The sequence below is a fragment of the Streptomyces tateyamensis genome, from assembly GCF_003205575.1.
Classification (GTDB): domain Bacteria; phylum Actinomycetota; class Actinomycetes; order Streptomycetales; family Streptomycetaceae; genus Kitasatospora; species Kitasatospora tateyamensis.
Window position 1 is genome coordinate 1 of record NZ_PYBW01000013.1, and the last position, 57,671, is coordinate 57,671.

48 protein-coding genes and 4 pseudogenes (1 of these 52 running past the window's edge) are annotated in these 57,671 nt (G+C 71.4%); 13 read left to right on the top strand and 39 right to left on the bottom strand.

All coding sequences use genetic code 11. The annotated features are described in order from the left end of the window. Positions 1-30 precede the first annotated feature (30 nt). Positions 31-1,284 carry a phosphoribosylamine--glycine ligase gene (gene purD, locus C7C46_RS03900; protein ID WP_110665715.1) on the bottom strand — a complete coding sequence of 418 codons (1,254 nt, stop codon included), beginning with the start codon at positions 1,282-1,284 and terminating at the stop codon, positions 31-33. A 386-nt stretch (positions 1,285-1,670) separates the two neighbouring features. On the opposite strand from purD, the gene C7C46_RS03905 reads away from it, so the two are divergent. Further along, positions 1,671-2,465, top strand: a complete 795-nt coding sequence (locus tag C7C46_RS03905; protein WP_425470015.1) for an SLATT domain-containing protein — start codon at positions 1,671-1,673, stop codon at positions 2,463-2,465. A gap of 107 nt (positions 2,466-2,572) precedes the next feature. On the opposite strand, the gene C7C46_RS03910 is transcribed toward C7C46_RS03905, so the two are convergent. The 3 genes from C7C46_RS03910 to C7C46_RS03920 all read right to left on the bottom strand — a co-directional run bounded on the left by C7C46_RS03910 (position 2,573) and on the right by C7C46_RS03920 (position 5,067). Then, positions 2,573-3,220: a hypothetical protein gene (locus C7C46_RS03910; protein ID WP_110665720.1), complete on the bottom strand. Its 648-nt coding sequence runs from the start codon at positions 3,218-3,220 to the stop codon at positions 2,573-2,575. Between the two features lie 72 nt (positions 3,221-3,292). Continuing rightward, positions 3,293-4,174 carry a GntR family transcriptional regulator gene (locus C7C46_RS03915; protein WP_342775368.1) on the bottom strand — a complete coding sequence of 294 codons (882 nt, stop codon included), beginning with the start codon at positions 4,172-4,174 and terminating at the stop codon, positions 3,293-3,295. A 95-nt stretch (positions 4,175-4,269) separates the two neighbouring features. After that, positions 4,270-5,067, bottom strand: coding sequence for a carbon-nitrogen family hydrolase (locus C7C46_RS03920; protein ID WP_110665723.1), 798 nt, complete (start codon positions 5,065-5,067; stop codon positions 4,270-4,272). Between the two features lie 172 nt (positions 5,068-5,239). Between C7C46_RS03920 and C7C46_RS03925 the strand changes: the two genes are divergently transcribed. Continuing rightward, entirely contained in the window at positions 5,240-6,076 is an 837-nt protein-coding gene (locus tag C7C46_RS03925) for a maleylpyruvate isomerase family mycothiol-dependent enzyme (protein WP_110665726.1), read from the top strand. A 7-nt stretch (positions 6,077-6,083) separates the two neighbouring features. Here C7C46_RS03925 and C7C46_RS03930 read toward each other — a convergent pair whose 3' ends face one another. From C7C46_RS03930 to pdhA, 5 genes are all read right to left on the bottom strand, one after another. Continuing rightward, positions 6,084-7,448: an MFS transporter gene (locus tag C7C46_RS03930; RefSeq protein ID WP_110665728.1), complete on the bottom strand. Its 1,365-nt coding sequence runs from the start codon at positions 7,446-7,448 to the stop codon at positions 6,084-6,086. Between the two features lie 90 nt (positions 7,449-7,538). Further along, a complete protein-coding gene (locus tag C7C46_RS03935; RefSeq protein WP_146258977.1) occupies positions 7,539-8,774 on the bottom strand; it encodes a M64 family metallopeptidase in 1,236 nt (411 codons plus the stop codon). A 176-nt stretch (positions 8,775-8,950) separates the two neighbouring features. Next, positions 8,951-10,372: a dihydrolipoamide acetyltransferase family protein gene (locus C7C46_RS03940; protein WP_110665732.1), complete on the bottom strand. Its 1,422-nt coding sequence runs from the start codon at positions 10,370-10,372 to the stop codon at positions 8,951-8,953. Between the two features lie 11 nt (positions 10,373-10,383). Beyond that, complete coding sequence (locus tag C7C46_RS03945; protein ID WP_110665734.1) at positions 10,384-11,355, bottom strand: alpha-ketoacid dehydrogenase subunit beta; 972 nt, start codon at positions 11,353-11,355, stop codon at positions 10,384-10,386. A gap of 7 nt (positions 11,356-11,362) precedes the next feature. Next, positions 11,363-12,508, bottom strand: coding sequence for a pyruvate dehydrogenase (acetyl-transferring) E1 component subunit alpha (gene pdhA / locus C7C46_RS03950; RefSeq protein WP_220040552.1), 1,146 nt, complete (start codon positions 12,506-12,508; stop codon positions 11,363-11,365). A 367-nt stretch (positions 12,509-12,875) separates the two neighbouring features. Between pdhA and C7C46_RS03955 the strand changes: the two genes are divergently transcribed. Then, a complete protein-coding gene (locus C7C46_RS03955; protein WP_110665893.1) occupies positions 12,876-13,535 on the top strand; it encodes a response regulator in 660 nt (219 codons plus the stop codon). A gap of 136 nt (positions 13,536-13,671) precedes the next feature. Further along, entirely contained in the window at positions 13,672-14,808 is a 1,137-nt protein-coding gene (locus tag C7C46_RS03960; protein WP_245984120.1) for a phosphotransferase, read from the top strand. A 7-nt stretch (positions 14,809-14,815) separates the two neighbouring features. Here the strand turns inward: C7C46_RS03960 and C7C46_RS03965 are convergent, their stop codons facing one another. The 4 genes from C7C46_RS03965 to C7C46_RS03980 form a co-directional block, all read right to left on the bottom strand. Further along, entirely contained in the window at positions 14,816-16,507 is a 1,692-nt protein-coding gene (locus C7C46_RS03965) for a protein kinase domain-containing protein (RefSeq protein ID WP_281278517.1), read from the bottom strand. Positions 16,508-16,599: 92 nt separating this feature from the next. After that, on the bottom strand, positions 16,600-18,033 hold the full coding sequence (locus tag C7C46_RS03970; protein WP_110665740.1) for a protein kinase domain-containing protein: 1,434 nt from the start codon (positions 18,031-18,033) through the stop codon (positions 16,600-16,602). 152 nt (positions 18,034-18,185) lie between these two features. Further along, entirely contained in the window at positions 18,186-18,803 is a 618-nt protein-coding gene (locus tag C7C46_RS03975; protein ID WP_110665741.1) for a bacterial proteasome activator family protein, read from the bottom strand. Positions 18,804-18,884: 81 nt separating this feature from the next. After that, on the bottom strand, positions 18,885-19,751 hold the full coding sequence (locus C7C46_RS03980; RefSeq protein ID WP_110665743.1) for a hypothetical protein: 867 nt from the start codon (positions 19,749-19,751) through the stop codon (positions 18,885-18,887). Positions 19,752-19,935: 184 nt separating this feature from the next. Between C7C46_RS03980 and C7C46_RS03985 the strand changes: the two genes are divergently transcribed. Further along, positions 19,936-20,526, top strand: coding sequence for a GNAT family N-acetyltransferase (locus C7C46_RS03985; RefSeq protein ID WP_110665745.1), 591 nt, complete (start codon positions 19,936-19,938; stop codon positions 20,524-20,526). Between the two features lie 114 nt (positions 20,527-20,640). On the opposite strand, the gene C7C46_RS03990 is transcribed toward C7C46_RS03985, so the two are convergent. Then, positions 20,641-21,618 carry an NAD(P)H-quinone oxidoreductase gene (locus C7C46_RS03990; protein WP_110665747.1) on the bottom strand — a complete coding sequence of 326 codons (978 nt, stop codon included), beginning with the start codon at positions 21,616-21,618 and terminating at the stop codon, positions 20,641-20,643. Between the two features lie 256 nt (positions 21,619-21,874). On the opposite strand from C7C46_RS03990, the gene C7C46_RS03995 reads away from it, so the two are divergent. Together C7C46_RS03995 and C7C46_RS04000 are read left to right on the top strand one after the other, a co-directional pair. Next, a complete protein-coding gene (locus C7C46_RS03995) occupies positions 21,875-22,510 on the top strand; it encodes a cyclodeaminase/cyclohydrolase family protein (RefSeq protein WP_110665749.1) in 636 nt (211 codons plus the stop codon). Beyond that, a complete protein-coding gene (locus tag C7C46_RS04000; protein WP_110665751.1) occupies positions 22,507-23,352 on the top strand; it encodes a bifunctional 5,10-methylenetetrahydrofolate dehydrogenase/5,10-methenyltetrahydrofolate cyclohydrolase in 846 nt (281 codons plus the stop codon). The genes C7C46_RS03995 and C7C46_RS04000 overlap by 4 nt, the downstream gene beginning before the upstream one ends. A 13-nt stretch (positions 23,353-23,365) precedes the next feature. Here the strand turns inward: C7C46_RS04000 and C7C46_RS04005 are convergent, their stop codons facing one another. The 5 genes from C7C46_RS04005 to C7C46_RS04025 form a co-directional block, all read right to left on the bottom strand. After that, positions 23,366-24,391, bottom strand: coding sequence for a potassium channel family protein (locus C7C46_RS04005; RefSeq protein ID WP_342775369.1), 1,026 nt, complete (start codon positions 24,389-24,391; stop codon positions 23,366-23,368). A gap of 69 nt (positions 24,392-24,460) precedes the next feature. Beyond that, entirely contained in the window at positions 24,461-25,690 is a 1,230-nt protein-coding gene (locus C7C46_RS04010) for a molybdopterin molybdotransferase MoeA (protein WP_110665755.1), read from the bottom strand. After that, complete coding sequence (locus tag C7C46_RS36235) at positions 25,687-26,679, bottom strand: NTP transferase domain-containing protein (protein ID WP_245984122.1); 993 nt, start codon at positions 26,677-26,679, stop codon at positions 25,687-25,689. Before C7C46_RS36235 ends, C7C46_RS04010 begins: the two co-directional genes overlap by 4 nt. A gap of 28 nt (positions 26,680-26,707) precedes the next feature. After that, positions 26,708-27,655 (bottom strand): MBL fold metallo-hydrolase, encoded by a 948-nt coding sequence (locus C7C46_RS04020; protein ID WP_146258978.1) that lies wholly within the window; start codon positions 27,653-27,655, stop codon positions 26,708-26,710. Positions 27,656-27,834: 179 nt separating this feature from the next. Next, complete coding sequence (locus C7C46_RS04025) at positions 27,835-28,497, bottom strand: FMN-dependent NADH-azoreductase (protein WP_110665757.1); 663 nt, start codon at positions 28,495-28,497, stop codon at positions 27,835-27,837. Positions 28,498-28,605: 108 nt separating this feature from the next. Between C7C46_RS04025 and C7C46_RS04030 the strand changes: the two genes are divergently transcribed. Next, positions 28,606-29,034 carry a winged helix-turn-helix transcriptional regulator gene (locus C7C46_RS04030; protein ID WP_110665759.1) on the top strand — a complete coding sequence of 143 codons (429 nt, stop codon included), beginning with the start codon at positions 28,606-28,608 and terminating at the stop codon, positions 29,032-29,034. Between the two features lie 7 nt (positions 29,035-29,041). On the opposite strand, the pseudogene C7C46_RS04035 reads toward C7C46_RS04030, so the two are convergent. Then, positions 29,042-29,679, bottom strand: a pseudogene (locus C7C46_RS04035) (HAD family hydrolase). A gap of 74 nt (positions 29,680-29,753) precedes the next feature. On the opposite strand from C7C46_RS04035, the pseudogene C7C46_RS04040 reads away from it, so the two are divergent. After that, a pseudogene (locus C7C46_RS04040) lies at positions 29,754-29,939 on the top strand (sigma factor); the annotation flags it as partial. Between the two features lie 131 nt (positions 29,940-30,070). Here the strand turns inward: C7C46_RS04040 and C7C46_RS04045 are convergent. The 13 genes and pseudogenes from C7C46_RS04045 to dnaB form a co-directional block, all read right to left on the bottom strand. After that, positions 30,071-30,430, bottom strand: coding sequence for a GatB/YqeY domain-containing protein (locus C7C46_RS04045; protein WP_110665761.1), 360 nt, complete (start codon positions 30,428-30,430; stop codon positions 30,071-30,073). A 125-nt stretch (positions 30,431-30,555) separates the two neighbouring features. Then, a complete protein-coding gene (locus C7C46_RS04050) occupies positions 30,556-31,758 on the bottom strand; it encodes an LPXTG cell wall anchor domain-containing protein (protein WP_245984124.1) in 1,203 nt (400 codons plus the stop codon). A gap of 444 nt (positions 31,759-32,202) precedes the next feature. Next, a complete protein-coding gene (locus C7C46_RS04055) occupies positions 32,203-35,037 on the bottom strand; it encodes an NACHT domain-containing protein (RefSeq protein WP_110665763.1) in 2,835 nt (944 codons plus the stop codon). Between the two features lie 114 nt (positions 35,038-35,151). After that, positions 35,152-36,882: a hypothetical protein gene (locus C7C46_RS04060; RefSeq protein WP_245984126.1), complete on the bottom strand. Its 1,731-nt coding sequence runs from the start codon at positions 36,880-36,882 to the stop codon at positions 35,152-35,154. Between the two features lie 150 nt (positions 36,883-37,032). Next, positions 37,033-37,446: pseudogene (locus C7C46_RS37670) on the bottom strand (TniQ family protein); the annotation flags it as partial. After that, positions 37,446-38,585: an ATP-binding protein gene (locus C7C46_RS04065; RefSeq protein WP_110665767.1), complete on the bottom strand. Its 1,140-nt coding sequence runs from the start codon at positions 38,583-38,585 to the stop codon at positions 37,446-37,448. The pseudogene C7C46_RS37670 and the gene C7C46_RS04065, both read right to left, overlap by 1 nt. Next, positions 38,582-40,786 carry a DDE-type integrase/transposase/recombinase gene (locus C7C46_RS04070; protein ID WP_110665770.1) on the bottom strand — a complete coding sequence of 735 codons (2,205 nt, stop codon included), beginning with the start codon at positions 40,784-40,786 and terminating at the stop codon, positions 38,582-38,584. Before C7C46_RS04070 ends, C7C46_RS04065 begins: the two co-directional genes overlap by 4 nt. Continuing rightward, a complete protein-coding gene (locus tag C7C46_RS04075) occupies positions 40,783-41,613 on the bottom strand; it encodes a TnsA-like heteromeric transposase endonuclease subunit (protein WP_245984128.1) in 831 nt (276 codons plus the stop codon). The genes C7C46_RS04070 and C7C46_RS04075 overlap by 4 nt, the downstream gene beginning before the upstream one ends. Before the next feature lie 189 nt (positions 41,614-41,802). Next, positions 41,803-43,041: an IS701 family transposase gene (locus C7C46_RS04080; protein ID WP_110665903.1), complete on the bottom strand. Its 1,239-nt coding sequence runs from the start codon at positions 43,039-43,041 to the stop codon at positions 41,803-41,805. A gap of 154 nt (positions 43,042-43,195) precedes the next feature. Next, positions 43,196-43,729: a hypothetical protein gene (locus C7C46_RS04085; protein ID WP_245984146.1), complete on the bottom strand. Its 534-nt coding sequence runs from the start codon at positions 43,727-43,729 to the stop codon at positions 43,196-43,198. Between the two features lie 23 nt (positions 43,730-43,752). Further along, positions 43,753-44,031 (bottom strand): DUF3892 domain-containing protein, encoded by a 279-nt coding sequence (locus C7C46_RS04090; protein ID WP_110665772.1) that lies wholly within the window; start codon positions 44,029-44,031, stop codon positions 43,753-43,755. Between the two features lie 48 nt (positions 44,032-44,079). Continuing rightward, positions 44,080-45,086, bottom strand: a pseudogene (locus C7C46_RS04095) (IS5 family transposase). Between the two features lie 335 nt (positions 45,087-45,421). After that, on the bottom strand, positions 45,422-46,960 hold the full coding sequence (gene dnaB, locus C7C46_RS04100) for a replicative DNA helicase (protein WP_245984153.1): 1,539 nt from the start codon (positions 46,958-46,960) through the stop codon (positions 45,422-45,424). A 494-nt stretch (positions 46,961-47,454) separates the two neighbouring features. Here dnaB and C7C46_RS04105 point away from each other — a divergent pair, with 494 nt between their 5' ends. Further along, entirely contained in the window at positions 47,455-48,783 is a 1,329-nt protein-coding gene (locus C7C46_RS04105) for an MATE family efflux transporter (protein ID WP_110665774.1), read from the top strand. Between the two features lie 116 nt (positions 48,784-48,899). Here the strand turns inward: C7C46_RS04105 and rplI are convergent, their stop codons facing one another. From rplI to rpsF, 4 genes are all read right to left on the bottom strand, one after another. Further along, the gene (gene rplI / locus C7C46_RS04110; protein WP_110665776.1) at positions 48,900-49,340 is read right to left on the bottom strand and encodes a 50S ribosomal protein L9; all 441 of its coding nucleotides are present in this window, start codon (positions 49,338-49,340) and stop codon (positions 48,900-48,902) included. A 17-nt stretch (positions 49,341-49,357) separates the two neighbouring features. Then, positions 49,358-49,594 (bottom strand): 30S ribosomal protein S18, encoded by a 237-nt coding sequence (rpsR, locus tag C7C46_RS04115; RefSeq protein ID WP_030304537.1) that lies wholly within the window; start codon positions 49,592-49,594, stop codon positions 49,358-49,360. A gap of 77 nt (positions 49,595-49,671) precedes the next feature. After that, positions 49,672-50,307, bottom strand: a complete 636-nt coding sequence (locus tag C7C46_RS04120; protein ID WP_110665778.1) for a single-stranded DNA-binding protein — start codon at positions 50,305-50,307, stop codon at positions 49,672-49,674. Between the two features lie 98 nt (positions 50,308-50,405). After that, entirely contained in the window at positions 50,406-50,696 is a 291-nt protein-coding gene (rpsF, locus tag C7C46_RS04125; RefSeq protein ID WP_110665780.1) for a 30S ribosomal protein S6, read from the bottom strand. A 302-nt stretch (positions 50,697-50,998) separates the two neighbouring features. Between rpsF and C7C46_RS04130 the strand changes: the two genes are divergently transcribed. From C7C46_RS04130 to C7C46_RS04140, 3 genes are all read left to right on the top strand, one after another. Beyond that, positions 50,999-51,298, top strand: coding sequence for a hypothetical protein (locus C7C46_RS04130; protein WP_110665782.1), 300 nt, complete (start codon positions 50,999-51,001; stop codon positions 51,296-51,298). A 217-nt stretch (positions 51,299-51,515) separates the two neighbouring features. Beyond that, a complete protein-coding gene (locus tag C7C46_RS04135) occupies positions 51,516-52,634 on the top strand; it encodes a lipid II:glycine glycyltransferase FemX (protein ID WP_110665783.1) in 1,119 nt (372 codons plus the stop codon). A 15-nt stretch (positions 52,635-52,649) separates the two neighbouring features. Next, on the top strand, positions 52,650-53,780 hold the full coding sequence (locus C7C46_RS04140; RefSeq protein ID WP_110665785.1) for an alanine racemase: 1,131 nt from the start codon (positions 52,650-52,652) through the stop codon (positions 53,778-53,780). On the opposite strand, the gene C7C46_RS04145 is transcribed toward C7C46_RS04140, so the two are convergent. Continuing rightward, positions 53,681-55,312 carry a glycosyltransferase family 87 protein gene (locus C7C46_RS04145; protein ID WP_181442183.1) on the bottom strand — a complete coding sequence of 544 codons (1,632 nt, stop codon included), beginning with the start codon at positions 55,310-55,312 and terminating at the stop codon, positions 53,681-53,683. The two genes, C7C46_RS04140 and C7C46_RS04145, sit on opposite strands and share 100 nt — an antisense overlap. A 102-nt stretch (positions 55,313-55,414) precedes the next feature. Continuing rightward, positions 55,415-57,671: the 3' portion of a transglycosylase domain-containing protein gene (locus C7C46_RS04150; RefSeq protein WP_181442184.1), read on the bottom strand. It continues 452 nt past the right edge of the window; the window shows 2,257 of its 2,709 coding nt (coding positions 453-2,709); its start codon lies off the right edge, out of view — the gene reads right to left on this strand; it ends in the stop codon at positions 55,415-55,417.

Sequence of the window (57,671 nt, forward strand, 5' to 3'; positions counted from 1 at the left end):
GGGCCGGCAGCGCCCTTTCCGGTGCGCGGGTCAGTCCTGCCGGGCCGCCTGGAGCGCGATGTCGGTGCGGTGCTGCGAACCGTCCAGGCTGATCTCGGCCACCCCCGCGTAGGCCCGCTCGCGGGCCTGGGCCAGCGTGCTGCCGGTCGCGGTGACCGAGAGCACCCGGCCGCCGGCACTGACCACCCGGTCGTCGCCGTCCAGCCTGGTGCCCGCGTGCAGCACCCAGACCGTGCCGTCGGCGGCCTCCGCCTTGTCCAGGCCCTCGATCACGTCGCCGGAGCGCGGCGCGGCCGGGTAGCCCTCGGCGGCCACCACCACCGTGACCGCGGCGCCCTCGTCCCAGCGCAGCGGCTCCAGGTCGGCCAGCGTGCCGTTGGCGGCGGCCAGCAGCACGCCCGCCAGCGGGGTGCGCAGCCGGGCCAGCACCACCTGGGTCTCCGGGTCGCCGAACCGGGCGTTGAACTCGATCACCCGGGTGCCGCGGGAGGTGAGCGCCAGGCCCGCGTAGAGCAGGCCGGAGAACGGGGTGCCGCGCCGGCGCAGCTCGTCCACGGTGGGCTGCAGCACGGTCTCCAGCACCTCCTCGACCAGGCCGGCCGGGGCCCACGGGAGCGGGGAGTAGGCGCCCATGCCGCCGGTGTTGGGGCCGGCGTCGCCGTCGAGGGCGCGCTTGAAGTCCTGCGCGGGCTGCAGCGGGAGCACGGTGGTGCCGTCGGTGATCGCGAACAGCGAGACCTCGGGGCCGTCCAGGTACTCCTCGATCACGACGCGCTCGCAGGAGGCGGCGTGGGCCAGCGCGGCGGTGCGGTCGGCGGTGACCACCACGCCCTTGCCGGCCGCCAGGCCGTCGTCCTTGACCACGTAGGGGGCGCCGAAGGCGTCCAGCGCCTCGGCGGCCTCCTCCGGGGTGGTGCAGACGTAGGAGCGGGCGGTGGGCACCCCGGCTCCGGCCATCACGTCCTTGGCGAAGGCCTTGGAGCCCTCGAGCTGGGCGGCTTCGGCGGACGGGCCGAAGACCGGGATGCCGGCCGCGCGCAGCGGGTCGGCCACACCGGCCACCAGCGGCGCCTCCGGTCCGACCACCACCAGGTCGGCGGCCAGCCGGCGGGCCAGCTCGGTCACGGCAGCGCCGTCCAGCTGGTCGACCGGGTGGACCGTCGCCACTCGGGCGATCCCGGCGTTGCCCGGGGCGCAGTGGAGCTCGGAGACCGCAGGATCTTGGGACAGGGAGCGGCACAGGGCGTGTTCGCGGGCGCCGCCGCCGATGACGAGGACCTTCACGGTTGGCAAGGGTAGTCGGTGGCCGGTTGCGGCCCGTCGACCGGGCCGTGCGAAGCTCCAGCTGCGGGCCGCTGAGGTGGGTGTTCGACTGTCGGTTCGGCCAAGCGGTTGATCCGGTCAGGTTCACGGCGCCCCGTGCACTCGCTCGGAAGAGTGAAATCGCGCCGACTTCCGCAACCCGCTCACCTCGGGTTCCTGACGCCCTTTCGGGTAACGATCGTTGCGGAAGCGCCCACGCGGTCAGCCATTTGGCGGTAAGAAGTGCTGTTGGATACCCAGCAGTGCCTCAGTAGGCAGTGCCCCGTGCAGGCAGTGCCTGATGCAGTGCAGTCCATGTCGCAGTGTGCGTGTCGCAGCAGTCAGGCCCGTCAAGGGAGACCCCACAGGTGAGCCAGCCCGAAATGCAGCCCGAGGAGAGTCCCTGGGGCAAGGAGGTCGGTGAGGAGGACCAGCCCGCCGTGGCGGGTGCTGCCGGCCGGGACCGGGCCGCCACGCGCCGGCGAGCCGACCTGAGTGCCCGCCAGTTCCCGCTCGGGGACTGGGGGGAGCCCGCCGAGCGGTTGGAGGAGCTGTACCGGTGGTCCGAGGAGCGGGCCGTCGAGGCGATCGAGTGGTACCGCCGGGACCGGCTGTGGAAGCGGCGCTGGGCGCGGCTGCTGCGGCTCGGCGCGGCCGGTTTCGGGGTCGCCGGGGTGAGCCTGCCGCTGGTGCAGCTGACCGGCCGCTTCCCGCACGCCGGCGCCTGGGGCTACGTCTCGCTGGCGCTGGCCGGTGGCTGCCTGCTGGCGGACCGGGCGTTCGGGCTGAGCAGCGGCTGGATGCGCGACGTGAGCACCGGGCAGGCGCTGCAGCGCCGGCTGGAGGCGTTCCAGTTCGACTGGGCCTCGGAGTGCGTGCGCGAGGTGCTCGGCCCCACCGAGGGCACCGCGGGCGAGGCGGCCGAGCGCTGCCTGGGGGTGCTGCGCCGGTTCTGCGAGGACGTCTCCGAACTGGTCCGCAGCGAGACCTCGGAGTGGATGCTGGAATTCCGCGCCCGGATGACCCAGCTGCCCAGCCAGGCGCCGGGCAGCTGGGGCGGTCGGCCGGAGATCGGCACCCCGGCCCAGGTGCGGGTGCTGCCGCCGCTGGGGACCAGGCCCACCATGCCGCGCCAGCGGCCGCCGGAGGGGCCGCTGCGCTGAGCCGCGGCGGGTGGTGAGCCCCGGGGCCCCGGACCGCAGGGGCCTCGGACCGCCGGGGAGCCGTCTCCCCGGCGCTCAGGCGCTCAGGCGCTCAGGCGCTCAGGCGCTCAGGCGAAGACGACCATCGAGCCCTGGGTCAGGCTGCGGGTCGCCGCCGCGTACAGCCCGGCCCAGGCGTGCCGCTCCCGTGCGTACGGGTGCACGTCGTCCAGCGGCGGCGCGAACGGCTGCTCCAACCCGGTCGGGGTGAGCGGGCGGGTCGGCTGCGGCGGGTTCAGCGGGTCGATCCCGATCGCGGGGGCGATCGCCTGCAGCTCGCGCAGCAGCCCGTAGCAGGACCCGAGCGGACCGCCGGAGGACAGCAGCGCCTGGTCGACCAGCGGGACCTCGAACTCGATCGGCACGTAGGCCCCGGCGTGGTCGAAGTGCCAGACCAGGTGCGAGTGCTCGGCGGTGGACTCGAACATCTCCAGCAGCTGCTCGTAGTCGCCGCCCAGTGCGTCCACCGGCGTCAGCTGGAACCCGGTCAGCTGCAGCAGGTAGGCCCGGCGCAGGAAGTGCAGCGAGTCGTAGTCGAAGGCCGCGATCGGCTCCACCGAGCCGGTGATCCCCGGGGCGAAGCGGTAGACCGGCACCGGCGGCAGGCCGTGCGCGGTGAGCGCCGCGTTGTAGACCGCGAGGTCCTCGCGGAACGGGTTCTCAGGGCTGTGGCTCAGTACGTCGACGAGCGGAACGAGCCAGAGGTCGCAGGCCACGGGCCGCTCTTCCTCTCGGGGACGGGGCATGGCGGAGGGCGCCGACCGGCCGCGGTCGACGTCCGAACCACCCTACCGGCCCAGCGTGCGGCGCGGCGCGGGCCGCAGGGCGCGGGACTGCGGTAGCCGGCCCGCGCCGTCCGGCCCCTCCTCGGGCTCCGGCTCCGCAGCCGGCTCCGCAGTCGGCGGCGGAGCCGGAGGCGGTCCGGCCGGGGTCTGCACCGGCTCATCGGTGAGCAGCGGCAGCACCGCGACCGACTCGGCCGACTCGCCCGCCAGTTCGGCCAGCAGCCGCACGGTGAACAGGTTGTACTCGTTGACCGTGCGGTGCGCGCCGGTCAGGTCCTGGGCCGCGATCAGCTCGACCAGCTCGACGTGCCGGTCCCAGCAGACGCCGGCCAGGTCGGTGCTGGCCCGCAGGTACGGGGCGGCGAACATCCAGGACTGCACCCGCAGCCAGTCCAGGTAGTCGGCGATCCGCCGGTTCTCCAGGAAGCCCGAGACCTCGTGCCAGAACCGCCGGTCGCAGCCGACCAGCACGTCGAGCTGGCCGGCCCGGGCGGCCCGGGCGGCCGCCTCAGCCCTCCGGCGCAGTGGGCCCAGCCGGGACCAGTCGTACTCGGTGACCCGGCGGCCGAGCCGGCGGAAGGCGGCGTCGGTGAGCATGGTCCGGGCCTCGAAGATCTCCACGAAGTCGGCCCAGCCGAGCTCGGGCACGGTGAAGCCGCGGTGGTGCTCGGCCCGCAGCAGGCCCTGGGCCGCCAGGTCGACGAGCGCCTCCCGGGCCGGGGTCGCGGAGACCCCGTACAGCTCGGCGATCTCCTTGACGGTGAAGTTGCTGCCGGCCACCAGCCGGCCGGCCATCAGCTCCTCCCGCAGCGCGCCGGCGATCTGCTCGCGCAGGCTGTTGCGCTGGATCGGCAGGCGTCCCACACCGCTGACGACCACTGGCACGACCCCCTTCAGGACTCACCCGGACCACTTCCGTGGGTCATCCTCTCAAGGATTGCCCACAGAACGTCCACATCCTCGGCGCCGGACCGGCGCCGTCAGCGCTGCACGGGCGCCGGGATGCCCAGCAACCGGTCCCGGTGCACCGGGAAGTCGGCCCGGGCCCGGGCCACCTCCGCCGGGTCGAACTCGACCGTGAGCACCTGCTCGCCCGCCCCGGCCTCGGCCAGCACCCGGCCCCACGGGTCGACCACGACGCTGTGCCCGGCCTGCTCGACCCCGCCGTGGGTGCCGGCCGTGTTGCAGGCGAGCACGTAGGCCTGCTCCTCCACCGCCCGGGCCCGGGCCAGCAGCGACCAGTGCTCGCGCCGGCGCTCGGGCCAGGCGGCCGGCACCACCAGCAGCTCGGCGCCGGCGTCCAGCAGCGCCCGGAACAGCTCCGGGAAGCGCAGGTCGTAACAGGTGGCCAGGCCCAGCCGGCCGAAGTCGGTGGCGGCGGTGACGATCTCCTGCCCGGCGCCCATGGCCACCGCCTCGCCGCTGTCGAAGCCGAATCGGTGGATCTTGCGGTAGGTGTGCACCAGGTCGCCGGAGGGCGCGAAGAGCAGTGAGGTGTTGTAGACCGGCCCGTCCGGGTCGCGCTCCACGATCGAGCCGGCGTGCAGCCAGACTCCGGCCGCCCGCGCGGCCGCTGACATCACCTCAGCCGTCGGTCCGTCCAACGGCTCGGCGCCGTCGGACCAGCTGTCGTACGCGAAGCCGCCCAGCGGCCACAGCTCGGGCAGCACCACCAGGTCGGCGCCCTGCTGGGCCCGGACCAACGCGGCCGTTCTGGCCCGCCGTTCGGCCGCCGGCTCGGCATCGGACACGGCGAGTTGGATCAATGAGGCGCGCACACTACCACCGTCCACGACAAGAGTCCTACGATCGTCACCCGAAAGCGCTGCCCTGCTCTCTCCAGGCAGCGTAACGTGCGCTTAGCGCGTGTGCCCGGAAGCCGGGATACCCGGTCCGAGCACCCCGGCGCGCGGGTGTTCAGCCGACGGATGGCCGGAGAATAAGGGAACTGTGACCGACAATCAGGTCGTGCAGACCTACATTGACGCCTGGACGCACTCCATCGAGTCCATATCGGAACTGCTCGCTCCGCTGCCCGGCGACTCCTGGAACCGGCCCACCGAGTGCCCGGGCTGGTCGGTGCGGGACGTGGTCTCGCACGTGATCGCGATGGAGTCCGAGCTGCTCGGCGACCCGCGGCCGATCCACTCGCTGCCCAGCGACCTGTTCCACATCAAGGACGAGCTCTCCCGCTACCTGGAGCTCCCGGTGGACAAGCGCCGCTGCCACACGGCGCCGGAGATGACCTCCGAGCTGGAGTACGTGATCATCCGCCGGTCCCGCGCGCTGCGCAACGCCCCGACCGGGCCGGACGACGTGGTCCGCTTCCCGGCCGGCCCGTTCGGCTACGAGCTGCCCTACCACCAGTTGCTGCGGCTGCGGGCGATGGACGTCTGGGTGCACGAGCAGGACCTGCGCCGGGCGCTGCAGCTGCCCGGCAACCTCGACTCCCCCGCCGCCCTGGTCACCCGGGACCTGCTGCTGGAGGGGCTGCCCAAGGTGGTGGCCAAGCTGGCCGGCGCCCCGGCGGGCAGCACCGTCGCCTTCGACGTCACCGGCCCGATGGAGTTCCTGCGCACCGTCCGGGTGGACGCCGCGGGGCGCGGCAGCCTGGACTCCTCGATCAGCCTCGGTCCGGATGTGCAGTTCACCCTGGACTGGGAGAGCTACCTGCGCCTGGCGGCCGGCCGGACCAGGGCCGGCCAGCTGCCGCCGGGCTCGCTCAAGGTGGACGGCGACACCGAGCTGGCCGACCGGATCCTGGACAACTTCACGCTGATGCCCTGACGCCGGGTCAGGACCGCTCGACCTCGGCGCGCAGCCGCAGGATCATCGCGGTGCCCAGCAGCAGCGGGACGAACATCCAGCAGAACGCCAGCCGGTAGTCGCCGGCCGAGTAGCTGCTCCCGCCGCCGCTGGTCACCGCGTCCAGCAGCACCCCGATGCCGAACAGGGTGATCATGGTGGCCAGGAAGCCGCCCATGTTGGCGATCCCGGAGGCGGTGCCGAGCCGGCGCGCCGGGTTGTGCGAGCGGGCGTAGTCCAGGCCGACCAGCGAGGCCGAGCCGTTGCTGCCCATCACCAACAGGACCAGCACCAGCAGCCACAGCGGCGGCCGGCCGCCGGGCCAGGCCAGGGCCAGCGCCCAGCTCAGGCCGGTCGCCGCGATGACGGTCAGCACGATCGGCATCCGGGCCGCCGGTCCCCGGGAGAGCAGCCGGCCGAACAGCAGGCCGAAGAACATGTTGCTGAACACCAGCAGGGTGAGCAGCCCGCCCGCCTGGGCCCGGCTCATCCCCTGGCCCTCGACCAGGTAGGGCAGCCCCCACAGCAGCGCGAAGGCGTTGCCGGGGAACTGGGTGGTGAAGTGCACCCACAGGCCCAGCCGGGTGCCCGGCTCGCGCCAGGACTCGCGGATCTGGGCGCGCACCGGCAGCCGGTCCACCACCCGGACCACCGGGGCGCCGCCCTGCGCCGGAGCCTCCCGCAGCAGCAGCGCGACCAGGGCGAAGACGCCGGTGCCCAGCAGCGCGGTGGCGGTGAAGGTGGCGGTCCACCCCTCGGTGTGCAGGGCCTGGGCGAGCACCACGGTGGTGACCAGGTTGCCGCCCATCCCGGCCAGGCCGGTGAGCTGGGCCACCAGCGGGTTGCGGGCCGGCGGGAACCAGCGCGCGGCGATCCGCAGCACGCTGATGAAGGTCATCGCGTCGCCGCAGCCGAGCACCGCGCGGGAGGCCAGGGCCGGGCCGAAGGAGGTGCTGAGCGCGAAGGCCAGCTGTCCCGCGCTGAGCAGCACCACGCCCGCCAGCAGCACCCGGCGCGGGCCGAACCGGTCCACCAGCAGGCCGACCGGGATCTGCATCGCCGCGTAGACCAGCACCTGCAGGATCGAGAAGGTGGAGAGCGCGGAGGCGCCGACGCCGTAGCGGTGCGCGGCGTCCAGGCCGGCCACGCCCAGGCTGGTGCGGTGGATCACCGCGAGCACGTAGACGGTGACGGCGATGCCCCAGGCGAACCAGGCGGCCCGGCCGCCGGGAGGCCCCAGCTCGGCCGCGGGCGCACCGGGCTGGGCGGGCACGGCCGGGGCGGGCTCGGTGGGACGGAGTCGGGGACCAGGAAGGGACGGGGAGCGGGTGGCGCTGGCGGGGTCCACGGTCATAGTGGCACCAGGTTAGTCATCCCATCATTGGATACTTCCGTCGGGTACGGAGCACGGGGCGGAATCCAGCCGCCGCCGCACCCGGCCGGCTCACCCCGTCAGCACCCAGCTCACCGTGCGCGTCATCCGCTGCTCCCGGAACGCCTCGTCCCGCACCCAGTCGGTGGTGTCCCGCACCGTCGCGCTCACCGTCACCTTCTGACCCGGGGCCAGGGGCAGGGCGGCGGGGTCGTACCAGGTGTGGTCCGGGGACTGCGGCTGCACCGGCTTGCCGTCCACCTTCCACTCCACCTGCAGGCTGCGCCCGCCGGTCAGCCGCAGCGGTCGCACCACCAGGCGGGGGCGGCCCACCACCGGGCCGGCCACCGGCTCGGTGCCGTCCACCGGGGTGACCCGGCGGTACAGCTGCTCGACGATCGCCTCCCGGGACGGCAGGTTGTAGGCGCCGCCCAGGGTGCGCATCACCGAGTCCTCGGTCGGCCGGTAGATCCCGTTGGCGCTGCGGTAGGCGCCCACCAGGCCGCCGCCGTCCGGAGACTGGGCACCCAGCCAGCGCCACCACTTGGTGTGCTCGCGCAGCATCATGTCGGCGTTCTGGCCGGACAGGTTGGGGTAGTCGGTGTCGTCGGGGGCACTGTCGTACTCGTCGCCCAGGTCGCCGACGGTGTGGCCGATCTCGTGCTGGATGATCCGCCCGGCCTCCGGGCTGCCGCCGGCCAGGGTGGTCACCCCGGTGCCGCCGGCCCCGCCGTACTCGGTGGAGTTGGCCAGCGCGATCAGGTACTGCGGGCCGGAACCGGCGCCGGCGTACCGGGCGGTGGCGGCCTCGTCGGCGCAGAGCAGCCGGGCGGTGCCCTCGCACCAGAAGTGCATGCCCAGCGGCGTGCCGGGGCGCCGGCCACGGGTGTCCGCCTCGGCGATGCCGGCGCTCGGGGAGACCACGTCGACCCTGCGTATGTTGAAGAAGTCCTGGTAGGTGCGGAACGGCTCGATCTCCAGCAGCGCCCGCCAGGCCTGGTCGGCCTGCTGGTGGAAGAGCTCCTGCTGGTCGGCGGTGTAGCCGTCGCCGAGCAGCACCAGGGTGATCCGGTTGGCCGGGTCGCCGGTGCGGCGTATGTCCACGGTCGGCGCGGGGGCTTCGCCGTGCTGCGCCGCCGCCCGGCGGCCCGCCGCGCCCTGCGGCGGCAGCGCCCGGTCGGCGGGCGGCCCGAAGGCACCGAACGGGGCCGGGCCCACCAGCTCCACGCCGGCGGGCAGCACCGCTGCGGCCAGCAGCACGAGTGCGGCCAGGCTCCGGACGAGACGGCCAGGGTTGCCAGACGTCATGCTGACGGTCCTCGGTGCTCCGGTCACCCGGCGGACGCTCGGGTGGGGGGTCGCCAAGACGTACCCCGCCCGTACCGATGAGCCGACTTTCTGCTGAACATCTCACCTGATCAGCGGACAAGCACTGAGCCCCGCACCTCGGTGAGGTGCGGGGCCCGGTGGCGGCTGACCCGGGGTCAGCCCCAGCTGATCAGGCGCTTCGGGTGCTCCAGGATCGCGGCCGTGTCGGCCAGCACCCGGGACCCCAGCTCGCCGTCGACCAGGCGGTGGTCGAAGGAGAGCGCCAGCGTGGTGACCTGACGCGGCACCACCCGGCCCTTGTGCACCCAGGGCAGCTCCCGCACCGCGCCGAAGGCCAGGATGGCGGCCTCGCCGGGGTTGAGGATCGGGGTGCCGGTGTCGACGCCGAAGACGCCGACGTTGGTGATGGTGATCGAGCCGCCGGACATGTCCGCCGGGGCGGTCCGGCCCTGGCGGGCGGTGTCGATCAGCTCCCCGAGCGCCGTGGCCAGCCCCGGCAGGGTCAGCGCGCCGGCGTTCTTGATGTTGGGCACGATCAGGCCGCGCGGCGTGGCGGCCGCGATGCCCAGGTTGACCTGGCCCTTGACCACGATCTCCTGGTTGGCCTCGTCCCAGGCGGCGTTGATCTCCGGGTACCGCCGCACCGCGGTGAGCAGCGCCTTGGCGACCAGCAGCAGCGGGGAGACCCGCACCCCGGCGCCCAGCTCGCCGCTCTCCTTGAGCGAGCGGACCAGCTTCATCGTCCGGGTGACGTCGACCTGGACGAACTCGGTGACGTGCGGGGCGGTGAAGGCGGAGGCGACCATCGCCTGCGCGGTCGCCTTGCGCACGCCCTTGACCGGGATGCGCACGTCCAGCCCGGTGCCCAGCACCGGGGCCGGGGCCGCGACGGGCGCCTCGACCGCCGGGGCTACCGGGACCGTCGAAGCCGCCGGGGCCGGAACCGGGGCGGCCGCGGCGTGCACGTCCTCGCGGGTGATGATCCCGTCCGGGCCGGTCGGCACCACCAGGCTCAGGTCCACGCCCAGGTCCTTGGCCAGCTTGCGCACCGGCGGCTTGGCCAGCGGGCGCTCGCCGGTCGCCGGGGCCACCGGAGCGGCCGCCACCGGGGCCGGCGCGGGCGCGGCCACCACGGGGGCGGGCGCCGGGACGGCGGCGGCGGTGCGCCGGGCCCGGCGCTGCCCGCCACCGGTGCGCGGGCCGTAGCCGACCAGCACCGGCTCGCGCCGGGCCGGCTCGGCCTCCACCGCGGCAGCGGCAGCAGCCGCAGCCGCGACCGGAGCGGCGGCCGGCACCGGGACGGCCTCGGCCGGAGCGGCACCTGCCACCGCGACCGCGATGATCGAGGTGCCCACGTCGACCGTGGCACCCTCCGGGAAGTGCAGCGCCTCGACCGTCCCGTTGAACGGGATCGGCAGCTCGACGGCGGCCTTGGCGGTCTCCACCTCACAGACGACCTGCCCGTCGGTGACGGTGTCGCCGACCTGCACGTACCACTTGAGGATCTCGGCCTCGGTCAGGCCCTCGCCCACGTCGGGCATCTTGAACTCACGGAGCGAGCGAACGTCGGTGGTCATCTCCACTCCTCTCAGAACGCCAGCGCGCGGTCGACGGCGTCCAGCACGCGGTCCAGGTCGGGCAGGAACTGCTCCTCGACCCGGGACGGCGGGTACGGCGCGTAGTAGCCGCCGACCCGCAGGACCGGCGCCTCCAGGTGGTAGAAGCACTTCTCGGTCAGCCGGGCGGCGAGCTCGGCGCCCATGCCCATGAAGACCGGTGCCTCGTGCACCACGACCCCGCGGCCGGTGCGCTTGAGCGACTCGGCCAGGGTGGCGAAGTCCACCGGGGAGAGCGAGCGCAGGTCCACCACCTCGAGCCGGTGCCCGTCCTGCTCGGCGGCCGCGGCCGCCTCCAGGCAGGTCTTGACCGTGGGCCCGTAGGCGAACAGGGTCAGGTCGGTGCCCGGCCGGACCACCTTGGCCGCGTGCAGGTCCAGCGCCGGGGCCGCGGAGATCTCCGCCTTGTCCCAGTACCGGGCCTTCGGCTCCAGGAAGATCACCGGGTCGTCGCTCTCGACCGACTGGCGCAGCATCCAGTACGCGTCGTCCGGGTTGGACGGGGTGACCACCCGCAGGCCCGCGGTGTGCGCGAAGTACGCCTCGTGCGACTCGCTGTGGTGCTCGACGGCACCGATCCCGCCCGCGTAGGGGATGCGCACGGTGACCGGCAGCTTGATGTGCCCGAGCGCGCGGGCGTGCATCTTGGCCAGCTGGGTGACGATCTGGTCGAAGGCCGGGTAGACGAAGCCGTCGAACTGGATCTCCACGATCGGCCGGTAGCCGCGCAGCGCCAGCCCGATCGCGGTGCCGACGATGCCGGACTCGGCGAGCGGGGTGTCGATCACCCGGTCCTCGCCGAAGTCCTTCTGCAGCCCGTCGGTGACCCGGAAGACGCCGCCCAGCTTGCCGACGTCCTCACCCATGATCAGGGTCTTCGGGTCGGTCTCCAGGCAACTGCGCAGGCCCTCGTTGATGGCCTTCGACATGGTGAGCTTGGACATGATCGGGCTACTCCCCACCCTCGAAGGACTGCGCGTACGCGACGTACTCGGCCCGCTCCTCGGCCACCAGGGCGTGCGGCTCGGCGTACACGTGGTCGAAGATCAGGGTCGGGTCCGGGTCGGGCATCGAGCGCACGCCCTCGCGCACCCGCAGGCCCATCGTCTCGCTCTCGGCCTCGATGCCGGCGAAGAAGGCCTCGTCGGCCAGCCCCTCGCGCTCCAGGTGCGCCTTCAGCCGGGCGATCGGGTCCTTGGCCTTCCAGGCCTCGGTCTCCTCGCTGCTGCGGTAGCGGGTCGGGTCGTCCGAGGTGGTGTGGGCACCCATCCGGTAGGTGAACGCCTCGATCAGCACCGGACCCGAGCCGCTGCGGGCACGGTCCAGCGCCCAGCGGCTGACCGCCAGGCAGGCCAGCACGTCGTTGCCGTCCACCCGCACGCCAGGGAAGCCGAAGCCCGCCGCGCGGCGGTACAGCGGGATCTTGGTCTGGTTGGTGGTGGGCTCGGAGATCGCCCACTGGTTGTTCTGGCAGAAGAAGACCACCGGCGCGTTGTACACCGAGGCGAAGGTGAACGCCTCGCTGACGTCGCCCTGGCTGGAGGCGCCGTCGCCGAAGTAGGCGATCACCGCGTCCTCGGTGCCGTCCTTGGTGATGCCCATCGCGTAGCCGGTCGCGTGCAGCGTCTGCGAGCCGATCACGATGGTGTAGAGGTGGAAGTTCTTCTCGTTCGGGTCCCAGCCGCCGTGGTTCACCCCGCGGAACATCCCGAGCAGGTTGAGCGGGTCCACCCCGCGGCACCAGGCGACCCCGTGCTCGCGGTAGGTGGGGAAGGCGTAGTCCTTCTCCCGCAGCGCGCGACCGCTGCCCACCTGGGCCGCCTCCTGGCCGAGCAGCGAGGCCCACAGGCCCAGCTCGCCCTGGCGCTGCAGCGAGGTGGCCTCGGCGTCGAAGCGCCGCACCAGGACCAGGTCCCGGTAGAGCGAGCGCAGCTCGTCGGGGGTCACAATCAGCGGGTAGTCCGGGTGCTCCAGCCGCTCGCCCTCCGGGGTGAGCAGTTGGATGAGCTCGACGGGGGCCTCCTGGCCGGTCCCGGAGCCTGCGGGGACGCCGGGGGCGGCCTTCTTGCGCGCCCTCGACGTGCTTTTGACGGTCACGTTCACTCCTCGGTCTGTCCGGCCGCCCGGGGTCGCCGGTGACCGGTCCGGTCACCTCCTCGCACGGCGCGCGGGGTGTGCACGCCTACTACGCGGCAGGTGGTGATCCTTCTCCGACGGCGTCCCACGAGAACGTTACCCAGCGGGCGCAGTTGGCGCGCCTGCGCTAGGACGTCCTAGTTGTTCCCGGACCTTGGGTGGGGGCCGGTTCGGGCTCGTGGCGGGAGACCGACCTGGGGGTGCCGTCTGGACACCAGCGCACGCTATCCGTACAGCGCGCCTTGCGTAAGGGGTTGACCGGGCAAATTTGGCGTGCAGTGCGGTGTGCGCCGGGGCACCCCGATAGGTGGTGTGCGAGCATGTGCCGGTGAGCGAAAACGGACAAATCAGGGTTTTCCTCCTCGACGACCACGAGGTGGTGCGGCGCGGCGTCCACGAACTGCTGGCCGACGAGCCGGACATCGAGGTGGTCGGCGAGGCCGGCACCGCCGCCGAGGCGCTCAGCCGGATCCCGGCCGTCTCCCCCGACGTGGCCGTGCTCGACGTGCGGCTGCCGGACGGCAACGGGGTCGAGGTCTGCCGCGAGATCCGCTCCCGGCTGCCCGAGGTCCGCTGCCTGATGCTCACCTCGTTCTCCGACGACGAGGCGCTGTTCGACTCGATCATGGCGGGCGCCGCCGGCTACGTGCTCAAGGCGATCCGCGGCAGCGACCTGCTCTCCGCGGTGCGCGACGTGGCGGCCGGCAAGTCGCTGCTCGACCCGGTGGCCACCAGCCGGGTGCTGGCCCGGCTGCGCGAGGGCGGCGCGCAGGAGGACGAGCGGCTGGCCCAGCTGACCAAGCAGGAGCGGCGGATCCTGGAGCTGATCGGCGAGGGGATGACCAACCGTCAGATCGGCAACGAACTGCACCTGGCCGAGAAGACGGTGAAGAACTACGTCTCCAGCCTGCTGGCCAAGCTGGGCATGGAGCGGCGCACCCAGGCGGCCGCCTTCGTGGCCCGGCTGGACCGCAGCCCGCGGGCCTGACCCCCGTACCCGACTCCCCTGTCTGCGCGGACAGTTCACGCGACCCGCCGGTCAGCGGGCGGCCCGGCCCTGCTCAGTACCGGTCATTTTCCGCCATCCGGTCCTTGATCCTCACGTGGCGCTACGATGACCGAGCGTGACAGAGCGTCAGATGCTGGTCGCCCGGCCGGGCGCCCCGCCGCCCCCCGTCGACCCCGTACCGGTCGACCCCGCCGCCCCGGACGGGCCGGACACCGACACCCCGCCGGTCGGCACCCTCAGCCCGCCGGTGCCGGCGGCCACCGTCGCCCGGCTGCTGCGCGACTACCGCACCGGCCCGCTGCTCGCGGTGGAGCCGGTGGCCGAGGGCCTGCTCAACCGCGGCTACCGGGTCAGCACCGCCGGCGGGCGCTACTTCCTCAAGTGCTACGTGGAGCCGGCCACCGCCGCCCCGGCGACCATCGCCGCCCAGCACCGGGCCACCGCCCAGCTCGCCGCCCTCGGCCTGCCGGTGCCGCCGCCGCTGCCCGACCGGGCCGGACGGACCGTCACCCAGCGGGACGGGCGCCGGTTCGCCCTCTACCCGTGGGTGACCGGATCGCACCGCACCGGCGCCGAACTGGACCTGACGCAGTGCACCGAACTGGGCGCGCTGCTCGGTCGGCTGCACGGCGCGCTCGCCCAGGTCTGCGCCCCGGTGGTGCAACCCCTGGCGGTGCCCACCGCGGACCCGGCCGACACCGCCGCGCTGATCGGCGAGCTGCGCCGGCTGGCCGCGCGGCACCACCCCTACGGCGCATTCGACCGGCTGGCCGAGCGCCGGCTGGCCGAGCGGCTGGACCTGCTGGCCGCGCACCGGCACCGCCGCCCCGCCGACACCGCGGTCGGCCGCTCCGGCTGGGTGCACGGCGACTTCCACCGACTCAACCTGCTCTACCAGGGCCGGCGGGTGGCCGCGGTGCTCGACTGGGACCGGCTGCGGGTGCGACCGCGGGCGGAGGAGGCGGTGCGGGCCGCCACCCTGGTCTTCCACCACCCGGTCGGCGGCGAGCTGGACCTGGCCCGGGTGCGCCGCTACGCCCGCGGCTACCGGCAGGCCGCCGGGGCCGGCCCCGCCGAGCTGCGGCTGGCGGTGCACCGGGTCTGGTGGGAGCGGCTGAACGACTTCTGGATGCTGCGCTGGCGCTACCAGCGCGCCGACCCGCGCGCGGACCCGCTCTTCCCGGCCGCCGCCGCGCAGACGGTCTGGTGGTGCCAGGAGTACGAGCAGGTCCTCGACGCGTTCGTGAACTGAGCCCCGGTCAGGGCAGCGGGCTGGCGGTGGTGGGCGGGGGCGCGCTCTGGGTGTGGCCGCCGGTCGGCGAGGCGGTGGAGCTGGCCGAACCGCTGGCCGAGGCCGAGGCGCTGGGGCTGGAGCTGGCGGACGCGCTGGAGCTGGCGCTCGGCGAGCCGGACCGGCTGGGCCGCCCGGTCGCGGTGGCCGTCGGCGGCACGTCGGTCGGCTGGTAGCTCGGGCTGTGGCTGTGGCTGGGTGAGTAGGACGGGGTCGGCGCGCTGGTCGGCGCGCTGGTGTCGTCCGTCGGCGACTGGCTGACCGTGGCCGGCAGGCTCGGCGCGGTCGGCGTGCCAGAGCTGCCGTGGCTGCCGTTGGCGGCCACCGCGATGCCGACCCCGGCCGCGGCCAGCACCAGCAGGCCGGCCGCCCAGGCCAGCCCCTTGCGCTTGCCGGAGCCGGGCGGCGGCCCGTCGTACTCCTCGTAGCCGTCCCCGTCACCGTGGTCGCCACCGCCGCCGTACCCGCCGCCGGCCGGCGGGTAGCCGCCCTGCGGGGCGCTGCCGTAGGGCAGCACGGTGGTCCGCTCGGCGGCCGGCAGGCCGCCCAGCACCGCGGTGACCGCGGTGCCCTCGGGCGGGGTGCCGGCGCCGGCCGGGTAGCCGCCGCCGTGCATCTCGCGCAGCGCGTGCTGCACGTGGGCGCGGAACTCGTCGGCACTCTGGAACCGCTCGTCCGGGTTCTTCGCCAGGGCCCGCAGCACCAGCGCGTCCAGCTGCCAGGGCACCCGGGAGTGCGCCTGGGACGGCGGCACCGGCGGGTCCTGGACGTGCTGGTAGACCACCGAGAGCGGTGTGTCACCGGTGAACGGCGGGCGCAGCACCAGCAGTTCGTAGAGCATGCAGCCGGCCGCGTACAGGTCGGAGCGGTGGTCCACCGGCTTGCCGAGGGCCTGCTCCGGCGACAGGTACTGCGGGGTGCCCATCACCATGCCGGTCTGGGTCATCGTGGTGGCGCCGCCGGACAGCGCCCGGGCGATGCCGAAGTCCATCACCTTGACCGCGCCGGTGGTCGTGATGATCACGTTGGCCGGCTTGATGTCGCGGTGCACGATGCCGTGCCGGTGGCTGTAGTCCAGCGCCTCCAGCACCCCGGCGATGATGATCAGCGCCTGGTCGACCGGCGGGGCCTCCTCGGCCACCAGCAGCTCGCGCACCGTGCGGCCCTCGATCAGCTCCATCACGATGTACGGGGTCGACTCCCCGCCCACCAGCTCCTCGCCGGTGTCGTAGACCGCGACGATCGAGTGGTGGTTGAGCGAGGCGACCGAGTGCGCCTCCCGGGTGAACCGCTGCCGGGAGACGTCGTCCTGGGCCAGCTCCTGGCGCAGCAGCTTGACCGCCACGGTGCGGCCCAGCCGGATGTCCTGGGCGGCGAACACCTCGGCCATGCCGCCGCGGCCGAGCCGGTGGGTGATCCGGTAGCGGCCCTCGCCCAGGGTGCCCAGCGCGGCCGCCACGCCCCGGCCGGCGGTGGCCGTGCTGCCGTACGGGGCGCCCGGGCTCTGGCCCATCGGGCGGGCCGCGGTGGTGTCCTCGGCCTCGGGGGCCGGGGGCTGCGGCATCTCGGAGGTGACGGCCTCGTCCCGGGCGTCGGGTCCGCCGTCCGAGGAGGCGGTGCGCTCCTCCTCGCCGTCACCCGGCTGCTGCGTCTGTGCCATTACTCCTCGCCCCGGGCGCGCGCCGCTCGCGGTCGCCCTTTCGATTCGCTTCCCAGCACGCTACCGCCTGGGGCGCCGGACCCCCGAATGCGTCAGCTCGGCACGGGGCCCGGGTGGAGCTGGGTGAGCACCGTCTGCACCGCGGGCAGGCTGCTGGAACCGGTGGTCCGGGTGGCCACGATGGCGAGGATGATGACGACCAGCACGATCAGGCCGACGATCACGCCGACCACCACCAGCGCGGTGGAGCAGCCGCTGTTGCTGTTCGCCTTGACCGGGGCGAACTGGGTCGGCATCGGCATCGGCGCCGGGGTGTGCGCCGCCTGCTGCGGGAAGGCCGGCGGGGTCTGGTAGGGCTGCGGGGCCGGCGTCGGGTAGGGCTGCGGCGCCGGGGTCCGGTACGGCTGGGGGGCCGGGGTCCGGTACGGCTGCTGCTGGAACTGCGGCTGGGGCGGCGGGGTCTGCGGGCCGTACGGCGGCGCCTGCGGCGGCTGGTACGGCTGCTGCACCTGCGGGGTGGGGGTGCGGATGTCGCCGGCCACCGGCGGGAAGTTGGCCAGCGAGGACGAGTGGTTGGCCCGCGGCCCCTCGCTGATCACCAGCGGCGAGGCGACCAGCGGCGCGGCCCCGCCCTTCTCGCCGGCCCCGACCCGCTCGACCTCCTCGCGCATCGTCTCGGCGGTCGGGAACCGGTGCGCCGGGTCCTTGCGCAGCGAGCGCGCCACCAGCGCGTCCACCGCCGGGCTGACCGCGCGGTTCAGCCCGGAGGGAGCCGGCGCCTCCTCCTGCACGTGCTTGTAGGCGATCGAGAACGGCGAGTCCCCGTCGAACGGCAGCTGGCCGGTGAGCAGCTCGAAGAGCATGCAGCCGACCGAGTAGAGGTCCGAGCGGGCGTCCACGCTCTTGCCCAGCGCCTGCTCCGGCGAGAGGTACTGCGGGGTGCCGACCACCATGCCGGTCTGGGTCATCGAGGAGACCCCCGACTGCATGGCCCGGGCGATGCCGAAGTCCATCACCTTGACGACGCCCTTGGTGTTCACCATGACGTTGCCCGGCTTGATGTCCCGGTGCACCAGGCCCTGGTCGTGCGAGACGTCCAGGGCGGCCAGCACCGCGGCGGTGATCTTCAGCGCCTGCTCGGTGGGCATCGCACCGTGCTCGGCGATCGCCTGGTTGAGCACGTCGCGCAGCGACTGGCCCTCGACGTACTCCATGACGATGTACGGCACGGTCGCCCCGTCCGGGGCGACCTCCTCGCCGCTGTCGAAGACGGTGACGATGTTGGTGTGCTGCAGCCGGGCCACCGCCTGCGCCTCGCGGCGGAACCGCTCGCGGAACGAGGCCTCCCGGCCCAGCTCGGTGTGGAGCGTCTTGATCGCCACCGGGCGGCCGAGCACCGTGTCGTGGGCCAGGTGGACCGAGGCCATCCCGCCCTGGCCCAGCAGGTGCTGCAGTACGTAGCGCCCGTTGCCGAGAGATGGGAGCTGCGCCTGCGGCTGGTCCACTCCGGTGCCGTCCTCGCTCATGGTCTCTGCTTCCCCCTCGGCCCGGGCCGGCCGGTCGCGCGACATGGTGATGTGCTCGGGTTACCCGGCGCCAGGGTATCGGCACCGCGCCCCGGCACAGCCCGCAGGGGCGCGGTGCCGACGGTGGCTCAGGCTGCCACCGCCGGTAGGGCTTACAGGTACGGACCCGAACGGATGCCGTGGCCCTCGCCCGGCTCGTCCAGTTCGTGCTCGCCCAGCGAGCCGGGCGGCAGGGCCCGCCGCATCTGCTCCAACTGCGCCCGGGCGGCCATCTGCTGGGCGAACAGGGCGGTCTGGATGCCGTGGAACAGGCCTTCCAGCCAGCCGACCAACTGGGCCTGCGCGATCCGCAGTTCGGCCTCGGTCGGGATGGAGTCCTCGGTGAACGGCAGGGACAGCCGCTCCAGTTCCTCCACCAGCTCGGGCGCCAGGCCCAGCTCCAGCTCCTTGATCGAACTGGCGTGGATGTCCTTCAGCCGGGCCCGGCTGGCCTCGTCCAGCGGGGCCATCCGGACCTCTTCCAGCAGCTGCTTGATCATGCTGCCGATCCGCATCACCTTGGCGGGCTGCTCGACCATCTCGGTGACCGGCAGCTCGCGGCGCTCCCCCTCCTCGTCGTTGCGGGCGAAGGCGCGCCCGCCCGCGGCGGTCCCCACCGCCATCCCGTCCGGGCCGACGATCAGCACCTGCGGACTCTCTCCAGCCCCGTCCGATCGCCCGGCTTGCTGGTACGGCTCTTGCTCGGGCCGTTCATTCAGCGGCTTCGTCATAACCCCTTCATATGCTTCGACGCTTCGAAGGGTCAACCGACCTGCCGTGACGCGACCGCCGACGCCCCCGCGCGCGGGCGGTCAGCGCCGCCGCAGCCGCAGTCCGATCAGCCCGAGCCCCAACCCGATCAGCAGCAGCCCGGTGCCCAGCGGGAGCACCAGGGCGGCCGGTCGGGACCACTGCAGCTGGGTCGCGGCCACCGGGGGCAGCAGCGCCGCGGCGGCGGCCTGCACGGGGGCGGCGGGCTCGGCCGCCGGGGTGTCCTGGGCGGCCGGGTCGGCGGTGTCCTCGGCCGCGGGCAGCGGGTCGGGGCGCTGCGCCGAGTCCTGGTCCGCGGTCGCCTCGCCGGCCTGCTCCGGGTCCGGATCGGCGGCGAGCGGGGCGCTCCCGAGCGGATCGACGGGCGGATCGGCAGGAGGAGCAGCGGGGGGATCGGCGGGGGGCACCACCGCCGGGACGGCGCGGGCGGTACCGGACGGGCTGGGGTGGGCGGCCGACCCGCTCGGGGTGCCGGGCGTCGCGCCGGGGTGCGGCGCGGTGGCAGCGGGGGTGCCGGACGGCGTCGGTGCGGCCGTGGCGGGCGGCGTCGGTGTGGCGCTCGGGGCCGCGCCGGGGGTATCGGTGCTCGGCGCCCCGCTGGGTATCGCGCCGCCGGGGGGCGCGGAGGCGGTCGGGCCGGTGCCGGTCGAGGCGCTCGGGCCGGGGTCGGCGGAGGCCCCGGTGGCGGCGGTCCCGGCGGACGGCTGCGGCATCGGGCGCAATGCCGTGCGGTCGACCACCCCGGTCCCGCTCTGCGCGCTGGGCAGCGGGCGGGCGACGGAGCCGGCTGCGGCCTGGGCGGTGGCGGGCAGCGCCAGGGCCAGCAGGGCCGGAGCGGTGACGACGGCGGCCGCGAGGCGGCGGGAGCGGTGGCGCGGGGAACGCGGAGGAAGCGCGGGGATGGCCACGGACGACGTCCTTCCGACGGCCGGCACCCGGGCGGGCAGCGGCGGCGGGACAGCTCGGGTCCAGCGTCACATAGACCGACACTCCGGGCATTTCGTACAGCACCCTTCCGCAGCCAGTGCCATGGCACTAGTCTGGGCCGCCACGTACCAAACGCTTGTTATGTACTTCAGGAGGCCGCCGCCCGTGTTCGCCGTACCGCTCTCCGACACCCTGCCCGCCGAGCTGCGCCCGCTTGAGCCCTGGCACGCCGCGGAGTTCCTGGCCCATATGGACCGGGCCCGGGAGAACCTCGACAGGTTCATCGGCTTCGCCGCCCTCAGCACCGACCTGGCCTCCGCCAGGGCCACCCTGCAGCGGTACGCCGACCGGGCCGCCGCCGACACCGGCCGGATCTACGGGATCTGGCTGGACGGCACGCTGGTCGGCGGCGTGATGTTCCCGCACTTCGAGGCCGTCCAGGGCTGGGCCGAGATCGGGGTCTGGGTGGAGCCGGCCGGCGAGGGGCTCGGGCTGGTCTCCGCCGGCGTCCGGGAGCTGATCGAGTACGCCCTGGTCGAGCGCGGCCTGCACCGGGTGGAGTGGCTGAGCAGCACCCTCAACGACCGCAGCCGCGCGGTCGCCCGGCGGGCCGGCCTGACCCTGGAGGGCGTCCGCCGCTCGTACTACCCGCACAACGGGATCCGCCACGACAAGGAGGTCTGGGCCCTGCTGACCGACGAATGGCTGGGCAGCCCGCAGCGGGCGCAGCTGCTGCGCGAGCGCGCCGCCCGCTGAACCCGCCACCCGGTACGGGTCTGCGCCGCCGCAGACCGACGAGGGGCTCCAGCAGGCCCTGGACCGCTGCGCCGGCCTGTCGCCCGGTGCCGCGGCCCAGGGCCTGACCACTCCTCAGGCCTGCAGCACGACCTTGCCGACCTGCTCCCCCGCCTCCAGCGCCCGGTGCGCCTCGCCCGCCTCGGCCAGCGGCAGCACCCGGTCGATCACCGGCTTGACCACGCCCGACTCCACCAGCGGCCAGACGTGCTCGCGCACCGCCGCCACGATCGCCGCCTTCTCGGCCAGCGGACGCGGGCGCAGCGAGGTGGCCACCACCGCGGCGCGCTTGGCCAGCAGCGTGCCCAGGTCCAACTCGGCGCTGCGCCCGCCCTGCAGGCCGATGATCACCAGCCGGCCGGAGACCGCCAGCGCGTCCACGTTCCGCGACAGGTACTTGGCGCCCATGATGTCCAGCACCACGTCCGCCCCGTGCCCGCCGGTCGCCTCCCCCACCGCCTGCACGAAGTCCTGCTCGCGGTAGTTGACCAGCACGTCGGCGCCCAGCTCCTTGCACCGCGCCAGCTTCTTCTCGCTGCCCGCGGTCACCACCACCGTGGCCCCGACCGCCTTCGCCAACTGGATCGCCATCGTCCCGATCCCGCTCGCCCCGCCGTGCAGCAGGACCGTCTCCCCCGCCCGCAGGTGCGCCACCATGAACACGTTGGACCAGACCGTGGCCGCCACCTCGGGCAGCGCGGCGGCCGCCACCAGGCCCAGTCCGCGCGGGATCGGCAGCAGTTGGCCGACCGGCACCGCGACCAGCTCGGCGTAACCGCCGCCCGCCAGCAGCGCGCAGACCTCGTCGCCGACCGCCCAGCCCGACACTCCGGGCCCGAGCGCCGCGATCCGGCCGGAGCACTCCAGCCCCAGGTACTCGGGGGCGCCGGGCGGCGGCGGGTAGAAGCCCTGGCGCTGCAGCAGGTCGGCCCGGTTGACGGCGGTGGCGGCCACCTCGACCAGGACCTCGCCCTCGGCGGGGACGGGATCGGCCACCTTGGCCCAGGTCAGGACCTCGGGTCCGCCCGGCTGGGGAATCGTGATTGCATGCATGCCCCCGAAGCTACCGGCCGGTCCCGCCGAACGGGGTCCCGGCGCGGTGGCGGGGTGGTCCGAAGTGGTTGGGCGGGGACGCTGAACGTTGGCCGACGAATTGGTGTACTCCCCTGTGGAACTTGCCAGTTGATGGGCGCTCGGGGGATCGTTCGGGTACCGGGAACGGCATCGGCAGGTGCCGCGGACCCACGGTCTGACACTGTGTCAGATGTGACAGGATGCCGGTACCGATCCTCCGACCGGAAGAGCCGCCGTGCGCGACGAGACGATCAGCCAATTCCTGGACCGCCTGGCCGACCGGGTGCCCGCCCCCGGCGGGGGTGCGACGGCTGCCCTGCACGCCGCGCAGTCGGCGGCGCTGCTGGCGATGGTGGCCCGCTACAGCACCGGTGAGAAGTACGCCGCCCACCAGCAGGTGGTCGAGCGGATCATCCGGGAGAGCGACGCGCTGCGCGGCCGGGCGCTGACCCTGGCCGAGCAGGACGCCGCCGCGTTCACCGCGGTCGTTGAGGCCTACCGGCTGCCCAAGGAGGACGGGGCGCAGCGCACCGCCCGCTCCGCCGCGATCACCCGGGCCCTGATCGGCGCCGCCCGCCCGCCGGCCGAGGTGATCACCGCCGCGCTGGACGCGATCGAGCTGGCCGAGGTCCTGCTGCCGATCGGCAACCCCAGCGTGGTCACCGACGTCGCCGCCGCGGCCGAGGCGGCCCGCGCCGCGGCCACCACCGCGCGGGTCAACGTGGAGGTCAACCTGACCGCCCTGCGAATCGAGCACAGCCGCGAGGAGCGCACCCACGCGGCCCTGCTGGCCGACACCGCCCGGGTGGACGAGATCGCCGCCCGCGCCGAGCAGATCACCGCCGCCGTCCGGGCGGAGCTGGCCAAGTGAGCGCCCTGGTGCTGAGCGGCCGGGAGCTGGCCGCCGCGATCCGCGCCGAGGCGGGCAACCGGGCCGCCGAGCTGACCGCCGAGGGCCGGCCGCCGCAGCTGGCCGTGGTGACCGCCACCGCCGACGAGTCCAGCGCCTGGTACGTGCGCTCGATCGCCAACGCCGCCGAGAAGACCGGGCTGCGCTGCGAGGTGCACGACCTGGGCCCGGACGCCGGCCCGACCGCGGTCCGCGAGCGGCTGGAGCAGCTCAGCACCGACCCCACGGTGCACGGGCTGATGCTCCAGACCCCGCTGCCGCCCGGCGCCACCCTGGAGGAGCTGGCCTCGGCGATCGCCTTCGAGAAGGACGTGGACGGGGCCAACCCGCTCTCGCTGGGCCGCCTGGCCGCCGGGATGCCGGCCTTCGCCCCGGCCACCGCGGAGGCCGTGGTGGCGCTGCTCGACTTCCACAAGGTGCCGCTGAGCGGGCGTCAGGCCGTGGTGGTGGGCCGCTCCACGGTGGTCGGCAAGCCGGTCGCCCACCTGCTGCTGGACCGGGACGCCACGGTCACCGTCTGCCATTCGCGCACCGCCGACCTGGCCGCGGTCACCCGCACCGGCGAGGTGCTGATCGCCGCGGTCGGCCGGGCCCACCTGATCACCCCCGACCACCTGCGCCCCGGCGCGGTGGTGGTGGACGTGGGCACCAACCCGACCCCGGACGGCGGCCTGACCGGGGACGTGGCGCCCGGCGCCGCCGCGGTGGCCGCCGCGCTCACCCCGGTCCCGGGCGGGGTCGGCCCGGTCACCACCGCCCTGCTGCTGCGCCACACCGTGCTGGCCGCCGACCGGGCCGGGTAGCGCCGGCGCGGCGTCAGGTCCTCGGCGCCACCCGCCGGATGGAGATCACCCGGTCACCGGAGCGCAGTTCGGCGGCGGCCGGGTCGTAGTGGTCGAGGATCCGGCCGCCGCGGACCACCGCCACCACCAGGTCGGCGCAGTCCCGGGGCGAGCCGCCCACTTCGGCGGGGGCGACCGGGCGCTCCACCACGTCCAGCCCGCGGCCCTGGGTGAGCAGCGCCTCCATCACTGCGCCGGCGTCCGGGCTGAGCATCGACATGCCGAGCAGCCGGCCGGCCGAACTCGAGCTGGTCACCACCACGTCGGCGCCGCTCTGACGCAGCAGCGGGGCGTTCTCGTCCTCACGCACCGCGGCCACCACGGTGGCGAGCGGGTTGAGCTGGCGCACCGTCAGAGTGACCAGCACCGCGGTGTCGTCCCGCTCGGGAGCCACCACCACCTGGGCGGCGGTGGGCAGTTCGGCCAGCAGCAGGGTGGCGGTGCGGGTCGCGTCGCCGACCACCCCGACCATCCCGTCCTGCCTGGCCTGCTCGACCGCCCGGCGCTGCACGTCGACCACCACGATCGACTCCTTGGCCAGCCCGTGCCCGAGCAGGGTCTGCACCGCGCTGCGCCCCTTGGTGCCGTATCCGACGATCACCGCGTGCTGCTGCACAGCGCTCCTCCAACGTCTGATCCGCCACTGCTGGCGGGTCCGCTCGGCCAGCACCTCCAGGGTGGTGCCGACCAGGATGATCAGGAACAGCACGCGCAGCGGGGTGATCACCAGGATGTTGACCAGCCGGGCGCCGGGGCTGACCGGGATGATGTCGCCGTAGCCGGTGGTGGAGAGGGTGACGGTGGCGTAGTAGGCGGCGTCGAGCAGCGAGACCCGGCCGTTGGCGTTGTCGTGGTACCCGTCGGCGTCCAGCCAGACGATCAGCGTGGTGGCCACCAGCACCGCCAGCGCCAGCAGGATCCGCCAGCCGACCTGGTGCAGCGGCGGACCGCTGCTGCGGACCGGCAGCACCACTGCGGGATCGGCCTGGGCTGTGCGCACCACCCCAGCATGCGGCTTGCGGCCGGGTCGCCGCGGGAAGCCCGGCCGGGATGTCTCGGCCGGGTCGCCTCAGCGCGGCACCGCCAGCAGTTCGACCAGGTCACCGGCGGCCGCACCGCCGGGCGGCAGCACTGCCAGGGCGTCCGCCAGGGCCAGTCCGCGCAGCATCGCCGGGCCGTCGAAGGCCAGCGGGCGCGGGCCCTCGGGGGTCAGCCGGACCGGCAGCAGCCGGGTGTCCGCGGGGTGGCCGGGCAGCGGCTCGGCGGTCCTGACGCACCGTCCGCCCGGCTCGGCCGACCCGGTCCGCCCGGTGAGCGCGGCCAGCAGTGGCAGTGCCAGGGTGACCGCGCCGGCCACCGCGGCCAGCGGGTTGCCGGGCAGGCCGACCAGGTGGCGCGCCGCGCCGCGGGCGCCGGCCGGCGGCAGCTCGGCCAGCAGCATCGGGTGGCCCGGGCGCACCCGCACCCCGTCCACCAGCAGCCGGGCGCCCGCCTCGGCCAGCGCCGCGTGCAGGAAGTCGACGGGGCCGGCCGCGGTGGCGCCGGTGGTGACCACCACCTCGGCGGGCGAGTGCCGGATCGCGTCCCGCAGCAGCGCGAAGTCGTCCCGCACCGCGCGCGGGGCCGGCAGTTCGGCGCCCCGGGCCGCCAGCCAGGGCTGCAGCATCGGCCCGAGCGCGTCCCGGACCAGCCCCGGGGCCGGCAGGCCCTCGGTCCGCAGCTCGTCGCCGAGCACCAGCAGCTCCACGCTCGGCGCCCGGCGGACCGTCAGCAGGTCGTAGCCGCAGGCCGCCGCCAGGCCCAGCACGGCGGGGGTGACCTCGGTGCCGGCCGGCAGCAGTTCCTCGCCGCGCCGGCACTCCTGGCCGCGCGGGCGGACGTCCTGACCGGGCGTCGGGTCGGCGGCCGGGCCGGGGCGCAGCTGCGGTCCGGTGCGTTCACCGTGTTCGCGCCGGAGCACCGCGGTGGCGCCGGGCGGCAGCTGGGCGCCGGTGGCGATCTCGGTGGCCCAGCCGTCGGCCAGCGGCGGCGGGGTGCGCCCGGCCAGCACCCGCCCGGCCAGCCGCCACGGGCCGGGGCCGGCCACCGCCCAGCCGTCCATCGCCGAGGTGTCGAAGGCGGGCAGGTCGGTGAGCGCGGTCAGCGGGCCGGCCAGCACGGCGCCGAGCGCGGCGGCCAGGGTGCGCTGCTCGGTGGCCGCGATCCGGTGCCGGGTGCCGGCCAGCTGCGCGAGTTCGCGGGCCCGGGCCCAGTCGGTGGTGCTCACCGGACGGCCGACCGGGGGTGCCGGGGCACTCATGCCCCGGGGCCGTCGGTCGGGGCCTGCTCGGCGGCCCAGCGCTCGGCCAGCGCGGTGACCCGGGCGCTGGCGGCGGCCACCTCGGCTGCCCCGCCACCGCGCGCCGCAGCCGCGTAGCCGACCAGGAAGGCGGTCAGCGGGGCGGCCGGGCGGGCCACTGCGTGCGCCACCACCCGGGCGAGGTCGAGCAGCTCGGTGCGGTCGACGGCCAGGTCGATCCCCAGCTCGGCGGCGGCCTCGGTCATCCAGTCGTCCAGCGTGCGTCCCATGGGGGACCATGCTGCCCGATCCGCCGCACCCCGCGGTGTTGGCGGTGCTTCGTTTCCCTCACCATCGCCCGGGCGGTCCGGTGAGGAGCCGGCCCGGCGGCGGGCTTCGGCCGGTGCGGAGTCGGTCTGGGGGTCGGCTTCGGCGACCGGGGAGCCGGCCCGGCGGCGGGCTTCGGCCAGCTCCGGCCAGGTGTCGCAGTCCACCGCGACCCGCTGCGGGTCGGGCAGCTCCACCGTGCGCAGGCCGCCGACCAGCCGGCGCAGCGGCTGCCCGCCCGGCTCGCCGAGCGCGGCCAGCGCGGCGCACAACGCGTCCCGCCGGTAGGCGCCGGCCAGCGGCTGGGCCCGCCCCGCGGCGTCCACCAGCACCGCGGCCTGCACCTCGCCGGTCACCGCGGCGGCCAGCCGGTCCAGGGTGGGCCGGTCCAGGAACGGCAGGTCGGCGGCGAGCAGCAGCAGCACCGGCGCGGTGACCCCCTCGACCGCCAGCCCGGCCGCCACCGCGGCCACCGGGCCGCCGCCGGGCGGCTGCTCCCTGGTCCAGCGCACCGCGCCGCCGCTGCCGGGCCCGACCACCACCACCTGTCCGGCACCCGAGCAGGCCGCCAGCACCCGGTCCAGCATGCTGCGCCCGCCCACCACGAGCCGAGGCTTGTCCGCCCCACCGAGGCGACGGGCCGCCCCGCCGGCCAGCACCACCGCGTCGTACCCAGGCGTCATGAGCCCAGTATCGGCCGTCGGCCGGGCGCTACGCGTCCCCGCCCGGTGCGGTGTTGGCGATCGCACCCGCCGTCAGGAAGGTGGGCAGGGTCAGCTCCCCGTACAGCTGCCCCATCGCCGTGATCAGCACGTCCGGATCGTGCGGGTGCTCGGCCAGCAGGCGGTCGAAGTCGCGCAGGTACTCCCCCGTGAAGGTGAGCACCCGGGCCGCGTCGTCGTCGTGGTCCGGCGCCCGGTGACCGGCGATCACCCGGTCGACCCCGAGGTCGGCGATCCGGCCGAGGTTGCCCAGCCAGGCCTGGCGGTCGGCGGGGGTGGTCTCGGCGGTCCACACGTGGGTGCCGTTGTACGCGAAGTCGCCCGCCACCACGGTGCGGGAGCCGGGCACGTGCACCACGGTCGAGTCGGGGCAGTCGGCCTGTCCCAGGTTCAGCACCCGGATCAGCTGGCGGTCGATCAGCAGCGGCTGCGGGCGCAGCACGCCGGGCAGCACCGGGTGGTCCGGCACGTCGTCGCCGTACTCCAGCCGCCACCGGGCAGCCTTCTCGGCGGCAGTGGCGGCGATCGCGGCCACCACCGGCGCCGCCGCCAGCACCTGGGCCTGCGGGAAGAGCCGCAGCACCTCCTCAGCCCCGAAGTAGTGGGCCGGGTGCGGGTGGGTGATCAGCACGGCGAGCAGTTGGCGGCCCTTGCCGGCGATCCACTCGGCCAGCTCGCGCCCGGCGCTGCGAGTGGGCTGGGCGTCCACCAGGACCGCCGCGTGCTGACCCAGGATCAGGCTGGAGGTGGCGAACCGGGCGGACTCGGAGCCGGTGAAGACCGCCACCTCGAGCGGCGGTCCGGGCAGCGGGGCCGCGGTGGCGCCGTTCGGGACGCCGGCGGGTGCGGCCGTCCCGCCCCGTGCCGGGAGGGCCGAACCGGACTCTGCCGCACCCCGCGGGACGGCCGGCGGCTCGGGCGGGGGCACTGCGGTCACGGGCTCTCCCCAGGTCGGCGGCGCGGTGCTGTCGCCACCAGCATGGGAGCGCGCACCGCCCGGCGCCCGACGGGCGCGCCCGCCCGGGTGAGGCGCGGGGCGGCTCACCCGGGGTCGACGGCGGATCAGATCACGGCGCCGGGTCAGACCGCGGCGGTGGATCAGACCGCGGCGGTGGCTCAGACCGCGGCGGGCTCGGTCAGCCGGGCCGCCACCTTGCGCGCCGTCTGGCCGGCCTGCTCGTGCGCGGCGGCCTTGGAGGCGTCGCCGGCCTCGATGAAGCCGGCCAGCGCCGGGTTGACCCGGGCCAGGGTGAACTCCGCGGCCACCGTCTCCACCTCGACGTTCATCATCCCGGTGAGTGCCGTCTCCAGGTAGCGGGCGGCGAACTCGGCGTCGGCCCGCGGCGTGCCGGGCGCGTAGGAGCCACCGCGCGAGGCGAGCACCGTGACGTGCTTGCCGGCCACCGTGGTGTCGGGGGCGCCGCCGGTGCGGCCGACCAGGATCACCTGGTCCAGCCAGGCCTTCAGCGGCGAGGGGATGGAGAAGTTGTACATCGGGGCACCGATCACCACCGCGTCGGCCTGCTCCAGCTCGGTCATCAGCTCCTCGCGCAGCGCGAAGGCGGCCTGCTGCTCGGGGCTGCGGTGCTCGGCGGGCACGAAGGCGGCGGTGATGCCGGCCTCGGTCAGGTGCGGAACCGGCTCGGCGCCCAGGTCGCGGCGGACCACGGTGCCCTCGGGGTGGGCGGCCTGCCACTCGCGGACGTAGGTCGCGGTGAGCTCCCGGGAGACCGAGCCCTGGCTCAGGGCCGAGGAGTCGATGTGCAGCAGCGTGGCCATGGGGTCCTCCATATGTTCTCATAGTTGCTGCCGTTTCCTCGGCAACTGTTATTACCGTAGCACCTTACTTTTTCTTCGTCACTAGCGCATTGCCGGTACCCTGGACCCATGGGTGAGCAGTCACAGACCGGACGGACGGCGGTGGGGCAGGTCGAGGCGCCCGCCACCGCGGTGTTCAACGCCTGCGCGGCGGCCAAGGCCGGGCCGTGCGGCAGTGTGGACCTCAACCTGACCCGGGTCTTCGCGCTGCTCGGCAAGCGCTGGACCGGCCTGGTGGTCGCCGTGCTCAGCCACAGCGAGGCGTACTTCGCCGACCTGCGCCGGGCCATCCCCGGGATCAGCGAGCGGATGCTCTCGGACCGGCTGACCGAGCTGGCCGAGGCCGGCCTGGTGGTGCGGCAGGTGGACGAGGGGCCGCCGCTGCGGGTCAGCTACCGGCTGACCGAGGCCGGGCACGCGCTCGGCCCGGCACTGGAGGAGCTGCGGCTGTGGGCCGCCGTGCACCTGCCGGAACCGCCGCCGCCCGGCCCCTGCTGAGGAGCCGTCAGCCGGTGGCCAGACCGGCCAGCAGGACCGGCAGCTCGCGCATGTCGGTGAACACGGTGGCGCCCTCACCAGCCAGCCACTGAGCAGGCGTCAGCCCGCCGGCGAAACCCAGCGCCCGCATCCCGGCCGCCCGGCGGCCCGCACCCCGTACTTGCTGTCCTCCACCACCACGCAGCGCTCCGGGCGGGCTCCCATCCGCTCGGCCGCGTACAGGAACAGGTCGGGGAACGGCTTGCCCCGCTCGACCTCGGTGGCGCTGAAGATCCGGCCGGCGAAGTGGTCGTACAGCCCCGTCAGCCCGAGGGTGTGGCGCATCTTCCGGTGGCTGCCGCTGGAGGCGACGCAGGCGGGCAGGGTGAGGCCGGCCAGCGCCTGCTCGATGCCCGGCACCGCGGTCAGCTCGCGGTCCGCCGCCGCGTGGTGCAGCTCCTCGAACCGGGCCTGCCAGCGCTCCGCCGCCGGGCGGCCCAGCCGCTCGGCCACCTGCTCGGCGATGGAGGCGCTGGAGCGGCCGACGAAGCGGTCCAGCACCTCGGCCTCGGTCAGCGGCCAGCCCAGTTCCGCCCCGACCTCGCACTGCACCCGGACCGCGATCCGCTCGCTGTCCACCAGCACGCCGTCGCAGTCGAAGAGCACCAAGTCGATCACCGGCCCAGGCTATCCGGGCCGTTCCGGCCCGCCGTGTCAGCCCCTCCCCCTACCGTCGGGGCGTGAGCGCCCCCACCACCGTGCCGCTGGACCAGCTGCTGGAACGGCACCGCACCGAACTGACCGGCTACTGCTACCGGATGCTCGGCTCGTTCGCCGAGGCCGAGGACTCGGTGCAGGAGACCATGGTCCGCGCCTGGCGCGGCCACCAGGGCTTCCAGGGCCGCTCGCAGCTGCGCAGCTGGCTCTAGAGGGCGGCCACCGGCCGTGGTCCCTACAGGTCCTGGAGCTGTCCGGCGGCCGGATCACCGGGCTCACCTGCTTCCTGGACACCGCCGCCCTCTTCCCCGCCTTCGGGCTGCCGGACCTGCTCTAGGACCTAGAGGTACTCCCCGAGCAGCCGCGCCTCGGCCCGCAGCAACTCGGCCCGCTCCAGCTGACCGACCTGCTCCAGCGCCGCCGCGGCCGCCTCCCGCTCCGACTGCTCGCCCCGGACGATCTCCACCACCTGAGCCGCCGTCAACTCCCGCCGCGCCACCTCGGTCGCCCCGGCCCCCACCGGCGTCGCCTCGATCGCCGACGACCCCACCACCACCGCGGCCGAGTCCACCGCCCCGGCGTTCTCGACCGCGGCCAACGCGGTCCGCAGCACCCCCACGGCCATCCGGTCCCGCTGCTTCATCGCCACCCGCAGCCCGCCCCGCAACCGCTCGACCAGCGTCCCCGCCTCATTCGTCATACCGCGACCCTACGGGCCCGCTCCGGCACCGGCGATCCCCAACGGCGGGTCGGTGCGGGGCCGAGCGTGAAAAGAGCGCCGCGCCACCGCAGTGACAGGCACTCAGTTCATCGAACCGTCAGTGCTCAGGCCCGGCGCCCCCGACGGCGCATCAGGACCAGCACGCCGGCACCCGCGGCCAGCAGGGCCGCGCCCGCGCCGGCGATCAGGCCGCTACCGGACGAACCGGTGGAGGCCAGCTCCTTGCCGCCGGTGGCGGCCGGGGTGGCGGTCGCGGTCGCCGAGCCGGTGGTGGCGGCCGTGCCGGCCGTGGTGGCCGCAGCCGGGGCCGGGCTCGGCGTGCCGGCGGCCGAGCCGTCGTGGCTCACGCAGTCCGGGGCACCGGCGACCTGGGTGGTGGTGAACGTCTGGGTGGTCCAGAAGTAGTTGGGGCCCTCGCCCGGGTAGTAGCCGAAGCTCAGCTCGGCGCCCTTCGGGTTGGACTTCCAGTTCTTGCCCAGGCTGATCCGGGCGTTCAGCACCCGGTTGTCCACCGGGCCGGTGGCCCACTTCACCAGGTCGACGTCGTTGTCCTCGCCACCGGCGATCTTCGTGCCGACCTTGTGCCAGACACCGGTGGCCGGGTCCTGGACGTCCACCTCGCCGTCACAGGCCGACGGTCCGGCATCCGCGCCCGCGATGCCCTGGCCGGCGAAGACCAGGAAGCTCGCCTTGGTCAGGTGCCAGTCGAAGTGGTTGGCCGTCTTGATCGAGACCTGGAACGGGTGCGGCTTGCCGTCCAGCGGGATCTGCGCGGGCAGCCCGCTGATGGTGGTGGTGAGGCCACCCGGCTTGACGTTGAGCTGCGCCCAGGCAGCAGCCTTGTCGGACCGCATGGAATCGGCGACGGTGCGCGAGAGGGCGGCGTAGACCGGGATGTCCTGGTCCATCTCCTCGCGGGCGGTCTGCGGCAGCTTCAGCCGCAGCCGGAACGTGTGGCTGGACTTGGCCTTGAGGCCGACCGGAGCACCGGTCAGGTCGACGACGCCGCCGACCCAGCGCGGGTCACCCTCGGATGCGGTCGCGAAGGTGAGCGGCTGCCAGGTGCCGCTCGGGCCGTCGGCGTACTCCGCGGCGAACTGGTCGAGCGCGATCTTCTGGTAGCCGATGGTGAGCACCAGGTGGTCGGTGGTGTCGTCGGTCGCCGAGTTGTTGGTGACCGTGACGGTGCCCTCGGCCCACGGGCCACCGGCCTGGAGATCGGAGAAACCGTCGAGCTTGACGCTCTTGGTGGCGTCCTGGGCCTGCGCGGCAGGCGCGCCGACCGAGAGGGCGGCGGACACGACCATCGACGCCAGGAGAGCGTGACGCATCTTCAAGAAGAGTCTCTTGGATCTTGCTAACGGCGGCAGGAACGGCCGCGACGGCGCATCAGGACCCCCCTGCGCGCAGCTGTCACCCTAGTGCCGCTGGTCACCACTCACCCAGCCGGTTGTAGGTCGTTGTCTCAGCTCCGTGTCGGTGAACCAACGGCGCCGCCTGCCAACGGCCGCGACGCGGCCCGCTGTCCTGTCTTTCGTGGAACGGAGCCCACGCGATGGGCAGCGTCCAGGCTGTAGGGTCCACCAATCCGTGGGCACTGACAGCCTTCTGACCAGCTGTGACAGCGGCACTGAGCAAAGCCTCCGCGCTCATCCGTCGTCTGATCATGAGCAATCGAGATCGTCCAGCTCGCCGACACGGCACCGGTGACCATAGTCAGCCGTCGGCAGACCCGCTCCCGCACATCCCCGTCAGATGATGCCCAAGACCCTTGGTTGCGGTGCTTCTCGGGGCAGCACCTGCTCCAGCAGGCCGGTGAGGATCACGGCAACATGCCAGCCCGTCTCCTGCTGAGCCTCAATGGCGTTCACGATGGCTTGTTCAACCTGCCGAACCGCGTCGTCATGTTCGAGTAGCGGTACGTCAAAGGGGTTATTGGGCTCGACGTAGTGGACGGTGAAGCCGTCAATGTCCAGCTGGTAGACGTCTTGGCGACGGAAGTAAGTGATGAAGCGCGAGGCCTCGGGGCTCTTTCTATCCAGATCAATGAAGTCGGCAAGACTTTTATGGCCGATTCGTACGGGGCGATAGGCGGCAAGACCCGGAATGCGGACCCATGGCTTTTCGACGGAGAAGAGCCTGGCGGCGGCGCGTTCTTCGGGATTCATTCGTCTGACCGCTGCCTCTAGGAGTTGCTGCGATGCGGAGCCCAGCTGCCCAGGTGTCTTCGCCCAGCGAGCCAGGATCTGGAATCCGTTCATCAGCCGCACACCGCGACTGCTGACGGCATTCTTGGCGGCCCGCTCGAGGTGGGCGTTGGCCTGGTCGTGGCGGCTCGCTGCCTGAACCAAGACGTTTGCCACAGTGATCGGGCTAGCAGCGGATTGGGTGATCAGCTCGGCAGCATGTTGAACGAGCAGGTTTTGATGCCGCGGGTGCTGGCGGGCCAGGTCCTCGTCGAGCAGACTAAGCGCAAGCTGCGCCCCCGGCAGCAATGTCATAGTCGTTCTGTCCAGTGCGTCAACGGTTCGCAGCGCATTGACGAGATCGGACCGCAAATGTGGGTGGAGGGCGAAGACGCCGGCCGCCGCCAGGAGCCATGTATTTCGCCATGAGGGGTGCTGAGCAAGTGCTTCCAGCCGAGGGATGATGTCGGCATCCGGACCGGAGATCAGTGCACGGGCCGCAGAATACTCCTGCAGACTCCTGACCTCGAACCCGATGTAATCAAGCTCGGGTGCGACTAGCAGAACGAGGCGGTCGGTCACAGCCTCGATCAGCTTAGCGGCAAGTGAAGACGCCTTCTTCGGATCGTCAATCTCGTCCTTGAGTCGCTCCTGGAGACGATTTTCCAACTCGTTCTTCAGCATGACTGAATCACGAGCACCTGTCTGGGCTGCCCTAGTTTGCAGAAGCACTCCAACGTACTGGTGAAGCCAGTCCACGTGATGGCGATTCTCAGCGAGCAACTGCCCTGTACTGTTGGGCTTGTCGACCTCTCTCGCATAAATCGTATCGTAGTAAGCATGGAAGAGCTCAAAGCGATTCTGCGGCATTCTTGCGCGCTTCTCGACAAGCAGAGACATGATAGTTACTTGGAGAGGCGAGCGCATAAGGCGGGCAGTACCGGCTTCGCGCGAAGCCACCGCAATTCGCTTGACCACCTGCTCCCGCATATCTGGGTCGTCACGGTGCCTGGCCTTGGCAAGCTTTCCTGCATAGTGCAGTGAGTCTGCGGTTGACATTTCGACCAGCCGGATGGGCTCGAAATCCCCGCGATGGAACTCACCATTATATCCCTGGGGCCGAGTTGTTCCCACGATGAAAAGGTCAGCGTCAAGTCCGCGGGCTTGAATGAGAAAGTCAGACACGCGAGTCATAACGAGATCCCGAGTGTATGGTGAGGCGACTTCATCCAGGCCGTCGAGTACGAGAATCCAAGGCCAGGTACGTAGCCATCGCTGGAGAATTGTGGCGGTGATACCTGGTGTGCGCCTGCTGGCTTGCTGGGCAAGGAAGTGCAGGAGGCTAAGCTCTTCTCCACCAAGAATGGCATTTGCATAGTCGTGCAGTGCTATCCGAAGCGGCCAGCGCCGTGATCTCGGCCGTGGAAGTCCAAGTTCATCTAGATCGTCGCGGAGAGCCTGAAGCACCTCGCGCGCCTGGGCCGTGAGAAGGGACTCGCCTTCCTCATCGAGCAGGGCAACCCGGTATGCCTGACAGATCAACTGACCCAGAGTGCTCTTCCCCTGACCTGGGCCACCGATGATCAGAGCGTGCCGTGGGTCCTTCGCTGTCTGCAATGAGGGGCGCAGGATGCTGTCACCTCGCTCGATCACATATGCGCCCGCCCGGACGGACCCTACGCCTTGGGTAGCTTCGGTTATCGCCTCCAAATCGACCGCTACCGGCCCGAGACCGATTCGTCCGCTGTCAGCCTGCGCTCCCGCCTGACCAAGGCGGACCCACTGGTCGGCTACCAACTCCATGCCCGCGTGTATCCGAATCATGCTCGCGGTATCCGGAACAGCATCCGGAAGAACTTCAAGCAACCGACTCAGGACATCGCCAGGGGTGATGAAGCCTGCATAGCTCTGTCGAATCTCTGGATAGACGTCAAGATAGCGGCAGATCTCGTCGAAGTGCCAGACGCCCCAGCCCTTGAGGTTAATCTTGAGCCTCTTGGCTTCCGACTCGATGAACCGGTCGATGCGGTCGATTCCCCCGCTGAATGGAACGGGCGACAATACAACATTGGTCGTAAAAAGGATGAATTCGGGCAGTTCCCCACGCTTGGAACCAGCAGCCTTCCAAGCGCCGAGTTCCTCCCGAATTACGTTCTCCATCCAGACCGAGTCAGGGTTGCGCGCAGTAGACCGCTGGCGAAACTTAGCCTGCACGACCCCGTACCCGTCCCACGCCTTCTGATCAAGCGGGTACGTGACTGGGCCTCTGAACGTCGCCTCTCTGCCACCGTCCTTGCCGTCCCCGAAGACGCTCACACCAGCACCGAGCACGCGCTTTGCAAGCGCCTGAGTGAGGTGTTCGAACTCCCGGGTGCCCAGTCGGCTGAGGTCATAGTCCACCCCACCATCGTTCCGTGCTCCGGCACGAACCGCCATGCCTTCTGACATTTTGCCTGGCCGGCCCACGAGCGCCGCCCGGCTTCCGCCCATGTTCCAGCTGAGTCTGCTCAGCGCTCAACCGGGCCCAGACCCGTAGGTAGAATCGCCGACAGTGAGCGGGCTGTTCCAAGTCCCTTGGGGTTCCTGTGTTTTACTCATCGCCCTGGTGGCTGGGTGGCGACGCGGGATGCCCCATCCTGCAGCAGCACGACACAAGGTCGTCTGACTTGCCCCAGACTCAGCGGACAGCTCAGCGATACTCCTCCTTCTGTCGAGGTACTCTCGCTCGAACCAGTCCCGGTCAATGAAGTGTTCTCTTCGTCGACCTTGTTGGTGGAGCGCTACGCCGATTCTGGTGAGTTCGCCGCGGACGACGCTGGTGCTAGTGCCGATGATTTTGGCGATCTTGGCAATCGAGAGTTGCTGCTCCACATAGAGTTCGCGGAGCCGGTCTGGTCCCAGGTCGCCGACCCGCGGCGTGGGATCGGTCTGCCGCCTCTCCTGCCTGGGGAGTTCGGGGAAGGTTGTCCCGGTCGCATCGCAATACAACCGGACGTTCTCAAAGGTCAGCCCGGTTCCTGTCGCGACCTCGGCGAGAGAAGCACCGGCGCCGTTGAGAAGCCGCACGACCTCGTTCAGGTCGTCGGGGTCCTGCCCTGGCCAGGTGACACCAGTGACCCACTCGACAGGGGGTTCCCAAAAGATGGGTTCATCAGTGATGCCGTGCTCATCGAGCACCGCCTGAGCTTGGCGTTTGATGAGCTCTTGGATGGCGGGATGCATGCGGAACCGCAACACATTCCAGCCGGTGCAGACCGTGGGAGAGTCCATCCTCCTGCCTGCGAGGCTGGTCAGATCTGAGCCGGTCAGAAGAGATCGCAGGTACAGGTCGAGCAGCCGGAGATGGCGCGCGCCAGGTGGTCTCCATCCCTGCCGTTTGCTGAGGTCTTGGTGAAGTTCGCTGTCGAGCCGGACAGCCGCATCGGGGGCCCCGAAGAGTGCCCGGCGCCGCTCGTAATTGATGGGGGACCCCTCACTGTCCAGGCCGGCGGCGAGCTGGGCCAGGGCCGATACGATCGCGTGATGCCCTTCGTTCTGTGGCCCGAGCAGCATCTGGACCGCCCTCTTGCTGGCGGGGATGCTGAGCATGGCGCATGCGTCTGGGTGTGTGAAGGAGACAGGGGCTCGTGCCACGAGAAGGAGTGACGAGAGCGTCCACCGTTGGGGGTAGGGCTGGTAATTGGGAGCGTTGCTGTCGGCGAGCCGGATCGTCCAGGAGGGCCACATCAGCTTCGGGATCATGGTGGCTCGGCGCTGAAGGTCTTCTCGTGTTGCCTTGGGGATGGCGGGGTTTGAGGTCGCTGTTCCGTACCGGAGCCGGTGGTGAGACTGCAGACCGGAGTCAAGTGACCTCAGCACGCGGGACATCAGTGGTGGGCTGAGGCGTCGATAGGTGTGGAGGACGCTCGACGGAGTAGCCGTGACGAAGCGCTGCCGGTCTCCTTGTGTGATCCAGTCCAGGACGATGCTGCCGCCCGGTGTCTGACCGGCGTGGGCGGCCAGAGCGATCACTGTGCCGGCCGCAGCGGTCGCGGCATCCTCGGAGCCGAGGCCGTTGAGTTGAAGAATGGGTGCACGGTCGAACTCTCGCAGCGCGTCGTTCAGCAGGTCTGGGAGTCCCGCTCGATGCGTGTGAAAGACAACGAGGGCTTTCCAGGCAAGGGTGTAGAGGTCGTGGAGTGCTTCTCGCGCGTAGTTAAGGTCGCTTGCCTCGAGGATCTCGTCGATCTTGGCCTGTGCGGCCACCACAGCCCCGTCTCGTGGAACGCTCACTGTAGGACTGTCTCGAAGTGGGTGCGCGCAACGGCCTCGCCCGAGGCTGGGTACATGCCCGTGGCGGCCGGCAGGGATTGGGCGCGCTCCGCACGCTGGGCAGGTGTCGAGAAGCAGCAGGCTGTGCTGGCGGCAGGCAAAAGACCATGGCAGGCGCCATCTCAGCTGCCAGCGGTCTTCTGTCTCGTGGAGGCAGGAGGGACAGTAGCGGCTGCCGCTGCTGCCGCGCCAGGTCGGCGCGCGTGCCAGACCGCGTGTCTGGGCGCGGACGGCGATGGAAACCCCGTCCTGTGGGTGAAGCGTCATGCGAGTCAGAACTGCCGGCTCCATTCCGGTGGCACGCGAGAGTGCGTCGCGCTCATGTTCGGTCAGCGCAACCACCATGCGACGGGGCCGGGATCGGGTGAGGTTGAGAAAGCTCAGCAAGCCCGAGGCATTGGTGTGAAGCCGGAAGGCGTATGCCTCGATCCAGCTGTCCAGGGCTTCGCCGGGAATCGGCGGTACGAATATCGGCATGCGGTCCGGTGACCAGGTCATCAGGCAGTCCGTCTCCGCTGAGCCCGGTTCTTCGGCCGAGAGGTCAGCAATCCGGCCTCGATGGCTGCGACAAGTTCCCGCCTGGCTTCTTCTGCTGCCGCATCGTTCTTCACCTTGTCCATGAGCTCGGTGTCGAGCCGCTCGTGTCCGGTACGGATGGCTCGTAGGCAGCCCCGGTTGATCAAGGCCATGAGTGAGGCGAAGTGACCGCTGGAGCGCGCAAACAGGTAGTCGCTGAGGTCGTCAGCAAGCATGCCTGGATACAGCTCGGAGAGCACGAGTTGACGCTCGATCGACAGGAGGAGGCGGCGCCACTCCTGTCGTCCTTGCTCGTCCTCGACTTGAAAGGGCCGCAGGGTCAGCGGTGTGGTTCGGCGTCCGAACTGCGCGAACAGCGTCTGCTCCGGAGCGTGTCCCTCGGTCAGGATGCCGCGCTGCCGTACCCCGACACCGACGTAGATGAGCGTGACCGGGAACGTGTTCGAGAGAAACTTGAGATGGTTGGCCATCCGGACGGCATTGGCGTTGGTATGAGACGGGGCCAGAAAGTGGATGTCGTCGACGACGAAGACGGCCGTTTTCATGGTCAGGACAGCGTCCTTGGCGCGTTCAGCGAGCGTGTCGGCATCACCGCGATCAGGGAGGCCGTAGAAGCGGCAGATGGCGGCGTTCAGCCCCCGGATGTGAGTGTTCCCGGTCAGTGCGACGTAGATGAGCGGTACACGGCGCTGCCCGTCAGGTGTGGTCTCGCCTCGCAGGGCGACCTGGCGGCGATAGTAGTCGCGGGCGTAGTCGAGGATTGCGGTGCTCTTTCCCAAGCCGGGATAGGCATCAACCAAGACGGCAGGCTTGGCCTTGTCTCCGTCGTGCCGGTTCGAGTCGACGATCTCGGCGAGATCATTGTGGAGCTCCAACAGCTGAGGCGTCTTGATCGGGCCGATGTTGGCGTGCCAGACCACGCGCCGATCGTCGTAGCGCACCAGGTCCTGCGCGGACAGCGCAGTTCTCTCGGCCTTGGTCAAGTGCTCAGGCTTGGCCCGGTCAGCGCCGTAGACGAACTCCAGCAACCCCTTGAGCCGAGTAGGCGAGTACTGCCGGTCGTCGCCTTCGAAACAGTCCCGCCCCGGTTCGGTATTCACCGGCTCTCCCAGGCGTCGGCGTAGAAGTCTTCTTCCTCCGCCAGCGACACCTGATCATCGCCGGGGAATGGCGCGTCGCACTCCTCGTCCTCGTCGTCGTCCCCGCCGAGGTCCTCCCCGGTGAGAGCCGAATCCGGGTCAATGGAGCCCTCCACGACCCGCTGCGACTGAACAGTGTCGGCATAAAGCGCTGCAACTCGCCGGGCCGTGGGCAGTGCCGCAGCATCGTCCGTTGCCTCCCCCTGCCCGAGCAGGCGCAGACGCTGTTGAGAGAGGCGCACAGCCATACGCCGCTCGGCGGCCCCTGCCGTCAGCCCGGCTCCCCATCGGTCCAGCAGTTCGACCAGGGCGCGCCGGGTGTCAGGAAAGCGATGGGTCTTCGCGGCGAGCCTTCGCGCGTAGCCAGCGGCCTCGCGGCTGACCGGGCCGTCCATGGCCGCAGCATGCTCCCACTTAAGCGTGTGCCAAGTCTTGTCCCGCGGGTCCTGGAAGTAGACCTGGGTGACGTCTCCAGCATCGATCGCAATGGGCCACTTTCCCGCTTCCGGACCGCGCGCCGAACTAGGCTTGTTGCGGAAGTCGTTGAGGGAGTCCCCGTTGTAGATCAGGGTGTCGTGCTGCACCCCGTAGTGCTGGATGGTGACGTGTGCCTCCTCCAGGAACTCGTAGACCGTGTCTGGGCGGATCGGGATGGTCAGCGGGCCTGCTCGGTTGATGCCGTGCTCCAGCATCTCCAGCGGGCTCAGCTTCAGCTTCGGGAACTCGGGGATCACCAACCCGCGGTGGTGGCGCCGGTGATAGACCAAGATGATCCATTCGCGGATGATCGCCTCGAGTTCGTCGATGAAGAAGAACGCTTCCTCCTCCACCTTCTCGCCCCGGCTGTGGACGTCCGGCCCTTTGTAGCCCGGGAGCGCCGCGAGGAGTCCCTCACGCAGGGTCCTGAACCAGCGTTCGATCGGCTTGTCGGTAGGGGTGTAGGGCCGGGCCGGCTGCAGGGAGATGCCGAACTTCTCACAGACGCTGCGGATGTGGTTCGACAGGTAGATCTTGCCGTGGTCGAAGACGATGGTCTCCGCCGCGACGCTTGGCAGCAGCGGCTGACCGTCGACCGCGGCGTCCACCAGCTTGCGGGGATCGACCACCATGTTGGCCGGGACACCGCAGTACGGCAGCGCCTCAGCAGTTCCGGACCTGGCTGGGCTGCGTGGGCGGACCGTCTCGAACAGCACGCCGGCCACGTCCACCGCCTTCGTGGACACCGGGGTCAGCCGTAGGCCGGTGATGCAGCGGTCGTAGAGGTCCATGGCAATGGTGAGCTCGCACTGCACCCAGCGGCAGGTCACCGGCTCCATCGCGAAGACGTCCAGGGTGTTGGTGTCCAAGATGACGTATTCACCCGGACGGGTCGCCCGCAATCTCCCGTAAGTGCCCTGCGGGCGGTTCGCGATCGATCGCTTCCCCTTGGTGCTGCCAGTGAACGCGTTCGTGCCTCGGTCCAGCGCCCGCAAGATCGAGTAAGCGGTAGTCCGCGCAGGTGAGAGGACTCTCTCGGCGTCCTCGCCGTTCTTCTCGGCGTCGCGTTGCTTCTCGGCGAGTCGCTCCTCAATCTCCAGAAGGAGCAGGTCGCGGACCGGTCGGCTGGCCTTGACGTAACGGGCGACCGCTTCCCTGGCCGCGTCGAGCCAGCGGGGATCGGCCCGGTCCAACACGTCCGTCGTGGGACGTTCCTTCACCAGTCCGGCAGGGCCGAACTCGGCCAGGGCAGCCCATCGGCGGACCGTGCTCTCGCCTACCCCCAGTTCGGCCGCCTTCGCCGCGTATCGCCGCATCATGGGGACACCAGGGGCATATGCGGGTCGCGGCTCACCCTCCAGGGCCAGTTCAGCGCAGCCCAGCCGGTATCCCGTGAGTACCTCCTGGACGTGCCGGTACTTCAGCGTCAGTGCATCGTCCTCGTCCTCGCTCAGCGCTCCCAGTACGGCCGCAACGGCAGTCTCCGGCTCCGGCGTGTCGAGAAGGATCCGGGTTGTGGGATGTGACAGGAGCATCGCGGTGTCCACCTGCCGCCACTTCGGCTCCCCCAGGACCCCTACTTGCTGTAGCAGCACCCTGCGGCCCTCGATCTCGGCAACAGTGAACTGCTCGCCATCGAAGGTCAGCGGCAGGCCCGGGCGCAAGGTCGTCGTCCATCCGCTCACATCGACCTCCGAAGCACCGACTCGCCGGACAACGGACGCGTCAGATCAGTGGTCAACTTCCCCGACCACAGCAATGCCAGCAGCGGCGGCCTCGCTTCATACCTCGGGCGGCCCGCAGCCAACCTCAACTCGGCCTCAGCCAGTCGTTCACCATCGCGCACGCCTACCCAGGCCCGGTCGACATCCTCTTGTGGGACGACCCCCGGGCGCCGATACCCAGCCAGAAAGCGGACGTTCTCCAGGACCACGACATCGACCCCCGACCAGATCTCGTACTCCCAGCCGCGCCGCTCGGCGATCTCACCAGGCCACGCCAGTGCCTCCGCGATCTTCGGGTCTGTCAAGCGCTCCGCCGGCTTCACGTTCACCAGCCGAGCCGCGCCCGTCGTCGACACCAGCAGGTAGTCCGGGACATGATGTCGGGGCCGCCCTCCGACCCGTGCGACCAGGCGAAACGGCTGTGCGTAGATGTGGTGCACCAACGGATCGAAGTCCGCCAGCAGCAATCGGGCGAGCTCCAGCCGGCTCTCGTGCACCACCAACTTCCCCATGGTCGTTGAGGCGTAGGCCCCAGAGAAGTGCTTGTCGCCGTGCCGGGAGCGGACCTTTCTCCAGGGCTCGGACTGGTGAAAGTCCTGCAGCCGGAGGCGTGCAACGTCATGGGCGAGGACGCCGCCGTCCTCGTAACGGACCCAGGCGATCGGTTCTCCGCCGCCAAGACGGCGCTTCTCTCCACTTCGTCCGGACATGTCCGCACTGTAGAAGCGGCCGAGCACTCGAAATTGGGAAAGATCGGCGAGGCCCACCTTCTGCTCGAGAAGGTCCACCTCGCCGTGGACTTCGTATCGACATTGATCACCTATTGCTCATGATCAGCCGATACTGCTCACCGTCGTTCCGCCGAAAGCTCACGCGGCCTGACTACAGAGGCAGGAGGCGGATCCCTGGGCCCTGAACGGGAGCTCAGGGATCCGCCCCCGCCCGCTCAGCACTAGTACTCCAGCGGTAGATCGTGATCATGCTGGTGCCGCGGCTTGGCGCTGGTAGTGGCTGGCTTGGGATCGGGCCTGGTGGCGGCGTCTCCAGTGGGACCAGCGCAGCCGGTGGGCTGTGCCGTGGGCGCGCTCCGCGACGAGGGCGATCAATAGGCGGGCGATCTCGTTGCAGGTCAGCGGGATCAGATCGTCGGGGCCGGGCTGGTGGGTGTGTTCGTCGGCGCGGACGACGGCCAGGAAGGCGTGGGCGAGCATGGCCAGGGTGACCCAGCGCGACCAGGACGCATATCGGCGGACCTGGTGCTCGTCCAGGCCGGCCAGGCCCTTGCCGGCCTGGAAGGTCTCCTCGACCCGCCATCTTGATCCCGCGACCCGCACCAGGGTCGTCAGCGGCACCGGCTGGGGCGAGTAGCAGCGGTAGTAGGCGAGTTCGCCGGTGGTGCGGTTGCGGCGGATCATCAGGTGGTGGTGGCCGGGGGCGGTGTCGGGCAGGGCGATGTGGGCCCAGTCGTAGAAGCGTTGTCCTTTGGCTCCGGCTCCGGCGGACAGCTTCTGCCAGGCCCGCTTGGGGAGCTTCTTGGCGAGGATGTCCGCGCGGAACTTCCCTGCCCGGGTGGTGACTTCGTGGTTGCAGGCCACGGCCAGCACATACCCGGTGCCGCGTTCCTCCAGGGCGGTTCGCAGTTTGGGGTTGCCGCCGTAGACCTCGTCGCCGGCTACCCAGGGGGAGCGGTGGCCGGCGTCCAGGAAGCGGGTGATCATGCGGGTGGCCAGTTCGGGCTTGGTTGCGAACGCGGTGTCCGGGTCGAGCCCGGCCGCCCGGCAGCGGTCGGGCTTGTCGGTCCACGAGCGCGGGATGTAGAGCTCGCGGTCCACTGCGGCGTGTCCGCGCCGGCCTGCGTAGACCAGGTAGACGGCGACTTGGGAGTTTTCGATTCTCCCTGCGGTGCCGGTGTACTGGCGTTGGACGCCGACCGTGTGGCTGCCCTTCTTCACGTCGCCGGTCTCGTCGACCACGAGAACAGCCTGGTCATCGTGCAGGTGCTCGACCACGTAGTCGCGCAGGTCGTCGCGGACCGCGTCGGCGTCCCACTTGGCCCGGTTGAGCAGGTGCTGCATCCCGTCCGGGGTGGCCTCCCCAGCCCATTCGGCGATGGTCCAGCAGTTCTTACGCGGCAGGTCCGCGAGCAGGCCCAGCACCAGTGACCGTATCCGGCGGCGGGGTTCGACCCGCGTGAACCGGCCCGCGATCCGGCCTATCAGGACCTCGAACGATGCCTGCCAACGGGCAGGGTCTACGCTGTGACCTGCGGCCACCGCATGATCGTTTGTCTTCACACACTGATGATCAACGGTGGCCGCACCCATGTCCGCACCGGCCCCCACCAGCAAGATCACGAACCATAGCCGGAACCTAGGCCGACCAGCAGTACAGACAGCCGGCGTGCTCATCGGCCGCGCGGGCGAGACGAGCCAGGTCGCCCAGCAGTTCGGTCGCCATCTCCAGGTCGAACTCTTCGCCCTCCGCTGCCCGTTCCCGAACCCACAGCGCGCCGACCTCGGCAAGCCTGAGCGGATCCGCAGCGGCAAGCGCGTCCTGGAGGGGCCCGGAGACGACGAGGATCAACGGACCCTCCCCGTCGTCGGGGTCAGCCACCACTCGCGGTTCGCCAGCTGCAACAAGCTCTTCGAACCTACGACCGGTGAAGATGCCCTCCCACTCCATCAACGCCTCTTCGACGTCGAAGTTGCCGCAGGACAGCGACTCGAAGATCCCGGCGGGCCCATGCTCCACAACGGTGGCCGCCGCTTCGTCGTCCGGCGCAACGTAGAACTCGATGATGGTGCTCATCGCGGCATAGTGCCTGCTCAACCTGTCCAGGTCCACCTCGTCGACCAGTAGGCCGCGAGCAACCACGTCGCCATCGCCCCGGGACAGCGCGACCATGATCACGATCTACCGCTGGAGTACTAGCGTCGGGGAAGCGCCAGCAGGTTGTCGCTCCACTTGCCGTCAGCATGAGTCCGAAGGTACTTCTCGCCCCGCTCGGGCGTGACGACGGCAACGTCAGCACGGTTACCCCGACCGTCGTCGGTGTAGGCCTTCCCGCCGGTCTCGATCCACGCGACGATCGAGGCCCGCGAGTTGTCGCCGGCGTTCCCGTCAGCCCGATCCGTCCACCACAGGTGGACGATGTGCTCGTGCTTGTCGCCACCCGAAAGCCGGACAGCTGTGATCTGAATCGCCATGTTGTTCTCCTCACGTGTGGTGCCGCTAGGGCCTGTTCTGAATTCAGATCATGGTGCGGGTTTCAGGCTGCGGAGCCAAATAATGGAGCCGCGCAGGTGGAGACCTGCTTCGAAGCTGGCGGGCGTCTTGTCATAGCGGGTGGCGAGGCCCCGCCAGTCCTTGATCTTGTTGATGGCCCGTTCGACGGTGTTGCGATCGCGGTACAGATCGGCGTCGTGACTGACGGGCCGTCCGCCATCGCGGCCTCTCTTCATGCGGTTGGCGGCCTGGTCGTCCTTCTCCGGGATGACTGCCTTGATCTGGCGTCGGCGCAGGTAGGCCCGGGTGGTACGAGCGGAATAGGCCTTATCGGCGGCCACCGCGTCGGGGCGCGTTCGGGGCCGGCCGACCGGGCCGCGTACCTTGATCTTGTCCATGACGGCGATGAACTGCGGGTTGTCCGCGCTCTGGCCCGGGGTGAGCACGAAGGACAACGGGCGGCACCGCCGCTCGGCAGCCAGATGGGTCTTCGTGGTCAGCCCGCCGCGCGAACGCCCCAGTGCGGCCGCCTTGAGCCGGGCCCGGCGGCGCCGACGTAGCCGGCGCTTCGCCGCCCGCCGGGACTCCTCCGCCTCGTCGTGCTCGCCGCCCCGGCCTGCTATCGACCCGGTTTGTCCCTTCGTAGCAGCCCCTTTTCCTCCGTGACGGCTTTCTCCAGTTCCTCCAGCAGCTCGGCGTCCACGACCATCCCAGCGGCGTGATGGTGTGCACGAGAGACGGTGGAGTCCACGCTGACCAGTGACAAGTCGACCTGGCCGCGCGCGGCGGCCTCGGTGATCATCCCCTCCATCAACGCCTGGAAGACTCCCCTGCGCGCCCAGGTGCCGAACTGGCCGTAGATCGTCGACCAGTTGCCGTACCGCTCGGGGACGTCCCGCCACGGACTGCCCACCCGGAACCGCCACATGATCGCGTCGAACTGCCGCCGCAGGTCCGGGATCGGTCCCGTCGCCGCCACCGGCAGGAACGGCTCAACCAGCTCCCACTCACTGTCCGTCAGATCGCCGCGCGTCATGGACTCGTTCTACCAGCCGCCAGGCCGCCCAGGAGCACGAACCGGCGCAATCATGATCTGAATTCAGAACAGTCCCTAGGCGGCCTGGCAGTGAGGGTCATACGCTCGATGTGTGATCACGGGTTGCGTATCGACCCTCGACTGAGGCGGGCATTGGCGTGCCCGCCTCAGTACGTCTTGTGGCCCTCGTCCGTCGGACTCCGGGACTCGTTAGCGAGAGCGTCTGATACTGGGCCATTGCTCACCCAGTACCGGTATTGCTCGTCACGTGCTCATGATCAGCCGATATTGCTCACGAAATCGTGGTCCCTACACAGGCGCCCCCGGCACCGGGCTCAGTCCCGGGTCATGTCCACGAAGCGCGAGTAGTGGCCCTGGAAGGCCACCGTGATGGTGGCAGTCGGACCGTTACGGTGCTTGGCCACGATCAGGTCGGCCTCGCCGGCTCGGGGGGACTCCTTCTCGTAGGCGTCCTCGCGGTGCAGCAGGATGACCATGTCGGCGTCCTGCTCGATCGAGCCCGACTCGCGCAGGTCACTGACCATCGGCTTCTTGTCGGTGCGCTGCTCGGGGCCACGGTTCAGCTGGGAGAGCGCGATCACCGGGACCTCCAGCTCCTTGGCCAGCAGCTTGAGGTTACGGGACATGTCCGAGACCTCCTGCTGGCGGCTCTCGGCCCGGCGGGAGCCGCCGGACTGCATCAGCTGGAGGTAGTCGATGACCACCAGCTTCAGGTCGTTGCGCTGCTTGAGCCGGCGGCACTTGGCCCGGATCTCCATCATCGACAGGTTCGGCGAGTCGTCGATGTACAGCGGCGCCGCGGTCACCTCCGGCATCCGGCGGGCCACTCTGGTCCAGTCGTCGTCGGTCATGTTCCCCGACCGCATGTGGTGCAGCGCCACCCGGGCCTCGGCGGAGAGCAGGCGCATCGCGATCTCGTTGCGCCCCATCTCGAGCGAGAAGATCACGCTGGGCAGCGCGTTGTGGATCGAGCAGGCCCGGGCGAAGTCCAGTGCCAGCGTCGACTTGCCCATCGCCGGGCGGGCCGCGATGACGATCATCTGGCCGGGGTGCAGGCCGTTGGTGAGGGCGTCCAGGTCGGCGAAGCCGGTGGGGACGCCGGACATCTGGCCCTGGCGGGAGCCGATCGCCTCGATCTCGTCGAGGGCGCCCTCCATGATGTCGGCCAGCGGGGCGTAGTCCTCGCTGGTGCGCTGCTCGGTGACGGCGTAGATCTCGGCCTGGGCGGCGTTGACGATCTCGTCCACGTCACCCTCGGCGGCGTAGCCCATGCCGGCGATCCGGGTGCCGGCCTCGACCAGGCGGCGCAGCACGGCGCGTTCGTGGACGATCTCGGCGTAGTACTCGGCGTTGGCGGCGGTGGGCACCGAGTTGACCAGCGTGTGCAGGTAGCCGGGGCCGCCGACCCGGGTGAGCTCACCGCGCTTGGTGAGCTCGCTGGCCACGGTGATCGGGTCGGCCGGCTCGCCGCGGGCGTAGAGGTCGAGGATCGCGTTGTGGATCAGCTCGTGCGCCGGGCGGTAGTAGTCGAGCGGCTTGAGCACCTCGACCACGTCGGCGATGGCGTCCTTGGACAGCATCATGCCGCCGAGCACCGACTGCTCGGCCGGCAGGTCCTGCGGCGGGACCCGCTCGAAGCCCTCCGCACCGCCCTCGCGACCACCGTCCCGGTCCTGGTCGCGGTCCCGGCCGCCGTCACGGCCGCCCTTGCCGTCCCGCTTGCGACCGCCGCCGAATGCGACGGCGTCCTCCCGCTTGCGGGTCACCGGCAGCCGGTCGCTGGGGCCCTGGACCGGGAAGGTGGCGCCGAAGGCCTCGTCGGTCGGCTGCCAGTCGTCCTCCGGGGGCGGCATGTCGTGGTCGTCGTACTGGGGACCGGTCACGCGTCTTCCCCGATCAGCGAGCGGTGCGAGTGTGGAGCGAAGGCGCGGCGGCCTGGAGGGACGGACGCGGTCACGGTCCGGTCCACCTCCTTCATACGCCACGGCACCGACGGATCGGCCGCCGGGGCAGCCCGGCGCGTCGGCTGAGCGCCCACGCTAAGGGGCGGGCCCGGTCCGCACCAAGACGGTTATCCACACCCCCTGTGGACGACGGGGGTTCCACTGTGGACAACTGCCCGAAACCTGTGCACAAGCATGGGGACAGAGCTGTGGATAACCAGACGATCGAACCGGCGTCAATGCACTGACCTGCGATGACACTATCCACCGGCTGTGCATGAGAAAAACTTCACACAGCAGCGGGCGACCGCGGCGAACTGTCCGAACAGATATTCGATCATAGGTTCTAGTAAGCGTCACTTATGCCTTGCACCACTTACCTGTGGATGGCTACGGTACGTACCATGAGTCCCGTGAGCACCCCGATACGCCGGCACGACCGGGAGATCCTGGCCCTGGCCCTGCCGGCCTTCGGCTCGCTGGTGGCCGAACCGCTCTTCCTGCTCGGCGACTCCGCCATCGTCGGCCACCTGGGCACCGCCCAGCTGGCCGGCGTGGGCATCGCCGCGGCCGCCCTCAGCGCCCTCACCGGGCTCTTCGTCTTCCTCGCCTACGCCACCACCGGCGCCGTGGCCCGCCGGATCGGGGCCGGCGACCGCCGGGCCGCCGTCCAACAGGGTCTGGACGGCCTCTGGCTGGCCCTGCTGCTGGCCGTCCCGGTGGCGCTGGCCAGCTTCCTGCTGGCGCCCGCCACGGCCGCCGCGCTGGGCGCCTCGCCGACCGCCGCCCCGTACGCGGTGGACTACCTGCGGATCAGCGCCCTGGGCATCCCGGCCATGCTGCTGGTGCTGGCCGCCACCGGCGTGCTGCGCGGGCTGCAGGACACCCGCACCCCGCTGCTGGTGGCCGTCGGCGCCTTCTCCGCCAACCTGGCCCTCAACGCGGCGCTGGTCTACGGCGCCAGCCTCGGGGTGGCCGGCTCCGCCTGGGGCACCGTGCTGGCGCAGACCGCGATGGCCGCGGTCTACCTGCTGGTGGTGCTCCGCGGTGCCCGCCGGCACGGCGCCCGACTGCGGCCCCACCCGGCCGGGATCCGCGCCTGCGCCCGGGTCGGCGGCCCGCTGCTGGTTCGCACCGCCTCGCTGCGGGCGATCCTGCTGCTCGCCACCGCGGTCGCCGCACACCTGGGCGACCAGCAGATGGCGGCCCATCAGATCGCCATGGCGCTCTGGAGCTTCCTGGCCTACGCGCTGGACGCGATCGCCATCGCCGGTCAGGCGATCATCGCCCGCTACCTGGGCGGGGCCGACGTCGCCGGGGCCCGGGCGGCGACCCGGCGGATGGTCCAGTGGGGCATCGGTTCCGGGGTGCTGCTCGGCCTGCTGGTGGTGCTGGCCCGCCCGCTCTACCTGCCGCTGTTCACCGCCGACCCGGCGGTGCGCGCCCAGCTGGCCCAGGTGGTGCTGCTGCTGGCGCTGACCGAGCCGGTGGCCGGACTGGTCTTCGTGCTGGACGGGGTACTGATGGGCGCCGGGGACGGGCCCTACCTGGCCCGCGCGATGCTGGCCACCCTGCTGGTCTTCGCCCCGGTGGCACTGGCGGTGCCGGCCCTGGGCTGGGGGCTGCCGGGGCTCTGGGGGGCGATCAACCTCTTCATGCTGGTGCGGGCCGGCTTCCTGGCCGCCCGCAGCCGCACCGGCGCCTGGCTGGTCACCGGCGCGGTCCGGGCCTGAGCCGGCGTCACCGGGCCACGCCGGGCCGGGCCGTCCTGCCAACGCCCGAGGGCCGGGCTCCCACACGGGGAGCCCGGCCCTCGGGTTCGGTACGACTACCGCTGCGAACCAGTGGTTCAGGCGACGGTGACGTCCAGGTTGGCGGTCACGTCGGCGTGCAGCTTGACGGCGACCTTGTGGGTGCCCACGGTCTTGATCGGCGAGGCGATCGTGACGGCGCGCTTGTCCACCAGCGGGCCACCCGCGGCCTTGACGGCCGAGACCACGTCGGCCTGGGTGACCGAGCCGAACAGGCGGCCGGCGTCGCCGGAGCGCACGGTCAGCTTGACCTGCAGGCCCTCGAGGGTGGCCTTGACCTCGTTGGCCGCCTCGATGGTCTGGATCTCGTGGATCTTGCGGGCGCGACGGATGGCGTCGACGTCCTTCTGGCCGCCCTTGGTCCAGCGAATGGCGAAGCCGTTCGGGACCAGGAAGTTGCGGGCGTAGCCGTCCTTGACCTCGACGACGTCGCCGGCGCCACCGAGGCCGGAGACCTCGTGAGTGAGGATGATCTTCATTCTTCGGTCACCCTCTCTTAGCGCGCGGTGCTGGTGTAGGGCAGCAGCGCCATCTCACGGCTGTTCTTCACGGCCGTGGCGACGTCACGCTGGTGCTGGGTGCAGTTGCCGGTGACCCGGCGGGCACGGATCTTGCCGCGGTCGGAGATGAACTTCCGCAGCAGGTTCGTGTCCTTGTAGTCAACGTAGTTGACCTTGTCCTTGCAGAAGACGCAAACCTTCTTCTTCGGCTTGCGAGCAGGCGGCTTCGCCATGGTGTGCTCCAAATAGGATCACGATCCGGGACCGTCCGCGGAGGGACGGAACCGGGTCGCACGAAATCTGTCAGCTCTTAGAACGGAGGCTCTTCCGAGAAGCCGCCACCGGCCGGGGTACCCCAGCCGCCGCCACCCTGGTTGCCACCAGCGGGAGCGCTGGACGCCCACGGGTCGTCGGACGGACCGGACTGGCCGCCGCCGGAGTTGCCACCCCAGCTGCCGCCACCCTGGTTGCCGCCGCCGCCCCAGCCGCCCTGGGCACCGCCCTGCTGCTGGCCGCCGCCACCGCCGCTCCAGTTGGAGCCGGGGGCGCCGCCCGCACCAGGACCGCCAGGACCGCCGGCCCGGTTGGCCCGGGTCACCTTGGCAGTCGCCGAGCGCAGGCTCGGGCCGACCTCGTCGACCTCGACCTCGAAGACCGTTCGCTTCTCGCCTTCCTTGGTCTCGTAAGACCGCTGGCGCAGTCGGCCCTGCACGATCACGCGCATGCCGCGCTGCAGCGATTCGGCCACGTTCTCCGCGGGCTGCCGCCAGACGTTGCACGTGAGGAAGAGGCTCTCGCCGTCCTTCCACTCGTTGGTCTGGCGATCGAAGGTGCGGGGAGTGGACGCGATGCGGAACTTCGCGACCGCCGCACCCGACGGGGTGAAACGCAGCTCGGGGTCGTCGACGAGATTGCCGACGAGGGTGATGACGGTCTCGCCTGCCATGGTGTGGTGACCTCTCGGGATGGAGGAGTTCCGTTCAGCGATGTTTCACGTGAAACATCTACGTGAGCCATCAGGACCTCAGCGGTCCCGAGGGTGGCTCAGTGAGTGTCCGGGCGCAGGACCTTGGTCCGCAGAACCGACTCGCTCAGCGACATCTGGCGGTCGAGCTCCTTGACGACCTCAGGCGTGGCCTTGAGGTCGATGACCGAGTAGATGCCCTCGGGCTGCTTCTTGATCTCGTACGCCAGGCGACGACGGCCCCAGGTGTCGATCTTCTCAACGGTGCCGCCACCAGTGCGGACGACGTTGAGGAAGGACTCGATCAGGGGGGAGACAGCGCGCTCCTCGACCGAGGGGTCGAGGATGACCATCACCTCGTAGTGACGCATGGGTAAACCCACCTCCTTTGGACTCAGCGGCCACGGTCTCTCCGTGGCAGGAGGGTTGTACGGCGTCGGCACTGGTGCGCCGACACGGCCCCACCGTAGTGGGCCGGACTGACAGCGACCCCTACAGCCACGGGAGGGCATGCGGGGGCACAGGTACACCAGTGCAGATCGCACAGCCTACCCGCACCCGTCCGGCCGAACAAAACACCCATGGATTGCCGCCCGGTCCCGAGGAGCGCAACCTGGGCAGAACGGGTAACACCGAGGTACCGCTGCTTGCCCCCTAGCTGGAGGTGGGTTCCATGGCACAGACCGTCCACCGTTTCCCCCCGCTGACCCTCAACACCGACGGACACCGGCACCCCCGGGAGAACACCCTGGTCGCCGCGACCGTGGTGCTCGGCCTGGTGGCCTTCATCAGTTCGTTCTGGCACCACATGAACCTGCTGAGCAGCTGGACCGGCCTGGCCGGGATCGTCACCGGCGGCTGGGGACAGTTCATCTCCGTCACCACCGCCGAGCGGTGCGTGCTGGTGGTCTCGCTCGGTATGGCGGCCTTCGGCTTCTACCTCGGCATGGCGCACGGCGGCCTGTTCGGCTAGCCACAGAAGCCGGGGTACGGCCAGGCCGATCCCCCGGCATGCGCACGGCGCACAGGACGGCGCTCCCCCTCGGGAGAGCGCCGTTCGCGGTTCCCGCTCGGACAACCGGGCGAAGCTCTAGGGTTCCGTCAACGCGCCGCGCGTGACCCCACCGAAACGGACTATTCGGGCGATAAGGTCACAGAGTCCCACCAACCAGCCAAGGAGCATCCCGAGCATGAGCCTGCGCCTGCGGACGATCACCCGCGAAGAGCACCTGGACTTCCTGCGTGGCCGCCCGTCCGCCAGCCACATGCAGGTGCCCGCCTGGGGCGAGGTGAAGGCGGAGTGGCGCACCGAGTCGATCGGCTGGATCGACGAGGTCGGCCGGGTGGTCGGGGCCGGCCTGGTGCTCTACCGGCAACTGCCCAAGGTCAAGCGGTACCTGGCCTACCTGCCCGAGGGCCCGGTGATCGACTGGTTCGACCCGGACCTGGAGGGCTGGCTGCGCCCGATGCTGGCCCACCTGAAGGAGCAGGGCGCCTTCTCGGTGAAGATGGGCCCGCCGGTGGTGATCCGGCGCTGGGGGGCGACCGCCATCAAGGAGGCGATCGGCGGCGGCCAGGCCAAGCGGCTGCGCGACCTCGAGCCCGACTGGTACGAGCCGCGCGCCTTCGACCTGGCCGAGCGGCTGCGCCGCAGCGGCTGGCTGCAGGGCGAGGACGGCGGGGCCGGCTTCGGCGACGTGCAGCCGCGCTACGTCTTCCAGGTGCCACTGGCCAACCGCTCGCTGGACGACATCCAGCGCGGCTTCAACCAGCTGTGGCGGCGCAACATCAAGAAGGCCGAGAAGAGCGGGGTCGAGGTGGTCCAGGGCGACTACCAGGACCTGGCCGTCTTCCACCAGCTCTACCAGGTCACCGCCGAGCGGGACCGCTTCATCCCGCGCCCGCTGGGCTACTTCCAGCGGATGTGGCGGGCCCTGGAGGCCGAGGACCCGAACCGGATGCGGCTCTACCTGGCCTACCACGACGGCGAGCCGCTGGCCGCGACCACCATGCTGACGGTCGGCGACCACGTCTGGTACTCGTACGGCGCCTCCGCCGACCACAAGCGCGAGGTCAAGCCGTCCAACGCGATCCAGTGGCGGATGATGCGCGACGCCTACGCGCTCGGCGCCGGCGTCTACGACCTGCGCGGGATCAGCGACACGCTGGACGAGGACGACCCGTTGTTCGGCCTGATCCAGTTCAAGCTGGGCACCGGCGGCGACGCGGTGGAGTACCTGGGCGAGTGGGACTTCCCGCTGAACAAGCTGCTGCACAAGGCGCTGGACCTCTACATGTCGCGCCGCTGACGGCAGGGAGAGCTGATGACCCTTTCGCTGTACCTGGACACCGAACGCTGGCGGGCGCACCAGCGCGCCGTGCTGGCCGACTTCCCGGGCCTGGTGCCGGTGGCCAAGGGCAACGGCTACGGCCTGGGCAACCGGCGCCTCGCCGAGGAGGCCGCACTGCTGGGCACCGGGCTGCTGGCGGTGGGCACCGCCGAGGAGGCCGCCGAGGTGCTGGCCCACGGCTACCCGGGCCAGGTCCTGGTGCTCACCCCGTACCGGATCGGCGAACCCGCCCCCGCTCCCGCCCCGCCAGAGGACCGGGTGCTGCGCACCGCGGGCAGCCTGGAGGCGGTCCGGGCGCTGGCCGGGCGGCCCACCGTGGTGGAGTGCATGACCAGCATGCGCCGGCACGGCATCAGCCCCGCCGACCTGGTCCACCTGGCCGGGCCCGGGTCCCCGCACCGCTTCGCACTGCACCTGCCGCTGGACCGGCGGGCCGGGCGCGACCCGGTGGCCGAGGTGGACACCTGGGTGCGGGCGATCGGGGCGGCCGGCCTGACCCCGCGCACCGTCTTCCTCAGCCACCTGGGCGCCGCCGAGCTGGCCGAGCTGACGGTCCGCCACCCGGGCACCGCCTTCCGCTGCCGGATCGGCACCCGGCTCTGGCTCGGCGACGTGGGCGCACTGACGGCCGCGGCCACCGTGCTGGACGTGACGGCGGTGCGCCGCGGCGAGCGGTACGGCTACCGCCAGCACCGCGCACCGGGCCCCGGCCACCTGCTGGTGCTGAGCGGCGGCACGGCGCACGGCGTGGGCATGGAGGCGCCCAAGTACCTCCACGGCCTGCTGCCGCGGCTCAAGACGATCGCCCGGGCCGGCCTGGCCACCGTCAACCGCTCGCTCTCGCCCTACCAGTGGCAGGGCCGCCAGCTCTGGTTCGCCGAGCCCCCGCACATGCAGGTGAGCATCGTCTTCCTGCCCGCCGGTCCGAAGCCGCCGGCGGTCGGGGACGAGCTGACGGTGACGGTGCGGCACACCACCACCCGGTTCGACCGGGTGGTGGACCGTCAGACCGGGTCGGCGGCCGGCGCGGTGCCGGGCTCCCCGGCGGAGGCCCCGGCCCCGGCCGGCTCCGGCGACCCCGGCTCCGCGAGCTCCGCCGCCTGACCCGGCAGCTCCTCCTCGGGAGCCAGCCAGTGCGCCCCGGCCGCGTCCTGCGGGGCGAACGGCGCGTAGGTCGCCTCCTCGCGCAGCCGGCGGGCCGCGCCCAGCACGAACACGTCCTCGGCGGTGTCGAGCACCCCGCCGGACGGGTCGTCACTGCCGTCCCAGCGCACCGGGTCGCGGTCCGGGCGCAGGATGTCGCGCACCACCACGGCGCACAGGTAGAGCGTGCCGGCCAGGTGCAGCATGATCGCGAAGTGGTACCAGTCCTGCCCGATGCCGTGCTGCTTGCTGTCGCCGATGTACGCCAGGTAGGACCAGATGCCCAGGTAGTAGAGCACCTCGCAGGCCTGCCAGATCAGGAAGTCGCGCCAGCGCGGGCGGGCCAGCACGGCCAGCGGGATCAGCCAGAGCACGTACTGCGGCGAGTACACCTTGTTGGTCAGCACGAAGGCGGCCACCACCAGGAAGACCAGCTGGGCGTAGCGCGGCCGGCGCGGGGCGGTCAGCGCCAGCCAGCCGATCGCCAGGCAGGCCAGCACCAGCAGCACCGCGATCCAGGTGTTGAGGGTGGGCAGCGCCTGGTTGCGGTCCTGCATGAGGATCATCCAGAACGAGCCGAAGTCCTCCTTGCGGGTCTGGCTGAAGGTGTAGAAGGTGGACCAGCCGTCCCAGCTGGCGAGCATGATCGGCAGGTCGACCAGCAGCCAGGCCCCGGCCGCGGCGGCGGCCGCCTGGCCGAAGGCCCGCCAGCGGCCGGCCCGCCAGCAGAGCACCAGCAGCGGGCCGAGCAGCAGCAGCGGATAGAGCTTGGCGGCGGTGGCCAGGCCGATGAAGACCCCGGCCCAGACGGTGCGCTTGTTCGCCCAGGCGGCCATCGCCACCGCGGTCAGCGCGACCGCCAGCAGGTCCCAGTTGATGGTGGCGGTCAGCGCCAGCGCCGGGGCCAGCGCGAACAGCAGCGCGTCCCACGGGCGCCGGCGGTGGGTGCGGCTGAGCGCGATCGCGGTGACCACGGCGCAGATCAGCAGCATCCCGGCGTTGACGGCCCAGAACCAGCGCTCGCGGTCCTGGATCACGCCGGTGGTCGGGGTCAGCCAGCCGGCGATCTGCATGAAGCCGCCGGTGAGCACCGGGTACTCGAGGAACCTCATCTCCGCGGTGGGCTGCGGGATCATGTCGAGGTACGGGTGCAGCCCGGTGGAGAGCCCGCGCGCGGTGTACAGGTGCGGGATGTCGCTGTAACAGGCGTGCGTGTACTGCGCGGTGGCGCCGAAGAACCAACCGCTGGTGTAGCAGGGCAGCTTCTGGACCAGGCCCAGGCAGTACGTCAGCACCGTGGTCAGCGCCAGGAACCGGGCCGGCACCCACCAGGAGACCCCGAGCAGCGCCCGGCGCCCGGGCGGGCCTCCGAGCAGCTCGCTGCCGGCCGCCGCGACCGGGTCCTCGTCCGCGGGGACGACCACGGTGTTGGGCAACGGCCCCTCGGCCACGGCCGCCTCGGCGGCGGTCTCGTCTCGCGTGCTCGGCGTCATGGCGGACATACTGCCGCACGACCGCGACCGGCACGAGGACTGGTCCGCACCGAACCCGAAAAGCCCAGGGCCCCGCGGTGTCCGCGGGGCCCTGGGCTTGCGCTACGGGGTGGCCTGGCCGGTCGGGGGCTGGGTGTTGCCCCCGCCGCCCGGTTTGGTTCTGGTCGCGCTCGGCGTCGGACAGTCGATCAGCGGGATGCAGGAGCCGGTGGTGCCGCCACCGCCCGGGGACTTGGTCGAGCTCGGCTTGTCGGTGGGGCAGTCGCCCTGCGACAGGCAGCTCTGGGTGCTGCTCGGCCGGCTGCTGGGCGCATCGGTGGTCGGCGCGGTGGTCGGCGCCTGGGTGGTGGGCGCGGCGGTGGTCTCGGTGGCGGAGGCCGAGGCCGACGGCGAGGCCGTGCTCGGCGCGCCGGAGGCGTCGACCGCGCTGTTGACCGGGTCCGGGGTCGGGAAGTCCTTGACCGGAGTGCCGGCCATCGCGTCCTTCATGTAGGCGGCCCAGATCTCGGTCGGCAGGTCACCACCGTAGAAGCTGCTCTTGCCGCCGGTACCGCTCAGCGACTGCAGACCGGGGTGGTTCGGGTCCTCGCGGAACATGGTGACCGCGGTGGCCAGCTGCGGGGTGTACCCGTCGAACCAGGCCGAGGTGCCCTTGTCGGTGGTACCGGTCTTGCCGGCCACCGGGCGGCCGACGGCCTTGGCCTTGGTACCGGTACCGCTCTGCACCACGTCCTGCAGGACGCTGGTGATGTTGTCGGCCACCGCCTGGTCCAGCACCTGCTTGGGCTGCGCCTTGCCGACGCCGGCCACGGTCTTGCCGTTCTGCAGCAGCTTGGTCACCGCGTACATGTCGGTCTGCTGGCCGCGGGCCGCGAAGACCGAGTAGCCGGAGGCCATCTGGATCGCGCTCGGTGTCGAGGTACCGATCGCGAAGGCCGCGGTGCCCTGGTTGGCCACCGGCATCGAGGCCTTGTTCAGACCCATCGCCTCGGCCAGCTTGGCCACGTTCGGGCCGCCCACGTCCTCGCCGAGCTGGACGAAGGGGACGTTGAACGAGTTGATCATCGCCTTGCGCAGCGTCACGTAGCCCTGCGGGCCGTCCTCGTCGTTCTTCTGCTTGAAGACCGATCCGTCCGGGTTGGTGACCAGCGAGCCGTCCGGCTTGCGGATGGTGGACAGGTCGTCGGCGTTGTACCGGCTGTCCTCGTTGATCCGCATCGGCTTGCCGTCCGGTCCGGTCTGGGTCTGCACCCCGACCTGCATCGCGGTGGCCAGCACGTAGGGCTTGAAGGTCGAGCCGACCGGCACGCCGTTGGTGTCGGCGTTGTTGCTGTACTGGCCCTTCTCGATGCCCGGACCGCCGTAGATGGCCACCAGCGCCCCGTCACCCGGGACCACGGAGGCCGCGCCGACCTGCACGAACGTGTCGTACTTCGCCCGCTTGACCGGGTCCAGGTTCTGCTGGCTGATCTGGTCCACCGCGTGCGAGAGCTTGTCGACCTTGTCCTTCTGCAGCGTGGTGTAGATCTGGAAGCCGCCGTGGCCGAGCTTCGCGTCGGTGATGTCCGGGTCCTTGGCCTCGATGTACTTGTCGACCGTGTCGACGATGTAGCCGATCTGGCCGTTCAGGTTGCTGGACGGGGCCTGCTTTATCGGCTCCGGCAGTCCCGCCTTGAGGCACTGGTCCTTCTGGTCCGCGGTGATCGCCTTGGTCTTCACCATCTCGCCCAGGATCCACTCCCAGCGGCCGCTGGACGGGTCGCTCTGGGTGCCGAACATCCGGGTGTGGTTGGCCGCGTTGATCGAGGGGTCGTAGAGGCCGGCGCCCTTGAGCAGGCCGGCCAGCATCGCGCTCTGGCAGGGCGTCAGGTCCTTGGCCTCCACGCCGTAGTAGGCGTGCGCGGCGGCCTGGATGCCGGTGGAGTTGCGGCCGAACCAGCTGGTGTTGAGGTACCCCGCGAGGATCTCGTCCTTGGAGGTCTGCTGGTTGAGCTTCAGGGTGATGAAGAACTCCTTGAGCTTGCGGGTGACCGTCTGGTCCTGGCTCAGGTAGGCGTTCTTCACGTACTGCTGGGTGATGGTCGACCCGCCCTGGGTCGACTGGCCCGACGCCATGTTGTAGACGGCGCGGGCGATGCCCTTGGGGTCGATGCCGCTGTCGGTGCGGAAGGTCTGGTTCTCGGCCGCGATCACCGCGTCCTGCATCGACTTGTTGATGTCGCCGATCTGGACCACCTGGCGGTTGGTCTGACCGGTGCGGGTCATCTCCGAGCCGTCGGCCCAGTAGTAGATGTTGTTCTGGGCCGGCGCGATGTCCTTGAGCGTGGGCACCTTGGTCATCGCGTACGCGGTGCCGACC

Coding starts and splice junctions, on each gene's coding strand:
- C7C46_RS03930 (WP_110665728.1), bottom strand. CDS start 7,448: ATGACCGTGGACCCCGCCAGCGCCACCCGCTCCCCGTCCCTTCCTGGT.
- C7C46_RS03935 (WP_146258977.1), bottom strand. CDS start 8,774: ATGACGTCTGGCAACCCTGGCCGTCTCGTCCGGAGCCTGGCCGCACTC.
- C7C46_RS03940 (WP_110665732.1), bottom strand. CDS start 10,372: ATGACCACCGACGTTCGCTCGCTCCGTGAGTTCAAGATGCCCGACGTG.
- C7C46_RS03945 (WP_110665734.1), bottom strand. CDS start 11,355: ATGTCCAAGCTCACCATGTCGAAGGCCATCAACGAGGGCCTGCGCAGT.
- C7C46_RS03965 (WP_281278517.1), bottom strand. CDS start 16,507: ATGGCACAGACGCAGCAGCCGGGTGACGGCGAGGAGGAGCGCACCGCC.
- C7C46_RS03970 (WP_110665740.1), bottom strand. CDS start 18,033: ATGAGCGAGGACGGCACCGGAGTGGACCAGCCGCAGGCGCAGCTCCCA.
- C7C46_RS03975 (WP_110665741.1), bottom strand. CDS start 18,803: ATGACGAAGCCGCTGAATGAACGGCCCGAGCAAGAGCCGTACCAGCAA.
- C7C46_RS03990 (WP_110665747.1), bottom strand. CDS start 21,618: ATGCATGCAATCACGATTCCCCAGCCGGGCGGACCCGAGGTCCTGACC.
- C7C46_RS04010 (WP_110665755.1), bottom strand. CDS start 25,690: ATGAGTGCCCCGGCACCCCCGGTCGGCCGTCCGGTGAGCACCACCGAC.
- C7C46_RS36235 (WP_245984122.1), bottom strand. CDS start 26,679: ATGACGCCTGGGTACGACGCGGTGGTGCTGGCCGGCGGGGCGGCCCGT.
- C7C46_RS04025 (WP_110665757.1), bottom strand. CDS start 28,497: ATGGCCACGCTGCTGCACATCGACTCCTCGGCCCTGAGCCAGGGCTCG.
- C7C46_RS04030 (WP_110665759.1), top strand. CDS start 28,606: ATGGGTGAGCAGTCACAGACCGGACGGACGGCGGTGGGGCAGGTCGAG.
- C7C46_RS04045 (WP_110665761.1), bottom strand. CDS start 30,430: ATGACGAATGAGGCGGGGACGCTGGTCGAGCGGTTGCGGGGCGGGCTG.
- C7C46_RS04050 (WP_245984124.1), bottom strand. CDS start 31,758: ATGGTCGTGTCCGCCGCCCTCTCGGTCGGCGCGCCTGCCGCGCAGGCC.
- C7C46_RS04085 (WP_245984146.1), bottom strand. CDS start 43,729: ATGGTCGCGCTGTCCCGGGGCGATGGCGACGTGGTTGCTCGCGGCCTA.
- C7C46_RS04090 (WP_110665772.1), bottom strand. CDS start 44,031: ATGGCGATTCAGATCACAGCTGTCCGGCTTTCGGGTGGCGACAAGCAC.
- dnaB (WP_245984153.1), bottom strand. CDS start 46,960: ATGCCGCCCCCGGAGGACGACTGGCAGCCGACCGACGAGGCCTTCGGC.
- C7C46_RS04105 (WP_110665774.1), top strand. CDS start 47,455: ATGAGTCCCGTGAGCACCCCGATACGCCGGCACGACCGGGAGATCCTG.
- rplI (WP_110665776.1), bottom strand. CDS start 49,340: ATGAAGATCATCCTCACTCACGAGGTCTCCGGCCTCGGTGGCGCCGGC.
- rpsR (WP_030304537.1), bottom strand. CDS start 49,594: ATGGCGAAGCCGCCTGCTCGCAAGCCGAAGAAGAAGGTTTGCGTCTTC.
- C7C46_RS04120 (WP_110665778.1), bottom strand. CDS start 50,307: ATGGCAGGCGAGACCGTCATCACCCTCGTCGGCAATCTCGTCGACGAC.
- rpsF (WP_110665780.1), bottom strand. CDS start 50,696: ATGCGTCACTACGAGGTGATGGTCATCCTCGACCCCTCGGTCGAGGAG.
- C7C46_RS04130 (WP_110665782.1), top strand. CDS start 50,999: ATGGCACAGACCGTCCACCGTTTCCCCCCGCTGACCCTCAACACCGAC.
- C7C46_RS04135 (WP_110665783.1), top strand. CDS start 51,516: ATGAGCCTGCGCCTGCGGACGATCACCCGCGAAGAGCACCTGGACTTC.
- C7C46_RS04140 (WP_110665785.1), top strand. CDS start 52,650: ATGACCCTTTCGCTGTACCTGGACACCGAACGCTGGCGGGCGCACCAG.
- C7C46_RS04145 (WP_181442183.1), bottom strand. CDS start 55,312: ATGACGCCGAGCACGCGAGACGAGACCGCCGCCGAGGCGGCCGTGGCC.